This is a genomic window from Streptomyces sp. NPDC054887 (assembly GCF_053610585.1).
Window position 1 is genome coordinate 52,746 of record NZ_JBSGYQ010000006.1, and the last position, 56,467, is coordinate 109,212.

Here is a 56,467-nt window from a genome sequence, read left to right on the forward strand (position 1 = left end):
GCCGCCTGGTTCTTTTTTTTATACGCCCCTGCCTGCGCCCGGCGGGTGGGGGGGGGTGGGGGGGGGGGGCGGGCGCGGGGGCGGCCCCCCCCCGCCCCACTCCGCGTTCAGGGGTGCGGCCCGCGCGTCAGCCGCCGAGCTCCTGGTGCCGGGCCGCAAGGCGCGCCGCGCCGGTCTCGGTCAGGGAGCCGAAGAGGCGCAGCCGGGAGACGCCGCCGTCCGGGAAGATGTCCATCCGTATCTCGGTGGCCGCGGGGACCGAGCCCAGGACGAAGCGGTGGTTCGTGTCGGGCTGGAGCCGGGTCCGGGGCAGGATCTCGGTCCACGCGCCGTCGGCCCCGTCGCGCACCGAGAGCGCCGCCCAGCCGGCCGAGTTGCCCTTGAGGTACGCGGTGTCGATCTCGACCGCGCGGATCTCGGCCTGCTCCACCAGGTGGTAGTGGATCCAGTCGTTGCCCTTGTCGCGGCGGCGGCGGGTCTCCCAGCCGTCGTCCATCTTGTGCGAGCGGCCCGGCTGGATGGTGTTGGTGGCCGGGGAGTAGAAGCGGTCGGAGGCGTCCTCGACCCGGCCGCCGTTCTCCAGGGCGACGAGGTCGAACGTACCGAGGGTGGCGAGCCAGGCCGGGTCGGGCGCGACCTCGCCGTAGACCCGCAGGCGGGCGATGCCGCCGTCGGGGTGCTGGTTGACGCGCAGGTGCGTGAAGCGCTGCTCGACGTCGACGGCGAAGCCGTTGGCCGCGTGGCCGCCGACCGCCGTACGGGGTACGAGGGTCACCCACTTCACGTCGCCGGCCAGGAGGTCCTCGGGCGAGGGCGAGCCGGGCACCGACGCGGCCTCCACGGAGACCGCCTGCGGGTAGTTGCCCCGGAAGTGGGCGGTGTCGATGACGATTCCGCGTACGACGCCGGGCGCTCCCAGGCGTACGAGGGCCCAGTCGTGGTCCTCGTCGGTCGGGTGCGGCTGCTGGGCGCTCACACCGCGGCGGCGGCGCGTCTCCCAGCCGTCCATGATCTTGCCCTTGTGCCCGAAGTGCTCGGGGTCGAACTCGGCGTCGCCGGTGCGCAGCATGTTCTCGCGCTCGGCGAAGAACTCGTCGTTGGCGGCGATGACGCCCGCGCCGAGCCGCCGGTCCGCGAGGTCCGCGAAGTGAGTGAAGGGGAAGTCGGCGGTGCGGTAGTCGGCGTACGGGTCGCCGCCGCCGTACGGGCTCGCGTCACCGGTGAAGGAGGGGATCGCCACGATCAGTTGTTCCTTTCGAGCAGCCGGCCGGTCGGCTCGGCCAGAGTGCCGTTGTCGGCGATGCGTACGCCCCGCAGCCACGTCGACCTGACGACGCCGTGCAGGGTCTTGCCCGCGTACGCCGTCACCTGGTTGCGGTGGTACAGCTCCGCCGGGTCGACGGTGAAGGTCTCGTCCGGGGCGAGGACGGCGAAGTCGGCGTCACGGCCGGGCGCGATGGCGCCCTTCTGCGGCAGGCCGGCGAGTTCGGCGGGGGCGGCGGACATCCAGCGGACGACGTCCTCCAGCGTGTGGCCCCGGCGCCGGGCCTCGGTCCAGATCGCCGGTAGTCCCAGCTGGAGCGAGGAGATGCCGCCCCACGCGGAGGCGAAGTCGGGGGTCTTGAGATCGGTGGTGCACGGGGAGTGGTCGGAGACGATGCAGTCGATCGTCCCGTCCGCGAGCCCCTGCCACAGCGCGTCCTGGTTCTCCGCCTCGCGGATCGGCGGGCAGCACTTGAACTCCGTGGCGCCGTCCGGGACCTCCTCGGCCGTGAGGGTGAGGAAGTGCGGGCAGGACTCGACCGTGACGCGCACGCCCTCGCGCTTCGCCGCCGCGATGAGCGGCAGCGCGTCGGAGGACGACAGGTGCAGTACGTGGACCCGGGCGCCCAGCCGCTTGGCGTGCGCGATCAGGCCCTCGATGGCGGTGTTCTCGGCGTCGCGCGGCCGGGAGGCGAGGAAGTCGGCGTACGCGGGGCCGCTCTTCTGCGGGGCGGTCTCCAGGTGGTGCGGGTCCTCCGCATGCACGATCAGCTGTCCGCCGAAGCCGGTGATCTCGGCCATCGAGCGGGCGAGCTGCTCCTGGTCGAGCTCGGGGAACTCCTCGACGCCGGAGGGCGACAGGAAGCACTTGAAGCCGAAGACGCCGGCGTCGTACAGGGGCCGCAGGTCCTTCACGTTGGACGGGATCGCACCGCCCCAGAAGCCGACGTCGATGTGCGCCTTGCTGCGGGCGACGTCCTGCTTGGTGCGCAGGTTGTCGACCGTGGTGGTCGGCGGCAGGGAGTTCAGCGGCATGTCGAGGAGCGTGGTGATGCCGCCCGCCGCGGCCGCGCGGGTGGCGGTCCAGAAGCCCTCCCACTCGGTGCGGCCGGGGTCGTTCACATGGACGTGGGTGTCGACGAGGCCGGGGAGCAGGACGTCGTCGGCGAAGTCCTCCAGCCGGGCGCCGGCCGGCACCTCGGCGTCGTACGGCAGCACGGCCGCGATCTTCCCCTCGGCGACGGCCACCGATGCGGCGCGCGTCCCCTCGGGGGTGACGACGCGCGTCGAGCGCAGTACGAGGTCCACGTCGGGCACCCTGTCCCTCACTTCCGTAGGAGAAAGAATTCAACGAACTGTTGAAGGAGTCTTCACTTCGGGGTGCTGCCCGTCAAGAGCACCCCGCCCACTTGGACCTTTCCACAAAGTGGAAGTGGAATTTCGTAGCGCAGAAGGTGACTATGTACGAGGGGAGCATCCCCGGTTCGTCCCGAGTGACCGCCGACACAGGGACAAACACCCCTCTGACCGGCCCGGACGCCGTGACGCGGCCCGTGTGCTCCGCGCACCCGCCGGGTAGGCTGCTGCCTTGCCCATCCGCCTCGAAAGGACCGTTGACGTGCCGTCGTCCAACGCCACCACCGACGCTTCCAAATCTGCCGCACCCAGCGGTGGTGTGCAGTCCCTTGAGCGCGCCTTCGATCTCCTGGAGCGGATGGCCGACGCGGGCGGCGAGGTCGGCCTCAGCGAGCTCTCGGCCAGCAGCGGCCTGCCGCTGCCCACGATCCACCGTCTGATGCGCACGCTCGTCGCCTGCGGCTACGTGCGCCAGCAGACGAACCGGCGCTACTCGCTCGGCCCGCGCCTGATCCGCCTCGGCGAGAGCGCGTCCCGGCTGCTGGGCACCTGGGCCCGCCCGTACCTGGCCCGCCTGGTCGAGGAGACCGGCGAGACCGCGAACATGGCGCTGCTGGACGGCGACGAGATCGTCTACGTCGCCCAGGTGCCGTCGAAGCACTCGATGCGGATGTTCACCGAGGTCGGCCGCCGGGTGCTGCCGCACTCCACGGGCGTCGGCAAGGCGCTCCTCGCGCACACGCCGCCGGAGGAGGTGCGGGCGCTGCTCGCCCGTACGGGCATGCCGACCGCCACCGAGAAGACGATCACCACCCCCGAGGGCTTCCTCGACGCCCTGGAGCAGGTCCGCAGGGCCGGTTACGCCGTGGACGACGGCGAGCAGGAGATCGGCGTCCGCTGCCTCGCGGTCCCGGTCCCCCACTCCCCCACGGCCGCCGCCATCTCCATCTCCGGGCCGGCCGGCCGCGTGACGGAGGCGGCCACCGAGAAGATCGTGCCGATACTCCAGGAAGTCGCCCAGGACCTCTCGGTCGTGCTCACCAACAACGGCACGCAGGGCTGACCGCGCCCGGCCCGGCCGCTGCTCCGGACGGACGGCGGCCGGCCCGCACCCGGCCGTCCGCCATCGTCACCACCGTGTCCGCCCGCTCCAGGTGCGCCCGGTCGTGCGTGACGAGGACCGTCGCCGTGCCCCGTTCGCGCGTCAGCGTCACCAGCAGGTCGAGCACCGCCGCGCCCCGCTCGTGGTCGAGGGCGCTGGTCGGCTCGTCGACCAGCAGGACCGCCGGCTCGTTCATCAGCGCGCGGGCGATGTTCACCCGCTGGCGCTGACCCCCCGACAACTGGTGCGGGCGGCGGTCCGCCCGGTCCGCGAGCCCCACCGCCGCCAGCAGGTCCCGCGCCCGCTGCCGGGCCCGGCGCGGCGGGCGGCCCGACAGGTGGGCCATCACCTGGAGCTGCTCCGCCGAGGTGAGCGACGGCAGCAGGTTCGGCTGCTGGAAGACGATCCCGACGCGGGTGCGCCGCAGCTCCGCCCGCTCGGCACCGCTCAGGTCACCGGTGACCGTACCGTCGACGACGACCCGCCCCCGGTCCGGTGCGACGAGTGTCGCGGCGACCGCGAGCAGGCTCGACTTGCCGGAACCCGAGGGCCCGACGACGGCGGTGAGCGAGCCCGCCGCGACGTCGAGCGTGACGTCGTCGAGGGCGGTCAGCCGCGCGGCCCCGTCGGGATAGGTGAGGGTCACGCCGGTGAGGGACAGGGTCATCGGACACTCCCGAGGGCGACGAGGGGATCGACGGCGGTGATGCGCCGGACGGACAGCGCGGCGCCGGCGACGCCGAGGCCGGCCGTGACGGCGGCGGGCACGAGCAGCGTCACCGGGTCGAGCACGAACGGGACGGCCCCGGCGACGGCGGCGCCGGTCAGCGCGGCGAGCGCGGCCCCCAGCGACGTACCGGCGCCCAGCAGCAGCACGGCCTGGCCGAGCGCGTCGCGCAGCAGGTACGGCGTGGAGGCCCCCAGCGCCTTGAGGACGGCGACGTCGCCGCCGCGCTGGATCGTCCAGACGGTGAAGAAGGCCCCCACGACGAGCGCCGAGACGGCGAACAGGAACCCGCGCATCAACCGGAGCGAGCCGTTCTCGGCCTCGTAGGACGCGAGGGCGCTCAGCGAACCCTCGACCGTGCGGGTCTCGGTGCCCGCCGCCCTGTCGCCCGCCGCCAGGTCCGCGCCGTCCGCGACGGTGAGGGCGACGACGGTGGCCCGCTCCTCCGCGGTCCCGCCGCCGCCCGCGGCGAGCCGCTGCCAGTCGTCGAGCGTTGTCCACACCACGGGCGTGTGGCTGTACGCGTCCTCTCCCGCCACGGCGGCCACGGTCGTCCTCACGCCGCCGATGTCCACCGTGTCGCCGGGCCGGGCGTCCAGGTCGCCGGCCGCCCGCAGCGACAGCACGACCCTGCCGGGCCCGAAGCCCTCGACGTCGGGCGCGGGCCCGGAGCCGGGTTCCGCGCCGAACACCGAAACGGCGGCCGTCCGCTCCCCCGCCCGCGCGTTCGCGGTACGGATGCCGAGCGGTTCGGCGGCGGTGACGCCTGGCTGCCGGGCCCACGCCCGCCAGGCGCTCTCGGGCACGGAGGACTGGGTGAACGACACCTCCTGCCCTTCGGGCGGCCGGCCGAAGGCCAGCCGGTCGGCGGGAAGCGAGGTGATGGCCGAGGTGTTGTCCCTGGCCAGTCCGGCGGTGAGGCCGGACAGCAGAGTGACGAGCAGGGTGATGAGCGCGACGACCGTGCCCATGAGCGCGAAGCGGCCCCGGGCGAATCCGATATCTCTCCATGCGACGAACATGATCCGAGCCTGGCCGCGCGGGCGTGTGAAAACATCGCGCCAGGGATCGTCGCGACATCCATCCTTCGGTTGACGGAGCGACCGCGCCGGAGCCCTACGCTGGACACGCCATGGACCCCAGCTCTTCCCACCCCGGTACCGCCGCCGGCCTCGCCCTCACCGGCCCCGCCGTTCCCCTCACGCGCGTGCTCGGCCCCTCCCTCCCCGCCCGTCCCCTCACCCCCGTGGTGCGCGGACTGCGGCTGTGCCTGCACGCCCTGCTCGGCGGGCTGCTGGCGCTCGCCGCCGTGAAGGCCGTGGCAGGCGGCGCCCCGGACGCGACGGCCGTCGTTCTCGCGGCCGTCACGATGGCCGTCGTGTACGCCGTCGGGGCGCTGAGCCCCGCCGTCGACCGCTCGCCGCGCGCCGCCGCCGGCTGGCTCGCGGCGCTGGGTCTGGCCTGGCTGATACTCCTGGCCCTGACGCCCGACGGGCTGTGGGCGGCCTTCCCGCTGTACTTCCTCCAGCTCCACCTGCTGCCGGTGCGCCGGGGCCTGGCCGCCGTCGCCGCGACGGCGGGCGGGGCCATCGCCGGCTTCGTCCTGCACGGGCGGACGGTGACGCCCGGCACGTTCGTCGGACCGCTGCTCGGAGCGGCCGTCGCCGTGGCGACGGTCCTGGGGTACCAGGCGCTGTACCGGGAGAGCGAGCGGCGCCGCGAGCTCATCGACGAACTGCTCGCCACCCGGGAGGACCTCGCCGCCGCCGAGCGGACGGCGGGGACGCTGGCCGAGCGCGAGCGGCTGGCCCGCGAGATCCACGACACGCTCGCCCAGGGACTGTCCAGCATCCAGCTCCTGCTGCGCGCCGCCGAACGCGCGCTGCCGGCCGGCGACCCGGCGGGCGTCCACGTCCGGCGGGCCCGCGAGGCGGCGCAGGACAATCTCGCCGAGGCCCGCCGCTTCGTACGGGCCCTGACGCCGCCCGACCTGGAGCACGGCTCGCTGGCCGCCGCGCTGGAGCGGCTGTGCGCGGCGACACCGGAGCCCGCCGTGCGGTTCGCCGTGAGCGGCACGCCGGTGGAGCTGCCCACTCCGTACGAGGTGGCACTGCTGCGCGTCGCCCAGTCCGCGCTCGCCAACACGGTGCGGCACGCGGCGGCGACGCGCGCCGAGATCACCCTCAGCTTCATGGAGACCTCGGTGTCGCTGGACGTCGTGGACGACGGCGTGGGTTTCGACCCGTCGGCCCCCCGCCCGCGCGCGGGCGACGGTTTCGGGCTGCCCGCGATGCGGGCGCGGGCCCGGTCGCTCGGCGGCGCCCTGAGCGTCGAGTCCGCGCCGGGGCAGGGCACGGCCCTGGCGATCACCCTGCCGCTGCCGGCCGGTGATCCGCAGTGACGGCCACCGGCGGTCCGGTGCGCGTCCTGCTCGCCGACGACCATCCCGTCGTACGGGCGGGCCTGCGCGCCGTACTCGACACGGAGAAGGACCTCCTGGTCGTCGCGGAGGCCGCCACGGCGGAGCGCGCGGTGGAGCTGGCGGCGGCGGACGACGTCGACGTCGTCCTGATGGACCTGCAGTTCGGGCCGGGCCGCATGCACGGGTCGGAGGCGACCGCCGCGATCACCGCGCGCCCCGGCGCGCCCCGGGTGCTCGTCCTGACGACGTACGACACGGACGCCGACATCCTGGCGGCGGTGGAGGCGGGTGCGAGCGGCTACCTGCTCAAGGACGCGCCCCCGGAGGAGCTCGCGGCTGCGGTGCGCACGGCGGCGGCCGGCCGGTCCGCGCTGGCGCCGGCCGTCGCACACCGGCTGATGGACCGGATGCGCACGCCGGCGGCGGCGCTGACCCGGCGCGAGATCGAGGTGCTCCAGCTGGTCGGCGAGGGCATGTCCAACCTGCGGATCAGCAAAGAGCTGTTCCTCAGCCAGGCGACGGTCAAGACCCATCTGGTGCACATCTACGCCAAGTTGGGCGTCGACTCGCGCACCTCGGCCGTGGCGGTGGCGACGGCCCGCCGGCTCATCCGGCGCTGAGTCGGCGGGCCGGTTCCGTCCGCCGGTTTCGTCCGTCAGTCCCGTCCGAAGAGCTCGATCGCGTTGCGCACCTGGGCCAGGGCCTGGGACAGCGCGCTGACCGAGCCGATGCACCCCACGACCAGCAGCAGCGAACGGCGCAGCCGCATGATCTCGGGCACGCCGCTGAGCGCCATGGCGTGCAGCGACGCCAGTTCGTCCTCCGCGACGCCCCGGTCGGGGAGTTCGGCGGGGTGCCCGGCCAGTTCCCGGCGCAGGTGCGAGACGGCGGCACGCAACTCCGTCACTCGCGGGTCCTCGCCGTCCCCGGTCACGCACCCCTGTTCCACACTTCTCAACAAGGTCTCTCCCCCTCGCACGATGACGTGCAGGTCCTGCCAGTGGTCCGGCCCCGTACGCCGTTGGTCGGACGGCGTGCACAGAGGCCGGGGGTCAGTTAACGCCAACCGGAGGGTTGTACGCCACTTGGCCCCCGCTCAGCGGTCAGGACCGGAGTCGGCCGGCGGGAACGGGCCGTCGGCGCCCCTGCCGGATGAGGTAAGCAAGGGCCCATGGCACACACAGGGAACGAGGGAGGCGGCGGCGTCGCGGGGCTGCTGCTCGCGGCGGGCGCGGGCCGGCGGCTCGGCGGGCGGCCGAAGGCGCTGCTGGAGTACCGGGGGAGGCCGCTGGTCGAGCACGCGGTGCGCGTGCTGCGCGAGGGCGGCTGCGGTCCGGTGCACGTGGTGCTGGGGGCGTCGGCGGAGCGGGTGCGCGAGCGCGCCGACCTGAGCGGCTGCGTGCTGGTCGACAACCCGGAGTGGGACGAGGGGATGGGCTCGTCGCTGCGGGCCGGCCTGGCGTCCCTGGCCGGCACCGGAGCCGGGGCCGCGCTGGTCTCGCTGGTCGACCAGCCGGGCATCGGCGCGCGGGCCGTGGGCCGGGTGGCGGCGGCGTACCGCTCGCCTTCGAGCCTGGTGGCGGCGGCGTACGGCGGGGAACGGGGGCACCCCGTGCTCTTCGGCTCCGGGCGGTGGGCGGACATCGCGAGGACTGCGACGGGCGACCGGGGGGCACGCGCCTATCTGAGGCAGCACGCGGACGCGGTGACGCTCGTCGAGTGCGGGGACGTGGCCGCGGCGTACGACATCGACACGCCGGAGGACCTGTTCCACTTGGAGTGACCGGGGTGGCACTGAGCGACAGTTTCTGTCGACCAGGAGAATCTCGACATCAACAGACCGTTGAACTTCCACCATGAGGAAACTACTATCCACACGTCAGAAGCGCCCTGCACCATCCGGCGGCGCCCGCGACCGTACCTCGGAGCCATGGCACTTAGTGCCGTTCTCAGGCGACCCGGCGGCCGGCAGGCTCGCCCGCGTAAGGAGTGACAGCTCATGTCCGCACCAGCGCCGTCCCCGCTGGCCATCGTCGATGCCGAGCCCCTGCCCAGGCAGGAAGAGGTCCTGACCGACGCGGCTCTCGCCTTCGTGGCCGAGCTGCACCGGCTGTTCACGCCCCGCCGTGACGAGTTGCTCGCCCGCCGCGCCGAGCGCCGCGCCGAGATCGCCCGCACGTCGACGCTGGACTTCCTCCCGGACACCGCACAGGTCCGCGAGGGAGACTGGCAGGTCGCGCCGGCCCCGGCCGCGCTCAACGACCGCCGCGTGGAGATCACCGGTCCGACCGACCGCAAGATGACCGTCAACGCCCTGAACTCGGGCGCCAAGGTCTGGCTCGCCGACTTCGAGGACGCGTCCGCTCCCACCTGGGAGAACGTCGTCCTCGGCCAGCGCAATCTGATCGACGCGTACACGCGCCGGATCGACTTCACCGACCCGAAGTCCGGCAAGACGTACGCCCTCAAGCCGGCCGAGGAGCTGGCGACCGTCGTCATGCGGCCGCGCGGCTGGCACCTCGACGAGCGCCACCTGCGCTTCGACGGCCGTCCGGTGCCGGGCGCCCTCGTCGACTTCGGCCTGTACTTCTTCCACAACGCCAAGCGGCTCATCGAGCTCGGCAAGGGCCCGTACTTCTACCTGCCCAAGACCGAGTCGCACCTCGAAGCGCGGCTGTGGAACGACATCTTCGTCTTCGCGCAGGACTACGTCGGCATCCCGCAGGGCACCGTCCGCGCGACCGTCCTGATCGAGACGATCACGGCGGCGTACGAGATGGAGGAGATCCTCTACGAGCTGCGCGACCACGCGGCGGGCCTCAACGCGGGCCGCTGGGACTACCTCTTCTCCATCGTCAAGAACTTCCGTGACGGTGGCGCCAGGTTCGTCCTCCCGGACCGCAACGCGGTCACGATGACGGCCCCGTTCATGCGCGCGTACACCGAGCTGCTCGTCCGCACGTGCCACAAGCGCGGCGCGCACGCCATCGGCGGCATGGCGGCCTTCATCCCGTCCCGCAAGGACGCCGAGGTGAACAAGGTCGCCTTCGAGAAGGTCAAGGCCGACAAGGACCGCGAGGCCGCCGACGGCTTCGACGGCTCCTGGGTCGCGCACCCGGACCTGGTGCCGATCGCGATGGCGTCGTTCGACGCGGTCCTGGGCGAGAAGCCGAACCAGAAGGACCGGCTGCGCGAGGACGTCTCGGTGGCGCCCGGCGACCTGATCGCCATCGACTCGCTGGACGCGGTCCCGACGTACGAGGGCCTCGTCTCGGCCGTCCAGGTCGGCATCCGCTACATCGAGGCGTGGCTGCGGGGCCTGGGCGCGGTGGCGATCTTCAACCTGATGGAGGACGCCGCCACGGCGGAGATCTCCCGTTCGCAGATCTGGCAGTGGATCAACGCGGGCGTCGTCTTCGAGAACGGCCGGAAGGCGACCCCGGAGCTGGCCTGCGCCATCGCCGCCGAGGAACTGGCCGCCATCCGCGCGGAGATCGGCGACGAGGCGTTCGCCGCCGGCAGGTGGCAGCAGGCGCACGACCTGCTGCTCACCGTCTCGCTCGACGAGGACTACGCCGACTTCCTCACGCTGCCGGCGTACGAGCAGCTGCGCGGCTGACCACCGCCCGCACCCCGCCCTCCGCCCCCGGTACCGCACAGACCCGGGGGCGGAGGCACCGGGTCAGCGGATCGGCTCGCTCAGCTCACCGCGCAACCGCTGCGCCCGCAGCACCAGTTCGAGCTCGAAGCGGCGGTCCGGGTCGTCGACCTCGTCGCCCCACAGCTCGCGGATCTGCCGCATCCGGTAACGCACGGTCTGCGGGTGCACCCCCAGCCGGGCCGCCACCTCCGGCGCCCCGCCGCGCGTCTCCAGCCACGCCAGCAGCGTCTCCGCGAGCCGCCGCCCCTGCGTGGGGCCGCAGCCGGCGAGCGGCGCGAGGCAGCGGCGCGTCAGGTCGCCGATGAGCTCCTCGGGCGGCAGCAGCACCAGCGCCTCGGTGTACTCGGTGCAGTGCAGCAGCCGGCCGGAGGGCAGCAGCCCCCGCTCCATGAGGCGTACGGCGGCCGCCGCCCAGCGCAGCGACTTCGCTGCCTCCGCCAGCGCCACGGCGGGGCCGAGCGCCCCGGACCAGCCCCGCATCGACCGGCGCAGCAGCTCGGGCCGCCCCGCGAGCGCCGGGTCGGGCACGACGATCAGCGGCTGCTCGCTCTCCATGTCCAGCAGTACGCCCTGGCCCACCGCCGGGGTGACGCAGGCGCGCGACGGCCGCAGCAGCACCCCCACGGCGACCCGCTCGGGCAGCGGCCACCCGATCCGGGCGGCGTGCTCGGCCAGCGACCGGGCGCGGACCGGGTCGTCGGGCTCGCCGTACTCCGCGATCAGCGCCTGCGTCAGCTTCCGCTGGAGTCGCAGCCGCTCCCCCGCCTGCCGGGCGGCGGCCTCGGCGTACCCGCGTACCGTCTGGTCCACCAGGCCGTCGAGGAAGGCGAATCCGGACTCGGCGAGTTCGTACATCGCGGGCGGCGGGATGCGCACCTGCTGCCCGATCTCGGCGAGCCGCCGCCAGGCGAGGCGGACGCCGAGCCGGTACATGGCCTGGAGGGAGTCCAGGGAACGGCCGTGCAGCCCCTCGCCGCGCCCGAACTCCTGGAAGACCTCCAGATGGACGTGCGGACGTCCCTTCTCCAGGACCAGGTGCTGGACGAAGTCCTCCAGGGCGCGCCGGATGCCGACGAGGGCGATCAGTTCGCCCGACTCGTCGACGAGCAGCGGCAGTTTGGGGTGCTCGCGGCAGATGCAGTCGAGGATCTCCCGCGCCAGCGCGGGGACTTCGCGCATGGCCAGGTCGGTGAACTGCCGTAACTGGAGGCGGGGCACTGCGCCCCAGGCCGACCCGTCGCCCATGCGTCGCTCCCCGTCCGCCGCGGTCGTCTCCACTCGGGGCACTCCCAGCGTGGTCATTTCCCGGGCGTCGCCGACTCGTAGCTGATCAACGGCACATTGGGCTGCTCCGGCGTGGCGTCGAGCAGGGCCACGACGGCGAAGGCGGCGCCCACGGCGAGGGCGGCGGCGGCAACGACGGTGAGCGCTGCGGCGAGGAATCTGGACATGGTCGGGTCAGCCTCTCTGACGCTGTGACCCCACCGGTGTCCCGCCGGCCCCGTCCGGCAAGTGTCCAGTGTCGGCACTCCATTGACAGTCCGTCAAGAGCGCGCCTACGGTTCCCGGCCCATACGCACGTGCACGTGTCCGCCGAGCCATCCCCCCGCCGGCCGCCTCTGGAGTCGCCCGTATGCGTCGCACCGCATCCCCCCTGTCGCTGGCCCTGCTGGGCGCCGGCGTGTTCCTGCTCGTCCTCGCCCCGATGCTGGCCTGGTACGTGGAGCCGCGCGCGAAGCGCACCCCGATCGACGTGGCCGTCACGACGGTCTTCACCGGCCCCGGACGCTACTTCGACACCGGCGAGATCAAGACCCTGAGGAAGGACCTCACGATCACCCGCCAGGTACGGGGCGACGTGGCCGACAGCGAGAAGAGCGGCAGGGCGATCTGGGACGTCTCCACCTCGGTGGACACCGAGGACACGCTCCCGGCCGCCGACACCCACGACTCGCTCCAGTGGACGCTGGAGCGCTGGGTCACCGACCGCCGCACCAACGAGCCGGTGCACTGCTGCGGTGAGAAACCAGCCTTCGACGGAGAGGCTTACCTCAAGTTCCCCTTCGACGTTCAGAAGCGCTCGTACCGCTGGTGGGACAGTACGCTCGGCTCGACGGTCCGCCTCCGCTTCGCGGGTGTGCGGAGCGTCCAGGGGTACGAGGGCTACCGCTTCACCGGCGCCGTCGAGCCCGCGCGGACCGGCACCCGGCTGGTCCCCGGGCGGCTCGTCGGGCTGCCGAAGCGGAGCCAGGTGCTCGCCGAGGAGTGGTACGCCAACCACGGCATCGAGCTGGTCGTCGACCGGCGCACGGGCCGCATCGTGAACGCCGCCATCGGCCCGCGCAAGACGCTGCGCGCGCCCGGCGGGAAGCGGGACGAGGTGGTGCTGCTGGACAGCCGCCGCCTGGAGTTCACCCCCGCGACGCAGCGGGCCCAGGTCGAGCTCGCCTCCTCCGACAGCGACCGGCTGGAGCTGGTGGGCGAGACGCTGCCGCTGGGCGCGGGCGGGGCGGGGGCGCTGCTCGCGGCAGTGGGCGCGGTGCTCGTCGTACGGGGGCGGGAGGCGCGCGGGACCACGCCTGTCATCACATTGTGATGACACATCAGCTCACACCGGGCGGGAAATTGTCACCGAGGTGAGTAGCCGCATCGAACAGCGTGCCGAAAACTTACCTCCCCACCCCGAGCACGGCCCCCACCGGTTCCGCACCCTGAAACGAGTTGGAGCTCGCATGCCCCAGCACGTGCCCCCCACCCTGCACGATGCGAAACCCCAAGAGACGCACCCCGCACTCCCGCACCCCACGTCCCGGCACCCCCGCCGGATCGTCTTCCTCTCCCGCCGCGACCTCGGCAATCCCGCCGCGGGCGGCTCCGAACTCCTCGTCGACCGCCTCGCGGACGGCCTGACCGCCCTCGGACACCAGGTGACGCTGCTGTGCGGAGGCCCGGCGGCGTACCGCGACTACCGGGTCGTCTCGGCCGGCGGCGACCTCGGCCACTTCGTCAAGGCGCGCCGCGCCTTCGCCCGGCAGGTCGGCGACTGCGACCTGCTGGTCGAGGTCTGCAACGGTCTGCCGTACCTGACCCCGCTGTGGCACCGCGGCCCCACACTCTGCCTGGTCAACCACGTGCACACGGAACTGTGGGGCATGCGCTACCCGGGCCCCGCCGCCGGTCTCGGACGCCGGCTGGAGCACTGGGCGCTGTCGGCGGCCCAGCGCGACAACCTGCTGGTCGCCGTGTCGAGCTCCACGGCGGGCGCGCTGACCGCGCTCGGCGTGGACCCCGGACGCATCCGCGTCGTGCACAACGGGGTGGAACAGCCGACGGACCGCGCGCCCCGCTCCGCGCAGCCGCTCTTCCTCGCGATGGGCCGGCTGGTCGAGTACAAGCGCATCGACCTGCTCCTGCGCCTGTGGGAACGGGTACGGCCGGTCACCGGCGGCAAGCTGGTGATCATCGGCGACGGGCCGCAACGCCGGAGCCTGGAGGCGCTCGCCGGGCCCGACGTGGTCTTCAAGGGGCACGTCTCCGAGGCCGAGAAGCACCAACTGCTGTGCGCGGCGCACCTCTTGCTGCACCCCTCGGCGGTCGAGGGCTGGGGCCTGGTGGTGACCGAGGCGGCGACCCGGGGCACCCCGGCGATCGGCTTCGACGTACCGGGCCTGCGGGACTCGATAGCCGACGGGGTGACCGGCGTGCTCGCCCGCGGCGAGAGCTCGTTCGCCGCGGCCTGGTGCACGCTGGCCCTGAGCACCGAGCGCCGCGAGGCGATGGGCCGCGCCGCCGCCGCGCGGGCCGCGCACTACCGGTGGAGCAGTACGGTGCGCCAGTTCCGGGCGGTGGCGGCGGAGGCGGCCCTTGCCCACCGGCGGAGGTGACCTCCGGTGAAGGACCCCTCCCTGCGCAGGTCCGTCACCCTCTTCCGGGCCTTCCTCGACGAACAGGGCGACCCCGACCACTGCTACGCGCTGCTGGCCCGTGACGCCGCCGACCAACTGGAGCGCTACGGGCCGCTGGCGGAGCGGACCGTCCTCGACATCGGCGGCGGCAGCGGCCACTTCACCGAGGAGTTCCGCAGACGCGGGGCCCACAGCTACCTCTTCGAACCGGACGTACGGGAACTCGGCGGCCGCCGGACCCGCGGCACCGTGGTGGCCGACGGCTATCTGCTGCCCCTCGCGGACGGCGCGGCGGACATCAGCTTCTCCTCGAACGTGCTGGAGCACGTCGAGGACCCGGCGACCTTCCTCAGCGAACTGGTGCGCGTCACCGCGCCCGGCGGCCTGATCTACGTGTCGTTCACCAACTGGTACTCACCCTGGGGCGGCCACGAGTGGGCGCCCTGGCACTACCTCGGCGCCGAACGGGCCCGCCGCCGCTACGAACGGCGTACCGGCCGCAAGGCCAAGCACACGCTCGGCGAGAACCTCTTCCGGATCCACGTCGGCGCCACGCTGCGCCAGGTACGGTCCCGCACCGACGTCGAGGTGGTGACGGCACGGGCCCGCTACTGGCCGTTCCTCCCCGCCGTCGTGCCGAGGATCCCCCTGCTGCGCGAGTTCGCCACCTGGAATCTCCTCCTCATCCTCCGGCGGTGTCCATGACGACCACCCTCCAGGCACCTCCCAGGACCCCGCCGCCTCCCCGTCCTGATCCGCCCGCGGGCCCGCGCTCGCGCCGCTGGCTGTTCGGCTTCTGGGGCGCGGTGCTGCTCGCCTTCGTCGCCGCGTCCCCGGGCAGGATGACGTTCGAGACGAAACTCGGCGTGGCCCTGGACCCGTTCCGCTTCCTGTCGGACCTGGGCGAGCTGTGGCACAGCAGGGCGGGCTTCGGCGGCATCTTCGACCAGTACGTCGGCTACGCCTTCCCGATGCTGCCGTTCTACGCGCTGGCCGATCTGGCGCACCTGCCGGTCTGGCTGGCGGAGCGCCTGTGGCTGTCCATCGTGGTGACCACGGCGTTCTGGGGCGCGCTGCGCCTGGCCGAGCGCCTGCGCGTGGGCTCGCCGGCGACCCGCCTGCTCGGCGCGGCGGCGTACGCCCTGTGGCCGACGTACACGATCGTCGTCGGCTCGACGTCGGCCGCCGCGCTGCCGGGAGCGCTGCTCCCCTGGGTCCTGCTGCCCCTCACGAACCACCGCACCACGGCCCGCGTCGCCGCGCTCCGCTCGGCGCTGCTGATCCCGTGCATGGGCGGGGTGAACGCGGCGTCGACCCTGGCGGCCCTGCTGCCGGTCGGGCTCTACCTCCTGAGCCGGCCGGCCACACCCCGCCGGCGCGCGCTGATCGCCTGGTGGGTGCCGGGCGTGCTGCTCGCCACCGCCTGGTGGGTGGTCCCGCTGCTCCTCCTCGGGCTGCACGGCGAGAACTTCCTGCCGTACGTGGAGCAGGCCGAGACGACCACGGCCACCATGTCCGCGACGGAGATGCTGCGCGGCGCCGGCAACTGGACGGCGTACCTGCACTTCGGGGAGGCGTGGCTGCCCGCCGGCTGGACGGTCGCCACGGCGGCTCCGGCCGTCATCGGCTCCGCCGTCGCCGCCGCGCTCGGCCTCGCCGGCCTGGCCCGCCGCGACATGCCGGAGCGGCGCTGGCTGCTCCTGGTCGTCCTCTGCGTGGCGGCGGTCACCCTCGCCGGCTACGACGGCCCGCTGGGCGGCCCGTTCGCGTCCCTCTTCCAGGACTGGCTGAACGGCGCGCTGGTCCCCTTCCGCAACATCTACAAGTTCCAGCCGGGCCTGGCCCTCGCGCTGGTCCTCGGTCTCACCCACATCACCTCGACGCTCACCCTGCCGTCCCTGCGCCGCTTGACGGCGCCCCTCACCGCCCTGCTGATCCTTCCGGCCCTGGCGCTCCCCTACCTCAACGGCGACATCCTCCAGCCGGGTTCCTTCACCAAACTGCCCGCGCACTGGAAGGCGACGGCCGACTGGCTGGAGGAGAACTCGCCGGCGAGCCGCGCCCTGGTCGTCCCGGCGACGGCCCACGGCATCCACACCTGGGGCTCCACCATCGACCAGCCGCTCGACGTGCTGGCGAAGTCCCGGTGGGCGCAACGCGACTACGTGCCGTTCGGCACGCCGGGCAACCGCCGGGCCATGGACGCGGTGGAGCAGGCCCTCACCACCGGGGCCCGTGTCCCGGGCCTGAGCGACTACTTGCACCGGGCCGGGCTGCACTACGTCGTCGTACGCAACGACCTGGACCCGGACCAGATCGGCTACGTACCCCCGCAGACCGTCAAGCGCACGCTGGAGGAGTCCGGTTACCGCCGTGTGACGGGGTTCGGCCCGGTGCTCACCGGCGGCCGCATCCCGGACGACACCCCCGTGCAGATCGAGGGCCTCTACCCCCGGCAGCAGGCGGTGGAGGTCTACGAGCCGCCCGCTGCCACCCCGCGCCCGGACCGGGCGGGGATCGCCCCGGTGGCGGACACCGCGATCGTCAGCGGCGGCCCCGAGGCGCTCCTGCGCCTGTCGGCCGACCCGGCGATGCGCAAGCGGTCCGCCGTCCTCACCGGCGACAGCCACCCGGGCCTCGCCGACCCGGCGATCCGGGCGGCGGCCGACGGTCTGCGCCGCGCCGACACCCGCTTCGGCCTGGTCAACTCGAACACGTCGTACACGTACACCGCCACGGAGAGGAACCACCCCGGGAGCCTCCAGGACCCGGGGCGCGAACCGCGCCAGATCCTGCCGTCCGACGGCACGAAGCACCAGACCACGGCGGTGCTGCGCGGCGCGCGGTCGGTGACGGCGTCGAGCAGCGGCAACTGGCTGTTCCACCTGCCGCAGTACGACCCGGTGAACGCGTTCGACGGAAACCCCGACACGGCGTGGGCGGAGGGCAGCGCGGCGAACCCCCGGGGCGAGTGGCTGCGCATCGCGTTCACCTCTCCCACCACCCTCCCGGCCCGGATCCGGGTGACGCCGCTGCCGTCCGACGGCCTGCGGGCCGCCCCCACGGCCGTACGCGTGGAGACCGACAACGGCAGCAGGACGAGCCCGCTGCACCCCGACGGCGCACCGCAGGAGATCGACGCGCCCCCGGGCCGCGCCACCTACCTGAAGATCACCATCACGAACGCGCAGCAGGGCCGCCCCGGGCTGATGGGCGCGGGCTTCACCGCGGTGGACATCCCCGGCGTCCAGGTGACCCGCCTCCTGTCCCTGCCCCGGGACGCGGACCCCGACCTGGTCTCGCTCCACCGGGGCAGCGACCCCGGCGGGCTGTCCCCCGTGTCGGCGGAAGTGGGCCTGCACCGGCAGTTCTCGACGACCACGAAGGGCACCTGGGCACTGACCGCCACAGCCCTGCCCGTACCGGGCGACGCGCTGGACGCGCTCCTCTACACCTTCGCGCCCGAGCAACGCCGCAGGCTGACGGCGACGGCCGACTCCACCTCCCGCCTGGGCGCGTCCCTCACGCCCCGCAACCTGGTCGACGGCGACCTCACGACGGCCTGGATAGCCGGCGACAAACCGACCCTGCACCTGCGCTGGCCGGGGAAGCGCCCCATCGGCGAGATCGTCTTCGCCGCCGCCGGCGGCCTCTCCACCCGCCCGGAGCAGGTGGAGATCAGTTCCCCCGACGGCGCCGCCACCGTCTCGGTGGACGAGAACGGATTGGCACGCTTCGAGCCGATCAGGACCGACCGCCTGGACATCAGGATCACCCGCACGGCGGCCCTCACGGTCCACAACCCGGTGGCGAACGGCGAGATGCAGCTCCCCGTGGGCCTGAGCGAGGTGTACGTCCCCGCTCTGGACGACTTCCGGGTCCCGCAGCCCGAACCCCAGGAGACGTTCCAACTCCCTTGCGGGCAGGGCCCCGTCCTCTCCGTCGACGGCACCCTGCACGCCACCGCCGCGAGCGGGAGGCTGAGCGACCTCACCGAGCGCCGCCCCGTCGAGGTCTCGCTGTGCGCGGGCCCCCAGCGCGACGGCCGGGTGAGTCTGCCCGCCGGTACGCACCGCGTGGAGGCGGGCGACTCGGGCCCCCTGGCCCTGACCGACATCACCCTGACCAGGAACAAGGCGGCGCCGCCCGCCGAGCGCACGCGCGAGCTGACCGTCCGTGACGCGGTGGGCGACCGCCGCTCCCTCACGGTGGGACCGGGCGAGGCGTCGTACCTCCAGACGTACGAGAACGCGAACGCGGGCTGGCAGGCGACCCTCGACGGCCGCAAGCTCCCCTCCCTCCGGCTGGACGGCTGGCAGCAGGGCTGGCTGATCCCGGAGGGCGAGGGCGGCGAAGTGCGCATGGAGTACAAGCCGGCACGCGTCTACGAAGCGGGCCTGATCACCGGCGCACTGGCCCTGGCAGCCCTGACGGTCCTGACCCTCTACCGCCGCCGGCCGAACACCACCACTCCCCCGACCGCACCCACTCCACCAGCCCCCGGCCCCCTCCTCACCCTGGCGGCCCTGACGCTCACCCTCGCCCTGACCGCGGGTCCCCTGGCAGCAGTACTGGTCCCCCTCCTCGCCCTGGTGGCCCACTTCCGCCACACCCTCCTCCCCGCGATCGCCCTCCTCGCGATGACGGCGGCGGGCACGGTGGCGGCCCTCCAGGCGGGCGAACCAGCCTCCGACTCGGCGGGCGCGTTCGGCCCGGTGGCCCAACTCCTGGCCCTGACGGCCCTGACGGCCGCCGTGGTGACAACCCCCCGCCCCGCCCGGAACGACGACGCGGTGCCGGCAGGAAACACGCAGGGGCACTCCCCCAACACCCCCGCCGAACAAGCCACGGTGCCGGGAGGGGACGTGCGGGGGCACTCGCCCCACAACCCCGCTCAACCGTCGGCAGTGCCAGGAGGGGACGTGCCGGGGCGCTCCCCGCAGGGCGCCGAACGCAACCACCCCGAACCCACCGCAGCCGGACCCGAACGTTCGACGCCCGAGGAGACGCCCCGGCACGGCACCGACCCCGGAGCCGCCGCCCACAACCCCCCAGCCACCGCCCGGCACAACCGCACCGCCCCCGGCGAGGAGAGGCCACAGTGACCGCGCTCCACCACCAAGCCCGCCCCGGCAACCCCGGCAACCCCGCCGGCCCCGCCGGCCACCACCGGGTCCCCTTCACGGTCGTGGACGAGGTCACCCGCCACTGCCTGCACCCCCGAGTGCCCGAGACCGTGCACATCGAGGTCCACCTGCCCGCCCGCCCCGACCCCGCCCGCCTCCGCACCGCCTTCGCAGAGGCACTGCGCCGCCACCCCCGCATCCTCATGCGCGAGGCCCCCGGCCCCTGGTACCGGCGCCGCTACGAATGGGAACTCACCCCGCACGCCGACACCGAAGTGGTGACGTTCCCGCCGACCGGCCCGGACGCCCTCGACCGCGCCCGGGCCCGCGCCCTCTCCGTCGCGCCGCCGCTCGCGCTCTCGCCGCCCGTACGCCTGGAGGTCGTCGAACGCGTACTGCTCCTCACGGTCAACCACACCGCCCTGGACGGCCCCGCCTGCCTGCGCGTCCTGGCCACCGCCGCCGAGCTCTACGGCGGCCGGGACAACTCCCCGTCCACCCCACCGCCCACCCGGGCACCCATGCGCCCCACCGGGCCCCCCGCACCTCCCGCCTCCCGCGCCGGCTTCGCCCCCGTGGCGCGCGTCGCCCGGGGCACGCCCACGTCGGCCGCGCCCAACGGCATGCTGACGGTGGAGCTCCCCCTCCCGACCCGCCCGCGCGACGCCCCGTACACGGTCAACGACCAGCTGATGGTGGCGACGGCCCGCATGATCGCCGCCTGGAACCGGCAGCACGGCAGCCCGCCGCGCCCCATGCGGATCACGATGCCGGTGGACGACCGCTCCCGGGGCCTGGACATGCCCATCGGCAACGGCACCCGCCTGGTCGAGGTGCCGTTCGCCCCGGAGGAACTGACCGGATCCCCCGACGTCGACGTCGGGGAGCTCCTGCGCCGCACGGCCGCCCGTACCCGGACCCTGAAGGCACTCCCGCGCCCCCCACTGGGCCACGGCGCGGCCCTGCTCACCGCGCCCGTGGTGCCGGTGGCCCTGCGCGCGGCGTTCACGCGCGCCCTGCGCCGGACGGCGGCGCCGTGGACGTCGACCACGCTGCTGAGCAACATCGGCCGCGTCCCGTACCCCCTGGACTTCGGCGAGGGCACGGGCAGGGCGACGGCCGTCTGGTTCTCGGCGCCCGCCCGCATGCCCCGCGGCCTCACGGTCACCACGGCCAGTACGGCGGGCCGCCTGCACCTGGCGCTGCGCTGGTCGGGCGTGCTGCTCGGAGCCGCCGACGGCGAACGGCTGCGGGACCTCTTCACGGAGTACCTGGAGGCGACGTCCGGGGGGACCCGGTGAAGGCCGCCGGCACCGATCCGCGCCCCCGCCCCGAAACCCCGCCCACCCTCCAGGACTTCTACGAGAACCCCGCGGTCCCCGTGGCCTCCGGCACCCCCCGCACCCTGCGCCAGGCCCGCATCCTCGCCGCCGCCCTCCCCCGCCCGGGAGCGACCGTCCTCGACATCGGCTGCGGCGACGGCACCGCGGCGGCCACCGCCGCGCCGATCCTGCGCGGCCACCGCGTGATCGGCGTCGACTGGTCCCAGGACGCCCTGCGCCGCGCGTCGCAGCACCTCGCCCATGTCGTACGGGGCGAACTGAGCGGCAACGGGCTGCCCTTCGCGGCGGGGGCGGCCGACGCGGTCCTCTTCAGCGAGGTGATCGAGCACCTGGTGGACCCGGACAGCGCGCTGGACGAACTGCGCCGCGTCCTGGCCCCCGGCGGCCACCTCATGCTCTCCACCCCCAACCTCGCCGCCTGGTACAACCGCGCGCTGCTGCTCACCGGCACCCAGCCGGTGTTCTCGGAAGTGAGCCTGCGCGCGATCCACGGGCGTCCCGGCACCGAGGTGGTGGGTCACCTCCGCCTCTACACGGCCCGGGCGCTGCGGGAGTTCCTCACCGCTTCGGGCTTCGACGTCGTACGGATCACCGGCGCGCCCTTCCACGGCGTCCCCGGCCCACTGCGCCCCCTGGACCGGCTGTTCGCGTCCGCCGCGCCCACCGCGGCGTCGATCCTCCTGGCCCACGCCCGCCGGCGCCCCGGAGCCTGAGGGCGATGGGGTGGGGGGTGGCGGCCGCGCTGCTGGCGAACGTCCTCTACAGCTCGGGCTTCGTACTGGAGAAGCGCGCCCTGGCCGCGCTGCCCGCGCTGAACGTCCGCCGGCCCGTCCACCTGCTCCGCCACCTGCTGCGCAGTCCGCTGTGGATCGGCGGCTCGCTCGCCCTGGCCGGCGGCTTCGCGGCCCAGCTCCTCGTGTACCGGACCCTGCCCATGGCCGCCGCCCAGGCCCTGTTCGTCTCGGGCCTGGTCCTGCTGCTCCTGTTCTCCAACCGCTTCCTCGGCGAACGCACGTCGACCCGCGAGCGCTGCGCCCTGGCGGCCGTCCTGCTGGCCCTCCTCATGGTGGTCGCATCCCTGCGGGCGAGCACCGACAGCGTCGGCCGGAGTTCGCCGTACGCCCTGATCGTGCTGCTCAGCGCGCTCTCCCTGGCCATCGGCCTCGGCCTGTACTCGGCCACCGAGCGCCGCGTCGCGCACCGCCACCGCGCGCCCACCGCCGACGGCGTCGCCTACGGCGTGGCCGTCGGCTTCGTGTACGGGGTGAGCTCGCTGGCCATCAAGGGCGTGTCGGCGCACCTGGCCCCGGCCACCCTGGACGACCCGGCGGGAGCCGCGCTGACCCTGCTCGCGGGGCCGTACCCGTATCTGCTGCTCGTCACCGGAGCGACCGGCCTGCTGCTGTCCCAGACCGCGCTCCAGCGGTGCCGGGCGTCCCTGGTCGTCCCGGTCTGCACGACGACTTCGTGCCTGTACACGGCGGTCGTCGGCAGTTTCGCCTTCGGCGAGTCGCTGCCCGACGACCCGCTGCGGCTGGCGCTGCGCCTGACCGGAGCCGTCCTCGCGGTGGCGGTCCTCCTGACCCTCACCGCACGCCGGCAAGAGCCCACCACCCAGGAGTTGAGCCGTGAACCCCGATGACCCGCTGCTGAAGATCCTCGCCTGCCCGCTCGACAAGGGCCCGCTGACGCTCCTCGTCCCGGAGGACGCGCTCTACAACCCCCGTCTGCGCCGCCGTTACCCGATCGTCGACGGCATCCCCCAACTGCTTCCCTCGTCGGGCGAACAGGTGCCGGAGACCGAGCACCGCCGTCTCCTGGCCCTGTCGGCGCCGGAGCCACCACCGGCCGGATGAGCGGTTCGGGCGAGGGCGGCCGCCCCTCACACCGTCACCGCGTCACCACGGTCCGCTGCGCCGAGAAGTCGCCCCACTCGCCGTCCGGCAGCCTCGCCCGCAGCTTGACGCTGTACCGCGTGCCGGCCGGCTCGGGGACCGTGAAGCGGTACGCCGCCCTTCCCGCGGGCGGCTCGCCGCCCCACACGATCGTGGTGGCCAACTCGCCGTCGAGGTACAGCTGGTGCTCCCGCACCTCTCCCCCGCCCGGCACCCGCGGCGGTGTCCATGCGAGGTCGATCCCCCGCACGCCGTCCTTGGTGCGCGCCACCGCCCGCAGATCGCGCGGGGCGGTGGACGGACCCTCACCGCGCCCGGCGGCGGTGGTCAGGTCGAGCGCGTCACTGTCCCCGGAGGAGTTCTCGGCGGCGTCCCTGGCCCGCACGGTGAAGGTGTAGACGGTCCCGGGCCGCAGCCCGGTGATCCGGGCCGTCGTCTCGGTGCCGCGCACGCTGTGGATGCGGGCGTCCTCCTGGTAGACGTCGTACGACGTGACGGCCGTGTCGTCGGCGGCCCGCTTCCAGGTCAGCCGTACGGCGCCGGTCCCCTCGGCCCGTCCCCGCAGTCCCGCCGGCGCGGAGGGCGCCCTGTCGTCGTCCGGCGTGCGGGCCGGCGTCGTGACGGGGGCGGCCGCGCCGGCGGCCGAAAGGTTGCCCGCGGAGTCCCGGGCGCGGACGGTGAAGGTGTACGCGGTCGAGGGGGCGAGCCGGTCGACGTCGGTCATGTGCCGCCCGCCGGTGACGGTCGCGACCTTCCTGCCGCTCTCGTACACCTCGTACCCGGCGACGGACGCGTTGTCCCGGGACCGGTCCCACATCACGTGGACCGAGGTGGCGCTGCCCGCCTGGGCCGTCACCCCGCCCGGCCTGGAAGGTTTCTCGGTGTCCCGGTCCTGCCCGGTCGCGGTGCACCCCGCCGCCGCCGTCCCGAGCAGGGCCAGCAGGGCGGCAGAACAGACCGATCCGGTGCGTACGGTGGGGCGTTGCACGGTCGGGACCCTCCGTCCGAAGGCAATGGTCCAGACCTGTATGCCACGGCCGGCGACGCCCGGCAAGAGCCCGCGCGCACCCCGCTATTAGGCTGACGCCCCAGAACGGACCGGATCACGAAATAGGGGGCCGCCCGGATGGCGATCACGTACAGAATGCTCGACCCCCGCGGTCACACCGGGCGTGGCCGCGACAAGAACCTCGCCGGCAGACCCGGCACGCCCGTCATGGTCGTCGCCGACGACGGTACGTCGCAGGACCCGCGGCCCGTCGCGTACCTGCTCCGCAACACGGCCTCCGGCGGCCCGAACGCGTACCTCCCGGGCGCCCGGGAGATCCTGCTGTTCGCCGACGAGCGGTGCGGCGAACTCCTCGCCTCGGTGACGACGGAGCACGGCACGGGCTTCGGATTCGGCGGCCCGCGCTTCGTCTACCGGGTACTGGACCCGGACGGCACGCCGGTCGGCCGGATATCGCTGCGGCGCGGGCGGCTGTTCCGGATCGGCCGCTCGCACTGGACCGTGGAGCAGGCCGGCAAGCCCCCGGTACGCGGCTCGGCCGGCCGCCTGATGTGGTGGGCGCTGTGGTGGACCGTGCTGCTGCCCGTCAACGTCGCGCTGCTGTTCGCGGCCTTCACCGGCATGGCACAGGACCCGGTCACGACCCCCCGCCGCATCGTCTGGCGCGACGGCGCCGGCCGGGCCGTGATGTCCTTCCGGGGCCTGGCGGGCGACTACCGCGTCGTGCGGGACGACTGGGACCCGCGGGTGGTGGCGTCACTGGTGGCGATCCACCAGACGTACGTCTCCATCGCCATCAGCGACAGCACCGACTGGTACCACCGCTGACCCAGGGGCCGCACCCGCCATCGTGCGCGGTCAACCGTCCGGGCCGCGCGGGCGTCCTGAGAAGCAGCCGGTACGGGGCGGTGGCCCCGCCGGCGTCAGCTGGTCATGAACTCGGTGACCTCATGCGCGAACGGGCGGGGGCGCTCCTCATGTACGTGATGGCCGGCCGGGATGGTGATCAGGCGGCAGTCCGGGATGAGCGCGGCCATGTCCGGCATCCGGTCCTGCGGCAGGGAACTGTCCGGGCCGCCGGTGATGATCATGGTCGGTGCGACGATCTCGCCGAGGCTCTCGGCCCGGTCCGGGTCCGGGTCGGCGAGCTGCCCCGTGATGGCGGCGGCGACGGGCCAGTCGTAGTCGACCGGTTCGTCGGGGCGCACGGTCAGCGGCCGCGTGACGCCGGGGAACGGCGGCGGGGTCTCCTCCAGGACGAGCCGCTCGACGCGGTCCGAGTTGTCCTGCGCCAGCAGGCAGGCCACGACGCCGCCCATGCCGTGGCCGACGACGCCGACCCGGTCGAGTTCCAGTTCGTCGAGGAAGCCCAGGACGTCGTCCCGCATGAGCTCGACGGAGTACTCGTCGGGCCAGTCGCTCTCGCCGTGCCCGCGCAGGTCGATCGCGTAGACCCGCCATTCCTCGCCGAGCGCCCGCCCGGCCTCCTCCCAGCTCGCGGACGACGAGCCGAGTCCGTGCAGGAGCACGACCGGCGCCCCGTACGCGTCGCCCCAGGTCCGGTAGGCCAGACGTACGTCGCCGACATCCACTACAGAGTGCTCACCCATGCCCCCGACGCTACAGGCCGGAGCGGGGCGCTCCGACCGCGTGGGTGCGCGGTCCCGCGAAAGGTCACCGCCACGTGAAGCCGACCTCCCCCGTCCGCCTGCTGGCGGCCGTCCTGCTGCTGGCCCTGTCCGCCCGCACCGCCCCCGACCGGGGCGGGGAGGCCGAGGAGCGCGGGCTGGCCGACCCGGCGAAGAAGGAGATCGCCATGCGGCTCGTCTCCAGCGCGGAGAACTCCTCGCTGGACTGGAAGGCGCAGTACGCGTACATCGAGGACATCGGCGACGGCCGGGGCTACACCGGCGGGGTCATCGGGTTCTGCTCCGGCTGCGGCGACATGCTGAAGGTCGTCGAACGGTACGCGCGGACCTCGCCCGGCAACGGGCTGGAGCCGTTCCTCCCGGCGCTGCGCTCGGCCGAGGGCAGCCCCTCGCACCGGGGGCTCGGGCGGCCGTTCACGCGGGCCTGGGTACGGGCGGCAGCGGATCCGGCGTTCCGGCGCGCGCAGGACGCCGAGCGGGATCTGCACTACTTCGACCCTGCCGTCGACCGGGCCGAGCGCGACGGGCTGGGCGCGCTGGGGCAGTTCATCTACTTCGACGCCTACGTGATGCACGGCGCCGGCGACGCCCCGGGCACGGTCGGCTTCCGTACGATGCGCCGCGAGGCGATGGAGGCGGCCGAGCCGCCGTCGCGGGGCGGCGACGAGAAGGCGTACCTGCACGCGTTCCTCGACGCCCGCAAGGCGGCCATCCGCCGCGAGCCGTCCCACTCGGACACCACCCGGATCGACACCGCGCAGCGGGTGTTCGTCCGCGAGGGCAGGCTGGACCTGGAGACGCCGCTGCGCTGGAAGGTGTACGGCGACAGCTACCGCCTCGACTGACCGCGCGCGCCGACCGCCTACAGGCGGGCGGGCCCGGCCACAAGAGCGCGAGCGGCGCGGCGCGCGCCGGGGGCCGGGCTCCCGCACGCCCGGTGACGGTCAGTACAGGTGACGATACTTTTAGTGACGGCTCAAGATCACGGGCAGACCCGCCGCCGGCGCGCCACGCGCTGTCCGGCCGCCCGCGCTGCCACGGAGAAAGGAGACGACGTGACCACGACATCACTTGCCGCACGCCTCGCCGGCGACGGCTTGCAGCAGCACCTGTTCGCCGCGCCGACCACGGTCGCGGCGGCCTGCGAGACGTTCGGAGTCACGTGCTGGAGTTTGTCGGAGTGCTGCGGCGGCTGGTTCGGCCGGAAGTTCGGGGAGGGCCTTTCTTGTTGCTGGTGAAAGCGGCGCGAGGCGCGCGCCGGTTCGTGGAATCGGTCAAGGGCGAGGACGGTTCGTACCGCCTCGGGGACTGGCCCCGGGTGGAGCCGGCCGGGCGGCGGGGACGCGGCGCCGGGCACCGGGACGCCGGGACCGCGGTCGCGTGGCTCCGGGTGGCGCAGCGGCTGACCATGGGCTTCCTCGACCCGGTGGACGACGCGCTGTTCCTGGTGGCCGGGCTGCGGAGGATGGGCATCGCGGCCTCGTTCCATCTCGGCCGCGAACTGGTCCCGGTCACGCCGCCCTCGGGCTTCTACGCCTGGGTGCAGTGCGGGGAAGCGGTGGTGAGCACGTCGATGCCGGTACGGGAGACCTACGTCGAGGTCCATCGATCGGGGCGGAACACATGACGGAAGCGAAGACAGGGACACGGACGAGGACGACCCCGCGGGTCGCGGCGGAATCCGGGCCGGAGGCGCCGGCCGGGCCGCCGTGCGTCGCGGAGGCGACCCGCTCAGGTGTCCGGTGTGCCGGTCCTGCCTCCTGGACGGAGCCGGCCGGGGTACGGGCCCGACGGCCCGGACCGGACGTGTTCGAGCTGAGCCGCGACAGCCCGGGAGACCGGCCCGTGTACTACCGCGTGGACCGGGGACGGGTCGAGTGGGGCGAGGACCTGCGGGCCTTCCTGGCGGACGGGTCCCCGCGCACTCCGCGCCCGGGGCACCTGCTGGCCCTGGTCCACGGCACGGTGCCCTCGCCCGACGCCACGCTGCTGCCGGACGTGCGGCGGCTGGCGGTCGGGACGGTCGTACGGGTGGACGCCACTGGGGTGTGCGTCACGCGGCAGCGGCCCGAGCCGCCCGAGCCGGGGACGGGGCCGGCCGAGGCGGTGGGGCGCGCGCTCGACGGACTGGGGGGTGACTACGCCATCGCCTACAGCGGCGGGCTCGCCTCGGCGTTCGTCGCCGTCAGCGCCCTGGCGGCGGGTCACCGGCCGGTGCTGCTGCACGCGGACTTCGGCGCCCGCGGCGGTGGACCGTCGAAGCCCCCGCCGCCGGTGCCCGGCCTGGAGATCCGGCAGGTGCGGGTCGATCCGGCCGAGTTGTTCGCGCACCAGCCGGTCACGGGTGACGAACCCGTGCCGCCGCTGCCCGACACGGAGGCGCCCCGGCGGCTGATGGACCGGCTGAGCGAGAGCTGCGGACTGCCGGTGGTGAGCGGCGGGCTGCTGAAGGACCTGGCGTCGGCCCGGCTGCCGGAGGCCGGTACGGGATATCGCGGGTGGCGGCTGCTCGGCTGCGAACCGTTCCACATCGGCGACACCCTGCGCGGCCTCGCCGAGGCCCGTGAACTGCTCGGCGGGAGAACGGTGTTCCCGCCGGGACCGGGCGGGCGCCCGGTCCCGGCGGGCCACCCGCCGCAGGCCGGACCGGCCGGCGCCGCGCCGCTTCCGGGGCTCACGCCGGAGGGCGAGGAGGCACTCGCCTTCTCCCGGCGCGGGATGCTGGCCCTGTGGAAGAGCCACCTCGACCTCCTCGACCCGGTGACGGGCCGTGCGGTCGCGGGCGTCGAGGAGCGGGGCACCGGCGGGGCACTGCTGCCCGCCCTCGACCCGCACGTGATCGCGGCGGTCGCCGCACTGCGCCCGGCGAAGCTGGGGCGCATCCGGCGCGGGGTCTTCCACAACCACCTTCCGCTCGAACGCGCGGTCGCCAGGCGGCGGGTGCACGACCTGTGCCGCGCGCCTTCCGGGCACTGGCTGCGACGGGGCGCGCTCGCGCATCTGCACCGGGAGCGCGCGGGCATCCGCGCCTGGCTGGAGCGGGAACGGATCCCGGCCGGTCTCGGCGTGGACGTGGACCGGGTGCTGGCCGTCCTGCGCGACGGGCGGGAACTGGCCGACCACGCCCTGCCGATACTGCGCCTGGTGTGGGTGTGCCAATGGCTGCGGGGCGCCCGATGACGACACCCGGCGCACCTGCCCGCACCCCGGCGCCCGTGCTGGCAGTCCTGCGCCTGGCGCCGCACGTGACCCTGACCCGGCTGCCGTACGGGGGGTGCGTGCTGCTGGACACCGTGACGCTGACGGTGGCCGAGTGCGGGGAACCGCAGGCCGTCGTACTCGACCGGCTGCTGTCCAGCGGTCTGTCCGCCACGGAGGGCGACTCGCCCGCCGCCCTGCTGGCCCACCGGCTGCTCACCGCGGGCTGGCTGACGGCGTGTCCGCCGGCCGGCCGGTCCGCACCGGGGCGCCGCGAGGGGTGAACCACACGCGGGAGGCGCGTACGGCACCGGGGGGAGTGCCGTACGCGCCGCTCGGGGCCCGCCGGGTCAGTGGGCGGTGGCCGGGATCTGGTCCGGGATCTCGGGGTGGGTGGGCGTCTCCTCCTCGTCGGCCCGCTTGCCGAGGTGGTTGAAGGCGAGGTTGAGGACGATGGCGACCACGCAGCCGGTGCTGATGCCGGAGTCGAGCACGACCAGCAGGTCCTCGGGGAAGGCATGGTAGAAGGTCGGCGCGGCGATCGGGATGAGGCCGATGCCGAGGGCCGCGGCGACGATCAGCGCGTTCTCGCCCTTCTCCAGCGCTGCCGTGGCGAGGGTCTGCACACCGCTCGCCGCGACCGTGCCGAAGAGCACGATGCCGGCGCCGCCGAGCACCGGCAGCGGTACGAGGGCGATCACGGAGGCCAGCACCGGGCACAGGCCCAGCAGGATCAGGATGCCGCCGCCGGTGGCGACGACGAACCGGCTGCGGACCTTCGTCATGGCGACCAGGCCGATGTTCTGCGCGAAGGCGCTGCACATGAAGCCGTTGAACAGGGGGCTGATCGCACTGCCGAGGGTGTCGGCCCGCAGACCGCCCTCGATGGTCTTCTCGTCGGCCGGCCGGCCGACGATCTTTCCGAGGGCGAGCATGTCGGCCGTCGACTCGGTCATGCAGACCAGCATCACGATGCACATGGAGATGATCGCGGCGATCTCGAACTGCGGGGCGCCGAAGTGGAGGGGGGTCGGGAAGCCCACCAGGTCGGCGTTTTTGATGGCGTCGAAGTTCGTGATGCCCACGGGTATCGCGATGAGCGTGCCCGCCACCAGGCCGAGGAGGATCGCGATCTGCTGGAGGAAGCCGCGCAGGAATTTGCGCAGGGCGAGGACGATGACGAAGGTGACGGCGGCCATGCCGATGTTGGTCATGGAGCCGTAGTCGTCGGCCTGGGAGTTGCCGCCCTGGGACCAGTTGAAGGCGACCGGCAGCAGGGACACGCCGATCAGGGTGATGACGGTGCCGGTGACGACGGGCGGGAAGAAGCGGACGAGCTTGCAGAAGTACGGGGCCGCGAAGAAACCGAGCACTCCGGCGACGATGATCGCCCCGAAGATGATCGGGATCGCGTTGTCTCCCTCGCCCTTGCCGATGGCGATCATCGGGGTCACTCCGGCGAAGGACACGCCGTTGACGAAGGGGAGCTTGGCGCCGATCTTCCAGAACCCGAGGGTCTGGAGCAGCGTGGCTATACCGGCGGTGAAGAGGCTGGCCCCCATGAGGAAGGCCGTCTCCTTGGCGTCGAGCCCCACGGCGGGGCCGACGATCATCGGAGGGGCCACCACGCCCGCGTACATCGCGGCCACGTGCTGGAGGCCGCTGGTGAACATCTTGCCGGGCGGGAGTTTCTCGTCGACCGGGTGCTTCGGTTCGGGTCCGGACGGGGGTCCGGACCGGGAGTCGGATTCGGCGGATGCAGCTTTGCGAAACCTGGGCTTGGCGGCCACGGCGGTTCCTCCGGTCGGTTACACGCAAGCGGCGTGGATGTCATGGAGGTGGTGCGGAGTGGTGCGTTGAAACAGGTGGTGCAGACGTGCATGACGCATGGGGGGTGCGGCGGAGCGGCGGGGCCGTGCCCGGTGACGTGTGATCACCGTCCCCGGGGGTGCGGGCGCTTGGGCGCGCACCCCCGGGCACAGCTGCCGTGGACCCCGCTCGGGTCCGCGGCCGCCGGCTGAGGGCCGTCCCCCCCAGCCGGACTTCCAGGGGGGCGGTCAGCCCTGCGCGACGACGCGCGCGAGGCGCTGCGCCTCGGCCCGCGCGTCGCGGGCGATGGCTTCCTCGTCCACCGTGACCAGGTGGTTGTCCTCGACGACGGGCTTGCCGTTGACGAGCGACAGGGTGACCGGGGCCGCGGCGCCGAAGACGATCGCGGTGACCGGGTCGGCGATGGTGGAGTGACCGAGTCCGTCGATCTTCCACATCACCAGGTCGGCGAGCTTGCCGGCCTCCAGCGAACCGATCTGGTCCGCGCGGCCGAGCACCTGGGCGCCGCCGTAGGTTCCGAGGCGCAGCGCCTGGCGGGCGTTGAGCGCGGCTTCGCGGTGCGCGCCGAGGCGGTTGATCAGCAGCGCGTTGCGGAGCTCGGTGTGCAGCTCGCCCGACTCGTTGGACGCCGTACCGTCGACACCGAGGCCGACCGGCACGCCGGCGGCCAGCATGTCCGGAACGCGGGCGATGCCTGCCGCGAGGCGGGCGTTGGAGGACGGGCAGTGGGCGACGCCCGTGCCCGTCCGCGCGAAGGCGGCGATGTCGGAGTCGTTCATGTGGACGCAGTGGGCCATCCACACGTCGCTGCCGAGCCAGCCGGTGGACTCGAAGTAGTCGGTCGGGCCCATGCCGAACAGTTCCTTGCAGAACTGCTCCTCCTCGACCGTCTCGCTGCCGTGGGTGTGCAGGCGCACCCCGAGGCGGCGGGCCAGTTCGGCGCCCTGCTTGAGCAGTTCGGTGGAGACGGAGAACGGCGAGCAGGGGGCGACCGCCACCTGCGTCATGGCGTCGAAGGAGGCGTCGTGGTGCTTCTTGACGGTCTCCTCGGTCGCGGCGAGCGCGCCTTCGAGGGTCTCGACGGCGAAGTCCGGCGGCAGGCCGCCGTCCTTCTCGCTGCGGTCCATGGAGCCGCGGGCGAGGGTGAAGCGCACGCCCATGTCGGAGGCGGCGCCGATGATCGCGCCGGACAGGTCGCCCGAGCCCTTGGGGAAGACGTAGTGGTGGTCCATCGCGGTGGTGACGCCGCCGCGGGCCATCATCGCCAGCGAGCCCTGCGCCGCCGCCTTGACCATGGGCTCGTCGATGCGCGCCCAGGTCGGGTACAGCGCGACCAGCCAGTTGAAGAGGTTGTGGTCGGTGGCCAGGCCGCGGGTGACCCACTGGTAGAAGTGGTGGTGCGTGTTGACGAGACCGGGCGTCACCAGGTGGCCCGTGCCGTCGATCCGGCGTACGACGTTGTCCAGGCCCTCGGGGGCCTTGCCGGCGCCGATCGACTCGATGCGGTTGCCGGCCACCACGACGTAACCCGAGGCGTACTCGGTGTCGTTGGCGTCCACGGTGGCGATGGCACAGTTCTCGATGATGGTGCGCGCGGCTGCCGATGCTGCCATGGTGCGTCCTTCTCTCAGTGATGTGGGCACGGCAGGACCCTAGGAGGATTTGAGTGCCGCAGCCGCGTGGCTCCGGGTGCCGAGATGGTGAAAGAACAGGTTGAGCAGGACCGCGACCGGGGCGCCGGCACTGATTCCGGGGCCGGGCACGGTCTGTGCGCGGGCGGGGAGGTCCGTGCGGGGGGCGGGCGCGGCGAGCAGGCCGGCGCCGCCGGGCACCGGCATCGGGACGGTGGAGGCGACCGCGGCCGGCGCCGGTCGGGCGCCGAGGGCCGGGAGCGGCCCGCAGGGGGCGAACGCGCCGGTGGGGGCGGGGTTGCCGGAACCTTCCCGGAAGCGCTGGACGAGCAGCACGAGCATGGAGGCGAACGCGCCCAGGGCCACGTACTTCACGGCGCCGAAGTCGGCGGCGGGGGCGAGCCGCGAGGTGGGGAGCTTCTCGTCCGCCGGGTGGACGACCGGATCGACGGCCGGTGCTGCCGGTGGGACGGAACACGGGCCGTCGGTTGCTTCTGCCGGCCCCGTTGCAGGCTGTGCCATGGGGGTTCCCTCCGGTCCGGTGCGCCCCCGCCGCGCGTGCTCGGGGCGGGCGGGGACGTACCGGTCCCGCGTCAGAGGTTGGTCATGTCGACCGGGATCTTCGGCTCGACGCCGTCCCGCAGGATGGTGGCCTCGATGAGGCCGTACGGGCGGTCGGCGGCGAAGTAGACCTCGTTGTCGTTCTTCAGCCCGAAGGGCTCGAGGTCGACCAGGAAGTGGTGGTTGTTCGGCAGCGAGAAGCGGATCTCGTCGATCTCGCTCCGGCTGTTGATGACGCGCGAACCCATCTGGTACAGGGTCTGCTGGAGCGAGAGCGAGTACGTCTCGGCGAAGGCCTGGAGGATGTGCTTCTTGGCCTGGGCGTACGACTTCTCCCAGTTGGGCATCCGGTCTTCGTCGCTGGTCCAGTTGTAGCGCCAGACGGAGGCGACGTCGGTGCACAGGATGCGGTCGTACGCCTCCTTGAGCGTCGTGTACCGGTCCTTGACGTAGCCCCAGAACTCCGAGTTCGTGGAGTTCATGACCGTGAGGTTCTTGAGGCCCGAGAGGACCTCCCAGTTCTCACCGTCGAAGGTGATCTGCGAGGTGCGCAGCTCCTGGCCCTGGCGGACGAAGGAGTGGTTGACCTCGTCGGACCCGATGAACTTGGAGTTGTTGTCCGAGGTCGCGATGCGGTCCCAGGCGTACTCCTCGATCCGGATCCGGGCGCGCTTGATCGGCTCCTGCGACGTCACGAAGTGGCGGGCGAGGTGGATGCCGAACTGCTCGGCGGACTCGATGCCGTACTCCTTGGCGAACGCGTACACCGTGTTCTTGGTGGTGTCCGTCGGCAGGACGTTCGCGTTGGATCCGGAGTAGTGCACGTCGTCCATGTCGCCGGAGAGGGCGACGGAGACGTTCAGGTCCTTGATGTGGTGGGTGTCGCCGTCCCGCGTGATCTTGACGACGCGGTTCTCTGCTTTGCCGTACTGGTTCTGGCCGAGAATCGTGGGCATGTCGGTGCTAGCTCCCTCGGTATACGGAGTAGCCGAACGGGTTGAGCAGCAGCGGTACGTGGAAGTGTTCGCCCGGCACGACGGCGAACGTGATCGCCACCTCCGGGAAGAACGCGCCGCTGTCCCTTGCGCGGGGGGCGTCCTGCTGTGCCTCGGCTTGCTTCTTGGAAACGAAGTACGCCTCGGTCTCGAAGTCGAGACGTACGTGGGTCGTGCCTTCCGGCAGGGCCGGCAGGTCCTTGCAGCGCCCGTCCGCGTCGGTCGCGGACCCGCCGAGTGCCACCCACTCGGCGTCACCGCCGCTGCGGGCGGTGAGCGAGACGGCGACGCCCTCGGCCGGGCGTCCGATGCTGGTGTCCAGGATGTGCGTGGACACCGAAGCGGCGTTCGTGGAGCTCAGAGCGCTCATCAGTCCTCAGTCCTCTTCTACGAGACGGGTCAGCCGGATCCGGTTGATCTTCCCGAGTTCGGTGCGCACGATCTCGCGCTCCTCCTCGGCGGTGTTGCCGATCCGGTTCCGCATCGCGTCACGCATCTGCTCGCCGGTCGCACCGGTGGCGCAGATCAGAAAGACATGTCCGAACTTGTCCTGGTAGGCCAGGTTCAGTTCGAGCATCTCGGCTTTCAGTTCCTCGGACGCTCCGGCCATCCCCCGCTGTTCGCGGGCGGACGTCGGGTCACCGGGCTTCGGCCGGCCGATCGGCGCGTGGCCCGCCATCGCCTCGGCCAGATCCCCGGCGGTCAGCTCGGCCATGGCGGCGTCGCTGGCGAGGAAGAGGTCGTCTGCGGTGGCGTACGGGCGCTGGGCGAGCATCTTGCTCCCCCACGCCGAGCTGGCGCACACCTCGTGCAGCGCGGCCGAGGCCGCACTGTCCGCCGAGGTGTTGAACCGGGCGAGGCCCGGCGTCGAACCTGAAGTCACGGGAGCCTCCGTGGCCTTGTGCTGGACGGGCTGGGCATAGCTAACGCCCTCAAGAACAGCGCGTCAACACTTTGTTGAAATCTCGCGAACGCAAAAGCCGCCGACCCGTTGTCCGGACGGCGGCCCCAGCGAATGATCGATCAAAACTGCCCACGGAGTGGACGGCCCGGCTAGTCGCTCTTGCTGCCGTTTTCCCTGTTCAGGTAGTTGTAGACGGTGAAGCGGCTGACACCGAGCGCGCTCGCCACCGTTTCCACCCCGTGCCGCACGGAGAACGCCCCGCGCGCCTCCAGCACCCGTACGACCGACTGCTTCTCCTTGCGCTCCAGCTCCGACAGCGGCATGCCGTGGCGCCGCTCCATGGCCGCGAGGATGTGGTCGAGGGAGTCGGAGAGCTGCGGAAGCCGTACGGCGACGACGTCCCGGCCCTCCCAGGCCAGCACCACGTCGTCGCCGCGCGCCTGCTCCGGCACCATCATCTCGCCGCCCATGGCGTCGACCAGCGGCTTGACCGCGGTGACGAGGGGGTGGTCCTCGGGTCCGCCGGGCTCGCTCACTTCTCGCCCTCCCCGATCACGTTGACCTGCAACGAGACCCGGGTGGCCCCCGCGTCCAGGGACCTGCGCAGCAGCGCGTCGACCGCGGTCAGCACCGCGTCCGCGCCGCCCTCCGCGGTGTTCCCGAACGGGCCCACGTCCACCGCGTCCAGCTCGGCCACCTGGATGACCTCACGGGCGGCCAGCGCGTGCGCCGGCGCCTCGTCGAGGTCGAAGGGCTCGGTCGTGAACTCGACTCTCAATCGCACCATGCCCCCACGGTACTGGCGGGGGCGACGGGCGCGTCAGCCGGTCGCCAGAGCGGTCGTCGGCGAGACCCGCGCCGCGCGCATCGCCGGGTAGAGCCCGGCGACGGCCCCGATGACCAGGGTGCCCGCCGCGCCCGCCAGCACCGCGCTCGCGGGCAGCGCGACCGGCCAGCCCCGGTGGCCCGCGTACGCCGTGGTGATCAGGAGGCCGAGGGCCGCGCCGCCGCATCCGCCGAGGCCGGAGAGGACCAGGGACTCGGTGAAGAACTGGTTGCGGACCTGGCCGCGGGTGGCGCCGAGCGCCCGGCGCAGCCCGATCTCGCCGCGCCGCTCCAGCACCGCGATGACCATGGTGTTGGCCACCCCGATCCCGCCGACCAGCAGCGCGACCGCCCCGATGCCCAGCAGCAGCCCGGTGAACGCCTCGTCGGCGGCGAGCTTCGCGGCGAGCGCGTCGGAGGGCCGGGCGACCCGTACCGCGTCGGGCTGCTCGGGATTGACCGTACGGGCGAGGACGTCCCGTACGCCGCCCACGGCGTTCTCGTCGGCGCGCACGTAGACGGCGGTGGGGTGGCCGTCGAAGCCCAGGGTCCGCTCGGCGGCGGCGAAGCCGATCAGGGCCGCGCTGTTCAGTTCGGGCGCGAGTACGACCGGCTCGATGATCCCCACCACGGTGAACGGGTGGCCGCCGATCTCGACCTGGACGTCGGGGTGGGCGCGTACGACGCCGAGCCTGCGGGCCGTGGCGGAACCGAGGACGACCGCCGGGTACTGGGCGGTGGCCCGGTTCAGCCAGGCGCCGCTGGAGGTGCGCACGCCCAGGGTGGCCAGCAGATCGGGGTGGGCGGCGAAGACCTCCAGGGCGTTGGTCTCCTCGCGGGGGATCAGGTCGGAGCGGTACACCTCGGCGTCGACCCTGCCGACGGCGCTCACCTCGCGCACCGGTGGAACGCGTCGCACCATCGCGCTCACGCCGGTGGGGAACTTCGCCTCCCCGCCGGTCAGCGACTCCCCCGCCTCGGCGTGCAGCAGGTTGGTCCCCAGCGTGTCGAGGGTGGCCTGGAGCTCGGCGCGGCTGGAGGTCGAGATGCCCACCACGGCGACCATGGCGGCGATGCCGATGGAGATGCCCGCCGCGGACAGGACGGCCCGCAGCGGCTTGGCCCGGAGCCCGGACAGACTCAGCCGCAGCACGTCGAGCGGGCCGAGGCGGGCGGGGCGCAGCGGGGGGCGGGACGGGGCGGCGGGCGGCGGGGCGGTGGGCGGCGGCGGGGTCATCGGGCGGCCTCCTGGGCGGTACGGGGAGCCGCAGCGCGGCTGTCCTCGACCAGCCGTCCGTCGCGCATGACCACGCGGCGCGGCAGTCGGGCGGCGAGCTCCGTGTCGTGGGTGATGACGACGACGGTGGTGCCCTCGGCGTTGAGCTCCCGCAGCAGCTCGACGACGCGCGCCCCGGACGCGGTGTCGAGCGACCCGGTGGGTTCGTCGGCCAGCAGCAGGGAGGGCCGGCCCGCCACCGCGCGGGCCAGGGCGACGCGCTGGCGCTCGCCGCCGGACAGCTCGTGCGGACGGTGCCCCAGCCGGTGGCCGAGGCCGACCCGGCGCAGGCTCGCGGCGGCGGCGGCCGTGCGGGCCCGCCGGGACAGTCCGGCGTACAGCAGCCCTTCGGCCACGTTGTCGACCGCGCTCACGCCCTGGGTCAGGAAGAACTGCTGGAAGACGAAGCCGATGTGCTCCGCCCGCAGCGCGGACAGCCGGCGGTCGGACAGCCGGTCGACGGGGTGGCCGGCGATGCGGACCCGGCCCGCGGTGGGCCGGTCGAGCGTGCCGATGAGGTTGAGCAGCGTGGACTTGCCCGACCCGGAGGGGCCGACCACGGCGAGGAGTTCGCCGGGCATGACCCGCAGGGAGAGGTCCTGGACGGCGTGCACGGGCGGTGCGCCGGGGTAGCTGCGGGTCACTCCGGCCAGGTCGACGACGGGTTCCCCCGGCTCGGCGGCGGGCGGGTGCGCGAACGTGCTGCCGGCGTTCACAGCGCGGGGGTCCCGACCCGCAGGCCCTCGGTGAGGCCGGCGCCCGACACCTCGACGCGGCCGCCGCTGAACAGGCCCGTGGTGACCGGCAGGATGCGGCCGGGGTCGCCGGGGCCGTCCCCGACGACCTGGACGCCGTACCCGCCCTCGCGCAGGGCGAGCAGCGCGGCGACGGGCACGGACAGCACGTCGCGGCGCCGCTCGTTCTCGGCATCGACGCGGACCGGCGCGTACGTCAGCGATCCGGCGGCCTTCTGGTCGGCGAGGGCGATCCGCACGGTGACGGTGCGGTCGCCGCCACGGTCCTGTCCGCCGCCGTCACCGCCGTCGCCACCACCGTCGCCACCGTCCTTGTCGCCACCGTCCTTGTCGCCGCCGCCTCCGACGACGGTGCCGACCGAGGTCACCCGGCCCGCGACCGGCTCGTCGCGGCCCGGAATGGCGACGGTGACCTTCTTGCCCACGGAGAGCAGGCGCTGCTGGGACATGGTGGCCTTGACGGTCACGGTCCGCACGGCCTTGGTGGTGGCCAGGACCGGGCTGCCGTTCGGCGCCTCGTCGCCCGGTTCGCGTTCGGCCGCCCCGGCCCGTACGGCCTGCCGGGCGAACAGGACGCGGCCGAGTTCCAGGCGGCCCGTGCGCGGCAGCCCGAGGGAGCGCTGCCAGCGTTTCACCGCGTACGCCGTGTTGCCCGTGTACGTCTCGTCCACCGTGAAGCCGGTGTACCCGAGGGCGGCGAGGTTCTGCTCCAGCTGGCGTACGTCGCCGCCGTCGGACATGCCGGGCTCGAAGGCGCGATAGGCCGGGATCCGCCCGTACAGCAGCACCACGGGCTGCTCGTCGACGCGATACAGGACCTCGCCCCGCGAGACGGTCGCTCCGGGGCGGACCGTCCAGGTCACGGTGCCGGTGAGGCGGTTGGGCAGGTACACGTCGTCGGCGTACTCCAGCGTCCCGTCCAGGGTCTCCTTCGCGGCCAGATCGCCGCGGGTCACCGGAGCGGTGGCGGCGGCCGGCGGGAGCTGCGGCGGGGGCGCCCCGTCGGCGCGGTCGCGGACCACGACGACCGCCGCCGCGCCCGCGGTCAGCACGACCACGCAGGACAGGATGAGCCTGCGGGCACGGCGGGGGCGCGGCGGCAGGTCGTCGTACTCGCTCACGGCCGGCGTCGCCGCCGTCGTCCGGCTGTCGGTCACCGCCCGGCACCCGGCACCGGGCCGGCTTCCTTGTAGCACTCCTTCGACGCCTTCTCGTGGGCCGCGCGCTCGTCCTCCGCCACGTTGCCGATCTTGAAGCCCTTGTCGCGCAGGCACCGTTCGACCTTGAGGCGCCACACCTTCTGCTCCTCGGTCTCCTCACCGCCACCGGCCGCTCCGCCGCCGCCGCTCCCGCCCGCGTCCATGTACCGCTTGCAGGCGTTCTGCGCCTTGCTGATCTTGGCCTGGTCCTGGGTGCCGGTGACCTGGATGGAGACGTTCCCGTTGGTCTCCGGGTCCTCGACCTCGATGTCGTTCTCGCGCAGGCACCGTACGAACTTGAGCACGTCGGCGTCCGGATCACCGGCGCCCGGCTTGTCGGCCGTCTTTCCGGCCGACGGCTCACCGCCGGCGGACGGAACGTCCTTTTTCCCGTCCCCGCCGCATCCGGTCAGCAGGGCGAGGGGGAGGAGTACGGCGAGAGAAGAAAGGCCCAGCCGGCCTAAAGGTTGCTTTTTCAACGTGAGCTCCTCGTCGAATTCGGATGTGGACCCATGAATAGCAAGCCGCCCGGGACGGATCGCTGAGAGATTTATGAGATTCACCTGAGAAGAACAGGAACAGATCATTCCTGCGACGGGAGCGGGCCGAAACGCGAGAAAGCCGAATCCCAGACCGCAGGAACGGTCGAGGATCCGGCCTCCGCCGCCCGGCGCCGCTCAGCGGCGCCGGGTGGCGCGCATCAGCCGCCGATCGAGCCGCCCCAGACGGCGTTGGTGCCGTAGGGGCAGGTCAGCGTGTGGTTCCAGGTGCCGTAGTAGTACGTGCCGAACGTGTACCGGTAGCCGTTCGAGCAGTCCACGTAGACCCGGTAGCCGTTGCCGGAACAGGTCATGTAGAAGTTTCTGCCGGACCGGCTGCCGTTCCAGCAGCTGGCGTTGATGTTCACGTCGCCCTCGGACGCCGCCGCGGCACCGCCCGCCTTGCTGAGGGACTTCGTGCCCACGCCCGACTTGACCTGCCCCTTGGACGACTGCGAGGTGGAAACCGCCTGTCCGTCCCCCGTTGAAGCCGCGCTTGCGGCGGGCGCGATGCCCACCCCGGCGCCCAGCATCAGCATGGCGCCGGCCCCGACGAGACCCAGATTTTTGCGGATCGTCATCATTTCCCCATTCAACGCGTCTTGTTGAACCGTTGCTCCCTCGGTGAGCGAGCGACGCGATTCTGGTCGGGGCGTCGGCGGAGTGTCAATTCTCATTTCCTTCTCATGAAGGCGCCCCGTACTGCGAATAAGTCATTCCGCACAGGTCCAGGCCACACCGTGCGAAGCGGACACCAAAACCCGTTCCCGCCGGTGGAGAACCCGGCCGGAGAAATGAACTATGCATTCCCTGTGCGGTCCCTGTGGGTCCCGGCCGGATATCGGCCATATGCGGTCCGGCCTTGGCGGAAGGAGGTCCGTCGCGTCTCGGCCACCCCCTGCGCCACCCCTGCCCCAGTGGCACCCAGAGCACCGCCGAGGCGTCCCACCTGGCCGCGCCCTCTTGACAGGTCTCCGCGCCACCGTGCAACATTCCATCAGGCAGAAAACAACTTCCGCGATACGGAAGGAGCGCCGAAACCCTCATGGGCTACACGGACCAGCGCTTCGATGTGAACCTCTCGATCCTCTTCACGGAACTCCCGCTCCTGGAGCGCCCGGCGGCCGCCGCCGCGGCAGGCTTCAAGGCGGTCGAGCTGTGGTGGCCCTGGATCGAGACCCCCACCCCCGACCAGGCCGAGCTCGACGCCCTGAAGAAGGCGCTCGACGAGGCCGGCACCCAGCTGGTCGGCCTGAACTTCTACGCCGGACAGCTTCCCGGTCCGGACCGCGGCGCCCTTTCCGTGCCCGGCGAGGAATCGGACCGCTTCCGCGCCAACATCGACGTGGCGGCGGACTTCGCCGCCTCGGTCGGCTGCAAGGCGCTCAACGCGCTCTACGGCAACCGCGTCGAGGGCGTCGACCCGGCCGTCCAGGACGAGCTCGCCCTGGAGAACCTGGTGCTGGCCGCCCGCGCCGCCGACCGCGTCGGCGCGATCCTTCTGGTCGAGACCCTCAACAAGCCGGAGTCGCCGCTCTACCCGCTGGTGAGCGCGCCGGCCGCCGTCGAGATCGTCGACAAGGTCAACGAGGCCACCGGGCTCGGCAACGCCAAGTTCCTCCTCGACATCTACCACCTGTCGATGAACGGCGAGAACGTCCCCGACGTGATCGCGGAGTACGCCTCCAGGACCGGCCACGTGCAGATCGCCGACAACCCCGGTCGCGGCGCCCCCGGCACGGGCGACCTGCCGCTCGAAGAGCTGCTCGACCAGCTCAGGAACGCCGGTTACGACGGCTGGGTGGGCCTGGAGTACAAGCCCGGCGACCGCCCGAGCGCCGACGCCTTCGGCTGGCTCTCGAACTGACCATATTTACGCGTGTGTTGAAACGCGTGTTTTGAAAGAGGCACCCATCATGAGCAACTCCACTGCACTCCCGTCGATTGGCTTCATCGGCCTCGGCATCATGGGCTCCCCCATGTCCGAGAACCTGCTGAAGGCGGGTTACGACGTCACCGGCTACACCCTTGAGCAGCCCAAGATCGACCGCCTCGTCGCCGCCGGCGGCAAGGGCGCGTCCTCGATCGCCGAGGCCGTCAAGGACGCCGACGTCATCATCACGATGGTGCCCGCCTCCCCGCAGGTCGAGGCGATCGCGTACGGTCCGGACGGCATCCTGGAGAACGCCAGGAAGGGCGCGCTCCTGATCGACATGTCCTCGATCACCCCGCAGACCTCCGTGGACCTGGGCAAGGCCGGCGCCGAGAAGGGCCTGCGCGTCCTGGACGCCCCCGTCTCCGGCGGCGAGGCCGGCGCGATCGAGGCCGTGCTGTCCATCATGGTCGGCGGTTCCCAGGAGGACTTCGAGTCCGCCAAGCCGGTGCTCGAAGCGCTCGGCAAGACCATCGTCCTGTGCGGTCCGCACGGCTCCGGCCAGACGGTGAAGGCCGCCAACCAGCTGATCGTCGCGGTCAACATCCAGGCGTGCGCCGAGGCCGTCGTCTTCCTGGAGAAGTCGGGCGTGGACCTGACCGCCGCCCTCGACGTCCTCAACGGCGGACTGGCCGGCTCGACCGTCCTGACCCGCAAGAAGGACAACTTCCTGAACCGGGACTTCGCCCCCGGCTTCCGGATCGACCTGCACCACAAGGACATGGGCATCGTCACCGACGCCGCCCGCAACGTCGGTGCGGCCCTCCCCGTGGGCGCGGTCGTCGCCCAGCTCGTCGCCTCGCTGCGCGCCCAGGGCGACGGCGGCCTCGACCACTCCGCCCTCCTGCGCGCCGTCGAGCGCCTGTCCGGTCAGCCCGTCCAGAGCTGACCACCCCGTGACCTCCGGGCTGCGGCGGCGCTGACACCTGTCCTGTCGCGCCCAGGCGCCGCCGTGGCCCGGATCTGTTTTTTTTCGGTTCACTCCGCGCCGATCCCTCTCTTCAACTTCAACAAACTGTTGACGTCATGCTCGGTGCGTACTTACGCTCCTCACGCCGCCAGCAGATTTCCGCAGGAAGGTCCCCATGTCGAAGCGTGTGCTCACGACCGAGTCAGGCGCCCCGGTCGCCGACAACCAGAATTCCGCCTCCGCCGGTGTCGGCGGCCCGCTCCTCATCCAGGACCAGCACCTGCTGGAGAAGCTGGCCCGGTTCAACCGTGAGCGCATCCCGGAGCGCGTCGTCCACGCCCGCGGTTCGGGCGCGTACGGCTACTTCGAGGTGACGGACGACGTCACCGGCTTCACCCGGGCGAACTTCCTCGGCGAGGTGGGCAAGCGGACCGAGACGTTCATCCGCTTCTCCACCGTCGCGGACAGCCTCGGCGGCGCGGACGCGGTCCGCGACCCGCGCGGTTTCGCGCTGAAGTTCTACACCGAAGAGGGCAACTACGACCTCGTCGGCAACAACACCCCGGTGTTCTTCATCAAGGACCCGATCAAGTTCCCCGACTTCATCCACTCCCAGAAGCGCGACCCCTTCACGGGCAAGCAGGAGCCGGACAACGTCTGGGACTTCTGGGCGCACGCCCCCGAGGCGACGCACCAGATCACCTGGCTGATGGGCGACCGCGGCATCCCCGCCTCGTACCGCCACATGAACGGCTACGGCTCGCACACCTACCAGTGGACGAACGCCGCAGGCGAGGCATTCTTCGTCAAGTACCACTTCAAGACGAACCAGGGCATCCGCTGCCTCTCCTCCGAGCAGGCCGCCGAGCAGGTCGGCAAGGACGCCAACTCGCACCAGACGGACCTGCTCCAGGCCATCGAGCGCGGCGTCAACCCGTCCTGGACGCTGTACGTCCAGATCATGCCCGCCGCCGAGGCCCCGGACTACCGCTTCAACCCGTTCGACCTCACCAAGGTGTGGCCGCACGCGGACTACCCGCTCCAGCGGGTCGGCCGGCTGGTCCTCGACCGGAACCCCGACAACGTCTTCGCCGAGGTCGAGCAGGCCGCGTTCTCCCCGAACAACTTCGTTCCGGGCATCGGCCCCTCGCCCGACAAGATGCTCCAGGGCCGGCTCTTCGCCTACGCGGACGCGCACCGCTACCGCCTCGGCGTGAACCACACCCAGCTGCCGGTGAACGCCCCCAAGGCCACCGTGGCCGACAACTACGGCCGCGACGGCGCCATGGCGACCCGCTACGGCTCGCGTCACGACAAGAACTACGAGCCCAACTCGTACGACGGTCCGGCGCAGACCGACGCGGCGCTCTCCGCCCCGCTGGCGCTGGCCGGCTGGACCGGCACGCACGCCGCCGCCGTCCACGTCAAGGACGACGACTTCTTCCAGGCCGGTGAGCTCTACCGCCTGATGTCGGCCGAGGAGAAGTCCCGTCTGATCGCCAACATCGCCGGCGGCCTGTCGCAGGTCAGCCGCGACGACGTGATCGAGAAGAACCTCGCGCACTTCCACGCCGCCGACGCCGACTACGGCAAGCGCGTCGAGGAAGCGGTCCGCGCCCTGCGCGAGGACTAGTCACCGAGACCGCGCGGAGGGCCCGACGGGAGGTCGGGTCCACCGCGCAGTCCGTACCGCCGGCCCGCATGAGGGGTGGTCGGCGATACGGACGGAAGGGTGCCGCGGCGGCGAGCGAGCCAGTGCGGTGGTCAAGGCCCAAGGAACGCCCTCCTCGACCTGAGGGGAGGACGCCCGGAGGCTCATCGCCCACCGCCGCGGAACCCCTTCCCCCTCTGCTCCGCCCGGCGGTGCGAACGTCCTGTCGCGCCAGTCTCGTTCCGCCGGGCGGCATCCACTTCCCTGCCAGGGCGCGGGGTGCGTACGGACGGTCCCGTACGCACCCCGCGCCCTTCAGGTTTTCCCGGGCGCTCAGCCCACCCCGACCGCCTCGGCGACCGGCGCCCCGACGGTCCGGACGGCGTGCGCGGGCGCTCCCACCCACCGGCCGAGCGCGGTCTCGGCCGTGATGCCAGGCCCGAACCCGGCGATCAGGCCGCCGGCCCCGTCCGCGACGGTGTCCTCGTCGAAGAGCCGCGCCAGCGCGTCGAAGACCACGGAACTGGCGATGTTCCCGCGCTCGGTCAGCGTGGCCCGGCTGAACCGGAACATCTCCGGCGGCAGGTCCAGGTAGTGGCACAGGTCGTCGAGGATGCGCGGGCCGCCGGCGTGGACGATGAAGAAGTCCATCTGCGACACCTCCCAGCTGTGCTGGGCGACGAGCGACTTGAGCGCCGGAGCCAGCATCTCCATGGTCCCCGGCACCCGTTTGTCCAGCATGAAGTGGAACCCGGTGTCCCGTACGGCGTACGAGATCCAGTCCTCCGTGTGGGGCACCAGATGCGAGCCGTTGCGCTCGATGCGCATGCCGACCCCGCCCTCGCCGCGCACGACGGCCGCCGAGATGGCGTCCCCGAACAGTCCGTTCGAGAGCAGCGAGCCCACTCCGATGTCGGTCGGCTGGTAGCAGAGCGAGCAGAACTCGCAGGACACGATCAGTACGTTGGCCTTCGGGTACGCCGTGCAGAAGTCGTGCGCGCGGTTGATCGCCGCGCCCCCGGCGGCGCAGCCGAGTTGGGCGATGGGCAGCTGCCGGGTCTCCGGCCGGAAGCCCATCGCGTTGATCAGCCAGGCGGTCAGCGAGGGCATCATGAAACCGGTGCAGGACACGTAGACGATCAGGTCGATGTCGCCGGGCTCCACCTCGGCGTGGGCGAGCGCCCGACGCACCACACCGGGGACACGCGCCTTGGCCTCGGCCTCGTACACCTTGTTGCGGATCTCGAAACCGGGGTGCCGCAGGGTGTCCTCGATGGGCTGCACGATGTGCCGGGTGCGGACACCCGTGTTCTCGATGAGGCGCAGGACGAGGCCCCGCTGGGGATGGTCCGCGTGCGTCTCGCGGGCCAGTTCGAGCGTCTGCTCCATCGTGATGACGTGATCGGGTACGGCGACGGACGGTCGGCACAGTGTGGCCATGGTTCTTCCTTGTCTCATGCCGGGCAGCGGTACGGCCGGGCTGTCGTCACCACGGGGCGGTCGTCACCACGGGTGGTCGTCACACGGGCTGTTCGTCACAAGGTCTGGGTCACGCGGGTCTGGGTCACAAAGGTCTGGGTCACAAAGGTCTGGGTCACACGGGTCCGGGTCACGAAGGCCCGGGTCACACGGGTCCGGTTGGGCGCGGGACTTCGTCACACGCGTTGTCGCCACGCCGGCCCTTCGTCACACCGACCCCTGTCACACCGACCCCTGTCACACTGGCGCTTCGTCACACTGCCGACCAGTCACCACGCCACAGGAAGGGCGAGCGGGTAGCGCCAGATGGAGGTGGTGTTCCAGCGCACCTGGGACGGGTCCACCGCGAGCCGCAGCCCGGGGAAGCGGTCGAGGAGCGTGGCGAAGACGACCTCGAGCTCCATCGCGGCGAGCGGCGCGCCGAGGCAGTGGTGCGCTCCCCAGCCGAAGGTCATGTGGGGCACCACGGGCCGGTCCACGTCCAGTTCGCCGGGACGGTCGAACTTCCGCTCGTCCCGGTTCGCCGTGAGGTACGAGACGTGTACGACGTCCCCCGCCCGGATCGGCACGCCGCTCAGCTCCACGTCCTCGGTGGCGATCCGCGGGATGCCGACGCCCTTGCGGAACGGGATGAACCGCAGGAGCTCCCCGATCGCCGCCGGCAGGGCCGAGGGCCGCGCCCGGAGCGTGCCGAGGACGTCGGGACGGCTGAGCAGCGTGTACGCGATGTTCCCGATCTCGTACGTCGTCGTGTCCTGGCCGGTGATGAGCAGCACCATCGACATGACGGCCAGCTCGTCGTCGTCGAGCAGCTCGGCGCCGTCGCGGGCGGTCGCCAGCGTGCTGATCAGGTCGTCGCCCGGCGCGCGGCGCCGCTCGGCGCTCAGCTCGGCGAAGTAGGCGCGCAGGGCGGCCTTGGCGCGGACGGCGGCCTCCCGGTTCTCCGCGCTCACGTTCATCATGGTGTAGGCGTGCCCGCGCAGCCGCGGCCGGTCGTCCTCGGGGATGCCGAGGACCTCGCAGATCGTCATGAGCGGCAGCGGGGCGGCGATGTGCTCCACGAGGTCGGCCGGGGAACCGAAGTCAGCCATCCGGTCGAGCATCAGGTCGACCACGCTCTGGGTGCGCTCGCGCATGCGCGCCACGTGGCGCGGCGCGAAGCTCTTGGCGACCAGACTGCGCAGCCGGCTGCTCGCCGGCGGGTCCATGAGGTTGATCGACTCCGACTGCACGATCGGTTCCGGCGTCATCCGCGGGAAGTCGCGGCCCTTGACCGCGCTGCGGCTGAACCGCCGGTCGGTGGTGACCGTCCGCACGTCCTCGTAGCGGGTGACGAGCCATGCCTCCCCTTCTCCGTACGGCATACGGATCCGCGCGACGGGGTCGGTCTCCAGCATGCGTCGGAGCTGGGGGTCGAACTCGAGGGCCTCCGCGTAGTCGAAGGGGCAGCTCCATACGGTGCCGGTGGTCTCGGTCTCCACGTTGCTCCAGACGGTGTGCGGTCGATGTCCGACACACTTCCCCATCAGGGGGGGCGCTCATGTCCTCAAGCGGGTTATTTAACCGATTAGAGGGAGATGCGGACTTCAGCGCGGGCAGTGGGGAAGGGCCGCGGCCCCGGACGCCGGTGACGCGTGCGGCACCCGCGGCGTCGCCCTGCCCAGTGGCTGGAAGTAGTGGGCGAGCGCCCAGTCTCCGATGCGCAGGCCCGTCTCGCATCCGGCGACGTCGGCGCTGCGGAAGTGGATCCCGCCCCACACGCGGGCGTCGACCATGTCCCGGTTGAACTCGTCGGCGTACTCGTAGTGCCGTGTGGTGGCGACGGCCTCGGAACGGACGTACAGGTCGACGCGCGAGGTGCCGAGCACCCCGGCGGCGGTGCGCATGACCGCGCCGGCCACGGCCGCGTGGCCGCTGATGTACTCGGGATGAGGGGGCGTCACGAGCAGCGGCTGCCACTGCGGGTCCGCCTCGGTCGCCGGGTTGCCGTCGGTGTCCGCGAGGTGGACGGCGGTAACCGGTCGCCACAGGCCGTAGTGGAGCTTGGAGTCCCAGGAGGTGACGACCGCGTCGGCCGCCGCGGTGTTGACCGCGGCGAACAGCCGCGCCGTTTCGGCGATGCCCAGGCCGTGCCGGGTCGCGTGGTCCCGGAAGGCCGTCTGGAACTGCACCAGCAGGTTGCCGCCGAAGAAGAGGGCCGTCTCCGTCTGGTGCGCGGTCCGGGCGGATCCCGTCTTGGCGCCCATGGTCTTCGCCTCGTTCACGTCCCGGGCGTAGCGCTCGGAGGTCAGGGCCGGGGGCGGCCCCGGCCGGAACTGGTCCGGGGACCTGAGCAGCAGCGGGCGCATGGCGCCCAGCCAGGAGTCGACGTAGGGCTGGTGGGCGGGCGCGGTGGGCCGCCAGACCCCTGGCGCGGGTTCGGCGGTGTACTCGACCGGCTCGAAACGGCCGTCCCCCTCGCGGAGGCGGACGATGTGCTCGGCGGCCCGCTCCCCGTAGGCCACGCCCTGGTCCTCGGCGGGACCGTCGGGGATCTTGGCGAGGGAGGCGGCGTACTCGGCGTCGAGCCGCGACTGCGACGCGGGGAAGCAGGCGAGCAGTACGCGGTGTGCGGCGGTCACGGCCGCGGCTTCGGGCGACGCGGCGGCGGGGCCTCTCGCGTTCCACTCGTAGAGGGCGTACCGGCCCTGAATGCCGCTCACGGCGTTGTGGACGGCGGCGGAGACGAACGCGTGCCAGACGGCCACCTGCCCGGAGGGGTGCATGGCGCCGAGGTTCGCGCTGATGGTCTGAGTGGCGATGGCGTTCCAGTCGCGGACCGCCGCCGGGTCGGCCGCGGGCGCCCGGCCGGTGTCGGCGGCCGCCGGGGACGCGGCGGCGCCCGGGAAACCGACGAGCGCGAGAGACGCGACGACGCCGACGACGGCTCGCACGCCGGGGCGCGAGAGCCGGCGGGAACGGGGTGGACGAGACGGCACGGGGCGGTTCTGACGCACGGGCACTCCCTCGAAGCGGTACGGGCGGATCAGCACCGGATGCGGCGCTCGTTCAAGATCAACCGCAAACTCCGGCCGCCGCAAGCGGGGCGGCGCGACGGGACGCACGTACGCCCGCATGTCAGCGGGCATGGCGAAGCCCCCGGGGCCCGTCCTGCGCAAGCAGCACGGGCGCCGGGGGCGCGAGGGGGCGGGGTCCGGCCCGATGGGCCGGTCGCCGTGGCGGGCGGGGCCCGTCAGACCAGCGGGCGGATCGCCGTGGGGGCGTGGCCGGGCTCGGTGGCGAGCTCCTCGAACTCGGTCACGTCGCTCATGTCGACCGTCTTGCTCATCGCGATGTTGGTGATGCGCTCCAGGATGGCCTCGACGACGACCGGGACCTGGTGCTCGACGGCGAGCTTCTTGGCCTCTTCGAAGGCAGCGCCCAGCTCGTTCGGGTCCGTCACGCGGATGGCCTTGACGCCCAGGCCCTCGGCGACCTTGATGTGGTCGACGCCGTAGACGCCGATCTCCGGGGTGTTGATGTTCTCGAATTCGAGGTTGACCTCGAAGTTGATCCCGAGACCGCCCTGCGCCTGACGGATCAGGCCCAAGTATGCGTTGTTCACGAGGACGTGGACGTAGGGGACCTTGTGCTGCGCGGCGACCGCGAGCTCCTCGATCATGAACTGGAAGTCGTAGTCGCCCGAGAGCGCGACGATCGGGGTGTCCGGGTCGGCGGTGGCGGCGCCGATCGCGGCCGGGATGGTCCAGCCGAGCGGGCCGGCCTGGCCGCAGTTGATCCAGTTGCGCGGGCGGTAGACGTGCAGCATCTGCGCGCCGGCGATCTGGGAGAGGCCGATGGTGGTGACGTAGCGCGTCTCCGGGCCGAAGGCCCTGTTCATCTCCTCGTACACGCGCTGCGGCTTCATCGGGATGTTGTCGAAGTGCGTACGGCGCTGGAGGGTGGCCTTGCGCTCCTGGGCGGAAGCGGCCCAAGCGCCGAAGTCCGGCAGCCTGCCCTCGCCCTTGAGCTCCTTGGCGATCTCGATGAAGAGCTCCAGGGCGGCCTTGGCGTCGGAGGCGATGCCGAAGTCCGGGGCGAAGATCTTGCCGATCTGGGTGGGCTCGATGTCGACGTGGACGAACTTGCGGCCCTTGGTGTAGGCGTCCAGGTTGTAACCGGTGTGGCGGTTGGCCCAGCGGTTGCCGATGCCGAGGACGAAGTCCGACTCGAGGAAGGTCGCGTTGCCGTAGCGGTGCGAGGTCTGGACGCCGACCATGCCGGCGCTCAGCTCGTGGTCGTCCGGGATGGTGCCCCAGCCCATGAGGGTGGAGATGACCGGGACGCCGGTCAGCTCGGCGAACTCGACCAGCAGATCGGAGGCGTCGGCGTTGATGATGCCGCCGCCTGCGACGATCAGCGGGCGCTCGGACTCCAGCAGGAAGCGGAGGGCCTTCTCGGCCTGGGCGCGGGTCGCCTTCGGCTTGTAGACCGGCAGCGGCTCGTAGGTCTCCGGGTCGAACTCGATCTCGGTCAGCTGGACGTCGATCGGCAGGTCGATGAGGACCGGGCCGGGACGGCCGGAGCGCATGAGGTGGAACGCCTGCTGGAAGACGCCCGGGACCTGGGCGGCCTCCAGGACCGTGGTGGCGGCCTTGGTGACCGGCTTGGCGATCGAGGCGATGTCGACGGCCTGGAAGTCCTCCTTGTGGAGCTTCGAGACCGGGGCCTGGCCGGTGATGCACAGGATCGGGATCGAGTCCGCGATCGCCGAGTACAGGCCGGTGATCATGTCGGTTCCGGCGGGGCCGGACGTACCGATGCAGACACCGATGTTGCCCGCCTTGGCGCGGGTGTAGCCCTCGGCCATGTGGGACGCGCCCTCGACGTGGCGGGCGAGGGTGTGGTGGACGCCGCCGCCCTCTTTCAGTGCCTTGTAGAACGGGTTGATCGCCGCGCCCGGCACACCGAACGCGTTCGTGACGCCTTCGCGCTTGAGGATCTCAACTGCGGCTCGGGCTGCGGTCATTCGAGGCATCGCGTACTCCTGCTCGGCCAGTCGGAGCGGCTCACCGTTGCGAGCCGGTGAGCACCACTCCATGGTTTCCATAATGCGGAAATCTGATTCTGCTATACGGAAGCAATCTAGGGTGAGGTCCGGCGCTCGTCAAGAGCCGGCATTGGTTGAAGACCCTCCCCAACGGGTCGCTCTTGGTGGACGATGGGCGACGTACCGCGGTCGCGGGCGCCCGGCCGCACGCCGCGGTCCCCCGCACGCACGCACGCACACACACGTACGCACGTACGCACGCACACGCCGACGGTCCGAGGGGGACGGTCATGGGAGAGAACGTGCCGGTGCGCTGCCCGGCCTGCCGTCGCCAGCACACCTTCACGCCGCCGGTCTTCCCGTGCGCGTGCGGTGAGCCGGTGGCGCCGCCGCTCTTACGGGGCGCCGCCCCGGAGCGGATCACGCACCGCACCTGGACCGACGCGTGGGTGACCGTCCGGTGCGGCGCGTGCGGGCGCCAGGACCAGTGGCCGCAGCCGGAGCTGGGATGCGCCTGCGGCGTGGTGCTGCGCATACCGGTACGCCCCGTACCGCGGCCCGCGCCCCCCACGGCCGCCGCCCCGCGCGACGGCCGGACGCCCGCGCCGGCCGCCGGACGCCCGGCGCACATCCCGCTGCCGCGTACGGCGGCTCCCCCGCGTCCGCGGTTCCGCCCGATGACGATCAGGACCGCGCGGGACGCGGTGACCGCGGCGGCGCTCTACCTCAAGTGGCTCGGATTCCACGACATCATGCAGTCCCCCGAGCGCCCGGCCTCGGGCATAGACCTGCGGGCGCCCGGCATGATCGCCCAGGTCGACCCGACCACCCGCCCGGCCGGCCTGCGCGAGGTCGAGTGCCTGTGGCTGCACGGGCTGAGCGCGTCGGCGGTGAGCGTCTTCTTCTCCCTGGCCGGGTACACCGACGACGCCCGGGCGCGCGCGGAGGGCCTCGGTGTCCCACTCTTCGTCATGGACCTCACGGGCACACCGCAACCGGTCAACCGCCCGGCGGACGAGCTGATCACCACCGGCGCGTGAGCGGCACCGGACCCACCGGCCGGGTACCGCTCAGCGCGTGCCCGGCCGCCACGTCGACGCGCGCCTCCCGCTCCGAGCGGGCCGCGACCGCCCGGCCGGGGTCGCGGCCGGGCGGTCGGGGTCGCGGCCGTGCGGTCGCGCAGGAGCGGGGGGAGGCGCCGGTCGGGTGGGCTACGCGGGCGAGGCGTCCGCGTTCATCGCAGGTCCCCCTCGTCGTACTCCGTCTCCGAGCCCCGCGCCGTACGCTCGCGCAGCTCGATCCGGCGGATCTTGCCGGACACGGTCTTGGGCAGTTCGGTGAACTCGATGCGCCGGATCCGCTGATAGGGCGCGAGCACCGACCGCGAGTGCGCGAACAGCAGCTTGGCCGTGTCGGGTCCCGGTTCCCAGCCCTCGGCGAGGACGACGTACGCCTTCGGCACGGCGAGCCGCAGCGGGTCGGGCGCCGGCACGACGGCCGCCTCGGCCACCGCCTCGTGCTCCAGCAGGGCGCTTTCCAGTTCGAATGGCGAAACCTTGTAGTCGGAGGACTTGAACACGTCGTCCGCACGCCCGATGTAGGTGAGGTATCCGTCGGCGTCGCGTGAGGCGATGTCACCGGTGCGGTAGTAGCCGCCCGCCATGGCCTGCGCCGTGCGCTCGGGGTCTCCGTGGTAGCCGGTCGTCAGTCCGACCGGCCGCGCGGAGAGGTCGAGGCAGATCTCGCCCTCGCTCGCCCCCGGCTCCCCGGTGACCGGGTCGAGCAGGTCGACGACGTAGCCCGGGCTCGGCCGGCCCATCGAGCCGGCGAGGAGCCGCTGGCCGGGTGTGTTGGCGACCTGGACGGCCGTCTCGGTCTGCCCGAAGCCGTCCCTGACCGTCACGCCCCACTCGCGTCGCACCGTCTCGATGACCTCGGGGTTGAGCGGCTCCCCCGCGGCGAGGGCCTCGCGCGGCGGGGTGCGCAACTGCCCGAGATCCGCCTGGATCAGCATGCGCCAGACGGTCGGCGGGGCGCAGAAGCCGGTGACGCCGGCGCGGTCCATCTCGGTCATCAGCCTGGCCGGGTCGAAGCGCGTGTAGTTGTGGACGAAGACGGTCGCCTCGGCGTTCCACGGGGCGAACAGATTGGACCAGGCGTGCTTGGCCCAGCCGGGCGAGGAGATGTTGAGGTGCACGTCGCCGGGTTTCAGGCCGATCCAGTACATGGTCGCCAGATGCCCGATCGGGTACGACACATGGGTGTGTTCGACGAGTTTGGGGCGGGCGGTCGTGCCGGAGGTGCAGTAGAGCATCAGGGGGTCACCGGCGTGTGTGGCGCCGTCGGGCCGGAAACCCTCCGGGCTGCCGTGGGCATCGCCGTACGGCAGCCACCCGGGCCGGCCGCCCGCCTCGCCGCCCACGACGATCCGGGAGTAGTCCCCCGGCACGTCGTCGAACTTGGCCGTGTCCTGCTCCCGCACGATCACGTGCCGGACCCTGCCGCGCGCGACGCGGTCGCGCAGGTCGGCCGGGCCGAGCAGCGGTGTGGCCGGGACGACCACGGCGCGCAGCTTCATCGCGGCCAGGGCCGTCTCCCACAGCTCCGGCTGGTTGCCGAGCATCACCAGGACCCGGTCACCGGCCCCGACGCCGCGCGCGCGGAGCCAGTTGGCGACCTGCCCGGAACGCGCGGACAGCGCCGCGAAGGAGAGCTCGGCGCGCCGGCCGTCCTCCTCGACGATGTGCAGCGCGGTCCTGTCGTTGCCCTCGGCGATCCGGTCGAACCAGTCGAGCGCCCAGTTGAACCGCTCGGGGCGCGGCCAGACGAACCCGCCGTAGGCCACCTCGTAGTCCTCCCGGTGCCGGAGCAGGAAGTCCCGGGCCGCCCGGAACTGCTCCGTCGCGTCGCCTCGTGCCACCATGCGTCCTCCTCGTCGCCGGCCCTCGCCGGACCGCTTCCTGCCATCGTCCAAGCGGTGGCCCGGTCCCACTACCCCCGTACGGGGGAGAAGCGACCCCCTGACGGGGGATGCGGCCGGGCCGTTCAGGCGGAGCCGTCGCCGTCCGGGGAGGTCGCGAAGCGTACGTCGTGCGTGGTGGCCGAGGTCATGGTCGCGAGCACGTACCGGCCCTCCTGCTCCAGCGCCGCCCGCTGGGGCCGCGTGAGAGGGCCGAAGGGGGTGACCGTCAGTACGGCCGAGGCGCCGTCCTTCGTCTCGTCCAGCCGCCAGGTCCCCGCCAGGAAGCCGTCCACCAGGAAGGTGGAGTGGCTCTGGCTGCCCGTCCAGGTGCGGCCCTTGTACCGCGCGGGCACCACCCGCGTACGGTCGGCGTGGGACAGCAGCAGGTTGTCGAACTCCGGCAGGAAACGCGGGGGCGCCGGGGTGTCCTCGTCGGGCCGGGGCGCGTCGGGGAGGTCGAAGAGCTCGACGCCGTACGGGTCGTGGAAGGTGACGAGCCGGGGCCGCAGCCGCTCGAAGGCGTCCCGCAGCCGCGTCAGCCCGCACCAGGTCTGCATGTCCTTCACCGAGGCGGGGCCGAACGCCGCCAGGTAGCGCAGTACGGTCGCGTCGGGCGCCGGGGCCGGTGCGGACTCGCGTCCGAACCAGTGCTCGGCGGTGGTGAGCGCCACCTGGCCGCTCTTCCCCCACAGCCCGCGCGGGGTGACCTGGACCAGCGGCAGCAGGCAGCGGGCCGCGACGCCGACGGCGAGCGGCTCGGCGCCGGGCCACTCCTTCAGCAGCAGCTCGCGGATCTCCTTCAGCGTCCGGGGCCGCTCCTCGACGAAGTCCCGCGTCATGGCCGCGAGCCGCTCCAGGTCCACGCCCGTCAGCCCCGCGCGGAACATGTGCAGTTCGCGGTCGCGCGCCGCCTGGACGAGGGGCCGCAGCGTGAGGCAGTCGTCGGCGGTGTGCGTGTGAATGGTGGAGCGCAGGGTGACCAGGCGTCCCACCTCGCGGGACGCCATGAGCCCCGACAGTTCCGACGGGTCGAAGCGGTCGAGCCGGGCGGCGAGTTGGTAGTACGGCGGCTTGGTGTTCTGCGCCTGGAGCCCGACCAGGTGCGTGACGGCGTCCTTCGCGGACATGGCGGTGCGCCGGAGCAGGAGTTGGCGTGCCAGGGTGGCGCGATTGAGGGCGCGCGTGCTCAGTACGGCCGGCGCCGGTCCCGCGTTCGTCTTCTTCGAGGCCATGACCGCACGCTATCGACCCTTGCGGACAGGATCGGTCCGCGGAGAGCCGCCCTTGGAACGGAGGCGCACCCGATCGTCCTGCGCCCGTCCCGCTCTGAGCACGGGGGGTGGCCGCCGAGATCCGCATGAGGTAACTTAGGCAAGCCTTACCTAATCCGAGAGGGGAGTCCGGGATGGATGCCGAGGTCTGCACGGCCCAGCCGACCGACGGGGAGCGCGTGCGCAGTGTGGTGGCCGCGGCGGGGTCGCTCATGGTGGTCACGGACCGGCACTCCTGCGAACCGGCCGGCCTGCACACCCTCGACGAGCGGGGCCGGCTGTGCCTGCGCGTGCCGGACGACTGCCCGCTGGCCGCCGAGGTCGCCCTCGCGCCCCGCGGCATCGTGGCCGCCGTACTGAAGTTCACCGACATCGCCCCCACCGCGGTGCGCGACCGCGTGCGGGCCCGCGTCACGCTCACCGGCTGGCTCGCTCCCGTCGGCCGGGCCTCCGAACCGGGCCTGGTGCGCCTGGACTTCGCACACGCCGAACTGACCACGGCGGCCGGCACGGTCACCGTCGGCCTCGACGAACTCACCCTCGCCGGCCCCGACCCGCTGGCCGCCTACGAGGCCGACATGCTCACCCACCTCGTCGACGCGCACGGCGACGAGGTGGCCCGGCTCACCCGGCTCGTGGACCCGCACCTCGTACAGGGCGTACGGCGCGTGGTGCCGGTGGCCGTGGACCGGTACGGGCTCACCCTGCGGCTCGAACACGCCGACGCGCACCACGACGTGCGCCTGCCCTTCTCCGACCCGCTGCACCACGCGGCGGAGGCCGGTGACCGGATCCGGACCCTGCTCGCCGCGGCGCGCGCGTGCCCGCGCCGCCGCCGGTCGCCGATCCGGCCGTAACCCGCGAGGCGCCGCAGGGCGGCGCTCCGCGCGTGCCGGGCGGGAGCCGCTCGTCGCGGCCTGTGGTCATACGCCGTCCGCGTCCCGGTCCGGGACCACGGTGGTGCCGGTGCCGTCGCCGCTGAAGACGGCCCGCACCACGGAGTGCGGCACCCGGCCGTCGAGCACGTGGGCCTTGCGCACGCCCGCCTGGACGGCCCGCAGGCACCCTTCCATCTTGGGGAGCATCCCGCTCGCCAGTTCCGGCATCAGTTTCTCCAGCTCACCGGCCGTCAGGCGGGCGATCACCTCGGGGTTGTGGGGCCAGTTCGCGTACAGCCCCTCGACGTCGGTGAGCATCACCAGCTTCTCCGCGTCGAGGGCCACCGCGAGCGCCGACGCCGCGAGATCGGCGTTGATGTTGTAGACCTGTCCGTCCGTGCCCCGCGCTATCGGCGAGACCACCGGGACACGGCCCCGCTCCAGCAGGGCCAGCAGGGTGTCGGGGTCGACGTCGACGACGTCACCGACCAGCCCGATGTCCACCGGCTCGCCGTTCACCCAGGCCGGCCGCCGTACGGCCGTCATGGTGTGCGCGTCCTCGCCGGTCATCCCCACCGCGAACGGCCCGTGCCGGTTGATGAGGCCCACCAGCTCCCGCTGGACCCGGCCGGCCAGCACCATGCGGACCACGTCCATGACCTCCGGAGTGGTCACCCGCAGTCCCTGCTCGAAGCGGACGTCCAGACCGAGCCGGTCGAGCAGCGCGCTGATCTGCGGGCCGCCGCCGTGCACGACGACCGGGCGCAGCCCTGCCCGCAGCAGCTCCACCACGTCACGGGCGAACGTACGCTTCAGGTCCTCGTCGACCATGGCGTTGCCGCCGAACTTGATCACGACCGTCCGGCCGTCGAATCCCGCCGGGCGGCGACTCTCCTCGGCACCGGTCATGAGCTGTACGCGCTGTTCTCGTGGACGTGCTCGGCGGTGGGGTCGTCGCTCCAATTCACCGCCGGCTCGCCGGCCGCCGCTCGCGACGGGCCTCGCTCCACCACCGGCGCCAGGCCGGGATGGCCGGATTCCTTGACGCCTGCGGGCACACCGCTCGCGCTGAGTCCCTGTGCGGCGGTCACGGTCACGGAGTCACTTCCTTCGCGGACAGGTCGTGCAGCAGGGCGCCGGTGGCGCACACCACGCCGCTGCGAGCGGCCAGGCGCAGCGCCAT

At 72.7% G+C, this 56,467-nt stretch carries 54 protein-coding genes and 1 pseudogene (1 of these 55 running past the window's edge); 24 read left to right on the forward strand and 31 right to left on the reverse strand.

Features of this window, described 5'->3' with window-relative positions; genetic code table 11:
* Positions 1-127 precede the first annotated feature (127 nt).
* Both alc and allB read right to left on the reverse strand, forming a co-directional pair.
* Complete coding sequence (gene alc / locus ACWGH0_RS05130; RefSeq protein ID WP_453402864.1) at positions 128-1,243, reverse strand: allantoicase; 1,116 nt, start codon at positions 1,241-1,243, stop codon at positions 128-130.
* Positions 1,243-2,592 (reverse strand): allantoinase AllB, encoded by a 1,350-nt coding sequence (allB, locus tag ACWGH0_RS05135; RefSeq protein WP_453402755.1) that lies wholly within the window; start codon positions 2,590-2,592, stop codon positions 1,243-1,245. Before allB ends, alc begins: the two co-directional genes overlap by 1 nt.
* A gap of 289 nt (positions 2,593-2,881) precedes the next feature.
* On the opposite strand from allB, the gene ACWGH0_RS05140 reads away from it, so the two are divergent.
* A complete protein-coding gene (locus ACWGH0_RS05140; protein ID WP_453402756.1) occupies positions 2,882-3,682 on the forward strand; it encodes an IclR family transcriptional regulator in 801 nt (266 codons plus the stop codon).
* Here ACWGH0_RS05140 and ACWGH0_RS05145 read toward each other — a convergent pair.
* Complete coding sequence (locus tag ACWGH0_RS05145; protein ID WP_453402757.1) at positions 3,657-4,388, reverse strand: ABC transporter ATP-binding protein; 732 nt, start codon at positions 4,386-4,388, stop codon at positions 3,657-3,659. The two genes, ACWGH0_RS05140 and ACWGH0_RS05145, sit on opposite strands and share 26 nt — an antisense overlap.
* On the reverse strand, positions 4,385-5,470 hold the full coding sequence (locus ACWGH0_RS05150; protein ID WP_453402758.1) for an ABC transporter permease: 1,086 nt from the start codon (positions 5,468-5,470) through the stop codon (positions 4,385-4,387). Before ACWGH0_RS05150 ends, ACWGH0_RS05145 begins: the two co-directional genes overlap by 4 nt.
* Before the next feature lie 110 nt (positions 5,471-5,580).
* Here ACWGH0_RS05150 and ACWGH0_RS05155 point away from each other — a divergent pair, with 110 nt between their 5' ends.
* On the forward strand, positions 5,581-6,849 hold the full coding sequence (locus tag ACWGH0_RS05155) for a sensor histidine kinase (protein ID WP_453402759.1): 1,269 nt from the start codon (positions 5,581-5,583) through the stop codon (positions 6,847-6,849).
* Positions 6,846-7,490, forward strand: a complete 645-nt coding sequence (locus tag ACWGH0_RS05160) for a response regulator (protein ID WP_453402760.1) — start codon at positions 6,846-6,848, stop codon at positions 7,488-7,490. Before ACWGH0_RS05155 ends, ACWGH0_RS05160 begins: the two co-directional genes overlap by 4 nt.
* A gap of 35 nt (positions 7,491-7,525) precedes the next feature.
* Here ACWGH0_RS05160 and ACWGH0_RS05165 read toward each other — a convergent pair whose 3' ends face one another.
* Positions 7,526-7,777: a DUF5955 family protein gene (locus ACWGH0_RS05165; RefSeq protein ID WP_453402761.1), complete on the reverse strand. Its 252-nt coding sequence runs from the start codon at positions 7,775-7,777 to the stop codon at positions 7,526-7,528.
* A gap of 264 nt (positions 7,778-8,041) precedes the next feature.
* Between ACWGH0_RS05165 and ACWGH0_RS05170 the strand changes: the two genes are divergently transcribed.
* Both ACWGH0_RS05170 and aceB read left to right on the forward strand, forming a co-directional pair.
* A complete protein-coding gene (locus tag ACWGH0_RS05170) occupies positions 8,042-8,653 on the forward strand; it encodes a nucleotidyltransferase family protein (RefSeq protein WP_453402762.1) in 612 nt (203 codons plus the stop codon).
* A gap of 216 nt (positions 8,654-8,869) precedes the next feature.
* On the forward strand, positions 8,870-10,489 hold the full coding sequence (aceB, locus tag ACWGH0_RS05175; RefSeq protein ID WP_453402763.1) for a malate synthase A: 1,620 nt from the start codon (positions 8,870-8,872) through the stop codon (positions 10,487-10,489).
* A 63-nt stretch (positions 10,490-10,552) separates the two neighbouring features.
* Here aceB and ACWGH0_RS05180 read toward each other — a convergent pair whose 3' ends face one another.
* Positions 10,553-11,776 (reverse strand): PucR family transcriptional regulator, encoded by a 1,224-nt coding sequence (locus ACWGH0_RS05180; protein ID WP_453402865.1) that lies wholly within the window; start codon positions 11,774-11,776, stop codon positions 10,553-10,555.
* Between the two features lie 53 nt (positions 11,777-11,829).
* Positions 11,830-11,982, reverse strand: coding sequence for a hypothetical protein (locus tag ACWGH0_RS05185; protein WP_453402764.1), 153 nt, complete (start codon positions 11,980-11,982; stop codon positions 11,830-11,832).
* A 182-nt stretch (positions 11,983-12,164) separates the two neighbouring features.
* On the opposite strand from ACWGH0_RS05185, the gene ACWGH0_RS05190 reads away from it, so the two are divergent.
* The 8 genes from ACWGH0_RS05190 (at position 12,165) to ACWGH0_RS05225 (ending at position 22,761) form a co-directional block, all read left to right on the forward strand.
* On the forward strand, positions 12,165-13,127 hold the full coding sequence (locus ACWGH0_RS05190) for a DUF3068 domain-containing protein (protein ID WP_453402765.1): 963 nt from the start codon (positions 12,165-12,167) through the stop codon (positions 13,125-13,127).
* 136 nt (positions 13,128-13,263) lie between these two features.
* Positions 13,264-14,415 (forward strand): glycosyltransferase family 4 protein, encoded by a 1,152-nt coding sequence (locus ACWGH0_RS05195; RefSeq protein ID WP_453402766.1) that lies wholly within the window; start codon positions 13,264-13,266, stop codon positions 14,413-14,415.
* Positions 14,416-14,421: 6 nt separating this feature from the next.
* Positions 14,422-15,141 carry a class I SAM-dependent methyltransferase gene (locus ACWGH0_RS05200; RefSeq protein ID WP_453402767.1) on the forward strand — a complete coding sequence of 240 codons (720 nt, stop codon included), beginning with the start codon at positions 14,422-14,424 and terminating at the stop codon, positions 15,139-15,141.
* Positions 15,138-19,541: an alpha-(1->3)-arabinofuranosyltransferase domain-containing protein gene (locus ACWGH0_RS05205; RefSeq protein WP_453402866.1), complete on the forward strand. Its 4,404-nt coding sequence runs from the start codon at positions 15,138-15,140 to the stop codon at positions 19,539-19,541. Before ACWGH0_RS05200 ends, ACWGH0_RS05205 begins: the two co-directional genes overlap by 4 nt.
* Entirely contained in the window at positions 19,538-20,863 is a 1,326-nt protein-coding gene (locus tag ACWGH0_RS05210; RefSeq protein WP_453402768.1) for a condensation protein, read from the forward strand. Before ACWGH0_RS05205 ends, ACWGH0_RS05210 begins: the two co-directional genes overlap by 4 nt.
* Positions 20,860-21,618 carry a class I SAM-dependent methyltransferase gene (locus ACWGH0_RS05215; RefSeq protein WP_453402769.1) on the forward strand — a complete coding sequence of 253 codons (759 nt, stop codon included), beginning with the start codon at positions 20,860-20,862 and terminating at the stop codon, positions 21,616-21,618. The genes ACWGH0_RS05210 and ACWGH0_RS05215 overlap by 4 nt, the downstream gene beginning before the upstream one ends.
* 5 nt (positions 21,619-21,623) lie before the next feature.
* Positions 21,624-22,547: a hypothetical protein gene (locus ACWGH0_RS05220; RefSeq protein WP_453402770.1), complete on the forward strand. Its 924-nt coding sequence runs from the start codon at positions 21,624-21,626 to the stop codon at positions 22,545-22,547.
* The gene (locus ACWGH0_RS05225; RefSeq protein WP_453402771.1) at positions 22,534-22,761 is read left to right on the forward strand and encodes a Trm112 family protein; all 228 of its coding nucleotides are present in this window, start codon (positions 22,534-22,536) and stop codon (positions 22,759-22,761) included. Before ACWGH0_RS05220 ends, ACWGH0_RS05225 begins: the two co-directional genes overlap by 14 nt.
* 34 nt (positions 22,762-22,795) lie before the next feature.
* Here ACWGH0_RS05225 and ACWGH0_RS05230 read toward each other — a convergent pair whose 3' ends face one another.
* Complete coding sequence (locus ACWGH0_RS05230) at positions 22,796-23,788, reverse strand: fibronectin type III domain-containing protein (RefSeq protein WP_453402772.1); 993 nt, start codon at positions 23,786-23,788, stop codon at positions 22,796-22,798.
* Positions 23,789-23,926: 138 nt separating this feature from the next.
* Between ACWGH0_RS05230 and ACWGH0_RS05235 the strand changes: the two genes are divergently transcribed.
* Positions 23,927-24,637: a hypothetical protein gene (locus ACWGH0_RS05235; RefSeq protein WP_453402773.1), complete on the forward strand. Its 711-nt coding sequence runs from the start codon at positions 23,927-23,929 to the stop codon at positions 24,635-24,637.
* Positions 24,638-24,732: 95 nt separating this feature from the next.
* On the opposite strand, the gene ACWGH0_RS05240 is transcribed toward ACWGH0_RS05235, so the two are convergent.
* Positions 24,733-25,419, reverse strand: a complete 687-nt coding sequence (locus ACWGH0_RS05240; protein ID WP_453402774.1) for an alpha/beta fold hydrolase — start codon at positions 25,417-25,419, stop codon at positions 24,733-24,735.
* Positions 25,420-25,493: 74 nt separating this feature from the next.
* On the opposite strand from ACWGH0_RS05240, the gene ACWGH0_RS05245 reads away from it, so the two are divergent.
* The 5 genes from ACWGH0_RS05245 to adfB all read left to right on the forward strand — a co-directional run bounded on the left by ACWGH0_RS05245 (position 25,494) and on the right by adfB (position 28,940).
* Complete coding sequence (locus ACWGH0_RS05245) at positions 25,494-26,303, forward strand: chitosanase (RefSeq protein ID WP_453402775.1); 810 nt, start codon at positions 25,494-25,496, stop codon at positions 26,301-26,303.
* A gap of 210 nt (positions 26,304-26,513) precedes the next feature.
* A complete protein-coding gene (locus ACWGH0_RS05250) occupies positions 26,514-26,696 on the forward strand; it encodes a hypothetical protein (protein WP_453402776.1) in 183 nt (60 codons plus the stop codon).
* Positions 26,684-27,085 (forward strand): lasso peptide biosynthesis protein, encoded by a 402-nt coding sequence (locus ACWGH0_RS05255; RefSeq protein ID WP_453402777.1) that lies wholly within the window; start codon positions 26,684-26,686, stop codon positions 27,083-27,085. The genes ACWGH0_RS05250 and ACWGH0_RS05255 overlap by 13 nt, the downstream gene beginning before the upstream one ends.
* Positions 27,086-27,264: 179 nt before the next feature.
* Positions 27,265-28,638, forward strand: a complete 1,374-nt coding sequence (locus ACWGH0_RS05260) for a hypothetical protein (RefSeq protein ID WP_453402778.1) — start codon at positions 27,265-27,267, stop codon at positions 28,636-28,638.
* Positions 28,635-28,940 (forward strand): actinodefensin-associated protein B, encoded by a 306-nt coding sequence (adfB, locus tag ACWGH0_RS05265; protein WP_453402779.1) that lies wholly within the window; start codon positions 28,635-28,637, stop codon positions 28,938-28,940. Before ACWGH0_RS05260 ends, adfB begins: the two co-directional genes overlap by 4 nt.
* A gap of 66 nt (positions 28,941-29,006) precedes the next feature.
* On the opposite strand, the gene ACWGH0_RS05270 is transcribed toward adfB, so the two are convergent.
* From ACWGH0_RS05270 to ACWGH0_RS05330, 13 genes and pseudogenes are all read right to left on the reverse strand, one after another.
* On the reverse strand, positions 29,007-30,446 hold the full coding sequence (locus ACWGH0_RS05270) for a nucleobase:cation symporter-2 family protein (RefSeq protein WP_453402780.1): 1,440 nt from the start codon (positions 30,444-30,446) through the stop codon (positions 29,007-29,009).
* Positions 30,447-30,713: 267 nt separating this feature from the next.
* Positions 30,714-32,099 carry an 8-oxoguanine deaminase gene (locus ACWGH0_RS05275; RefSeq protein WP_453402781.1) on the reverse strand — a complete coding sequence of 462 codons (1,386 nt, stop codon included), beginning with the start codon at positions 32,097-32,099 and terminating at the stop codon, positions 30,714-30,716.
* Positions 32,100-32,138: 39 nt separating this feature from the next.
* Positions 32,139-32,384: pseudogene (locus ACWGH0_RS05280) on the reverse strand (purine permease); the annotation flags it as partial.
* A gap of 326 nt (positions 32,385-32,710) precedes the next feature.
* Positions 32,711-33,634, reverse strand: a complete 924-nt coding sequence (gene pucL, locus ACWGH0_RS05285; protein ID WP_453402782.1) for a factor-independent urate hydroxylase — start codon at positions 33,632-33,634, stop codon at positions 32,711-32,713.
* Between the two features lie 7 nt (positions 33,635-33,641).
* The gene (gene uraH / locus ACWGH0_RS05290) at positions 33,642-34,043 is read right to left on the reverse strand and encodes a hydroxyisourate hydrolase (protein ID WP_453402783.1); all 402 of its coding nucleotides are present in this window, start codon (positions 34,041-34,043) and stop codon (positions 33,642-33,644) included.
* A 6-nt stretch (positions 34,044-34,049) separates the two neighbouring features.
* Complete coding sequence (gene uraD / locus ACWGH0_RS05295; RefSeq protein WP_453402784.1) at positions 34,050-34,556, reverse strand: 2-oxo-4-hydroxy-4-carboxy-5-ureidoimidazoline decarboxylase; 507 nt, start codon at positions 34,554-34,556, stop codon at positions 34,050-34,052.
* Between the two features lie 170 nt (positions 34,557-34,726).
* The gene (locus ACWGH0_RS05300) at positions 34,727-35,047 is read right to left on the reverse strand and encodes a helix-turn-helix domain-containing protein (RefSeq protein WP_453402867.1); all 321 of its coding nucleotides are present in this window, start codon (positions 35,045-35,047) and stop codon (positions 34,727-34,729) included.
* 62 nt (positions 35,048-35,109) lie between these two features.
* Positions 35,110-35,361, reverse strand: a complete 252-nt coding sequence (locus tag ACWGH0_RS05305) for a hypothetical protein (RefSeq protein WP_069930333.1) — start codon at positions 35,359-35,361, stop codon at positions 35,110-35,112.
* Positions 35,362-35,397: 36 nt separating this feature from the next.
* Entirely contained in the window at positions 35,398-36,639 is a 1,242-nt protein-coding gene (locus ACWGH0_RS05310) for an ABC transporter permease (protein WP_453402785.1), read from the reverse strand.
* Positions 36,636-37,394 (reverse strand): ABC transporter ATP-binding protein, encoded by a 759-nt coding sequence (locus tag ACWGH0_RS05315; RefSeq protein ID WP_453402786.1) that lies wholly within the window; start codon positions 37,392-37,394, stop codon positions 36,636-36,638. Before ACWGH0_RS05315 ends, ACWGH0_RS05310 begins: the two co-directional genes overlap by 4 nt.
* Positions 37,391-38,590: a peptidoglycan-binding domain-containing protein gene (locus ACWGH0_RS05320; RefSeq protein ID WP_453402787.1), complete on the reverse strand. Its 1,200-nt coding sequence runs from the start codon at positions 38,588-38,590 to the stop codon at positions 37,391-37,393. The genes ACWGH0_RS05315 and ACWGH0_RS05320 overlap by 4 nt, the downstream gene beginning before the upstream one ends.
* Positions 38,587-39,111: a hypothetical protein gene (locus ACWGH0_RS05325; RefSeq protein WP_453402788.1), complete on the reverse strand. Its 525-nt coding sequence runs from the start codon at positions 39,109-39,111 to the stop codon at positions 38,587-38,589. The genes ACWGH0_RS05320 and ACWGH0_RS05325 overlap by 4 nt, the downstream gene beginning before the upstream one ends.
* Positions 39,112-39,332: 221 nt before the next feature.
* Complete coding sequence (locus ACWGH0_RS05330) at positions 39,333-39,755, reverse strand: hypothetical protein (RefSeq protein ID WP_453402789.1); 423 nt, start codon at positions 39,753-39,755, stop codon at positions 39,333-39,335.
* Positions 39,756-40,216: 461 nt separating this feature from the next.
* Here ACWGH0_RS05330 and ACWGH0_RS05335 point away from each other — a divergent pair, with 461 nt between their 5' ends.
* The 3 genes from ACWGH0_RS05335 to ACWGH0_RS05345 all read left to right on the forward strand — a co-directional run bounded on the left by ACWGH0_RS05335 (position 40,217) and on the right by ACWGH0_RS05345 (position 43,647).
* The gene (locus ACWGH0_RS05335) at positions 40,217-41,038 is read left to right on the forward strand and encodes a TIM barrel protein (protein WP_453402790.1); all 822 of its coding nucleotides are present in this window, start codon (positions 40,217-40,219) and stop codon (positions 41,036-41,038) included.
* 49 nt (positions 41,039-41,087) lie between these two features.
* Positions 41,088-41,993 (forward strand): 2-hydroxy-3-oxopropionate reductase, encoded by a 906-nt coding sequence (locus tag ACWGH0_RS05340; protein ID WP_453402791.1) that lies wholly within the window; start codon positions 41,088-41,090, stop codon positions 41,991-41,993.
* Positions 41,994-42,189: 196 nt separating this feature from the next.
* The gene (locus ACWGH0_RS05345; protein ID WP_453402792.1) at positions 42,190-43,647 is read left to right on the forward strand and encodes a catalase; all 1,458 of its coding nucleotides are present in this window, start codon (positions 42,190-42,192) and stop codon (positions 43,645-43,647) included.
* A 351-nt stretch (positions 43,648-43,998) separates the two neighbouring features.
* Here ACWGH0_RS05345 and ACWGH0_RS05350 read toward each other — a convergent pair whose 3' ends face one another.
* The 4 genes from ACWGH0_RS05350 to gcl all read right to left on the reverse strand — a co-directional run bounded on the left by ACWGH0_RS05350 (position 43,999) and on the right by gcl (position 50,161).
* Positions 43,999-45,105 carry a type III polyketide synthase gene (locus ACWGH0_RS05350; protein WP_453402793.1) on the reverse strand — a complete coding sequence of 369 codons (1,107 nt, stop codon included), beginning with the start codon at positions 45,103-45,105 and terminating at the stop codon, positions 43,999-44,001.
* A gap of 308 nt (positions 45,106-45,413) precedes the next feature.
* On the reverse strand, positions 45,414-46,625 hold the full coding sequence (locus ACWGH0_RS05355) for a cytochrome P450 (protein ID WP_453402794.1): 1,212 nt from the start codon (positions 46,623-46,625) through the stop codon (positions 45,414-45,416).
* Between the two features lie 105 nt (positions 46,626-46,730).
* Entirely contained in the window at positions 46,731-48,140 is a 1,410-nt protein-coding gene (locus ACWGH0_RS05360) for a vanadium-dependent haloperoxidase (protein ID WP_453402795.1), read from the reverse strand.
* Between the two features lie 236 nt (positions 48,141-48,376).
* A complete protein-coding gene (gcl, locus tag ACWGH0_RS05365) occupies positions 48,377-50,161 on the reverse strand; it encodes a glyoxylate carboligase (RefSeq protein WP_453402796.1) in 1,785 nt (594 codons plus the stop codon).
* Between the two features lie 302 nt (positions 50,162-50,463).
* On the opposite strand from gcl, the gene ACWGH0_RS05370 reads away from it, so the two are divergent.
* On the forward strand, positions 50,464-51,213 hold the full coding sequence (locus ACWGH0_RS05370; RefSeq protein ID WP_453402797.1) for a hypothetical protein: 750 nt from the start codon (positions 50,464-50,466) through the stop codon (positions 51,211-51,213).
* A 194-nt stretch (positions 51,214-51,407) separates the two neighbouring features.
* On the opposite strand, the gene ACWGH0_RS05375 is transcribed toward ACWGH0_RS05370, so the two are convergent.
* Entirely contained in the window at positions 51,408-53,096 is a 1,689-nt protein-coding gene (locus ACWGH0_RS05375; RefSeq protein WP_453402798.1) for an AMP-binding protein, read from the reverse strand.
* A 122-nt stretch (positions 53,097-53,218) separates the two neighbouring features.
* Positions 53,219-54,367, reverse strand: a complete 1,149-nt coding sequence (locus ACWGH0_RS05380) for a winged helix DNA-binding domain-containing protein (RefSeq protein ID WP_453402799.1) — start codon at positions 54,365-54,367, stop codon at positions 53,219-53,221.
* 173 nt (positions 54,368-54,540) lie between these two features.
* Between ACWGH0_RS05380 and ACWGH0_RS05385 the strand changes: the two genes are divergently transcribed.
* Positions 54,541-55,263 carry a DUF2470 domain-containing protein gene (locus tag ACWGH0_RS05385; RefSeq protein ID WP_453402800.1) on the forward strand — a complete coding sequence of 241 codons (723 nt, stop codon included), beginning with the start codon at positions 54,541-54,543 and terminating at the stop codon, positions 55,261-55,263.
* A 66-nt stretch (positions 55,264-55,329) separates the two neighbouring features.
* Here ACWGH0_RS05385 and argB read toward each other — a convergent pair whose 3' ends face one another.
* The 3 genes in view from argB to ACWGH0_RS05400 are tightly spaced (each overlapping or abutting the next) and all read right to left on the reverse strand, a layout consistent with a single transcriptional unit that may run on beyond the window.
* Positions 55,330-56,193, reverse strand: a complete 864-nt coding sequence (argB, locus tag ACWGH0_RS05390) for an acetylglutamate kinase (protein ID WP_453402801.1) — start codon at positions 56,191-56,193, stop codon at positions 55,330-55,332.
* Complete coding sequence (locus tag ACWGH0_RS05395) at positions 56,190-56,381, reverse strand: hypothetical protein (protein ID WP_453402802.1); 192 nt, start codon at positions 56,379-56,381, stop codon at positions 56,190-56,192. The genes argB and ACWGH0_RS05395 overlap by 4 nt, the downstream gene beginning before the upstream one ends.
* Positions 56,378-56,467 carry the final stretch of an isochorismatase family protein gene (locus ACWGH0_RS05400; protein WP_453402803.1) on the reverse strand. Its footprint extends 561 nt past the window's final position, so 90 of the gene's 651 nt are visible here — the last part of the coding sequence; its start codon lies beyond the right edge, outside the window; its stop codon occupies positions 56,378-56,380. The genes ACWGH0_RS05395 and ACWGH0_RS05400 overlap by 4 nt, the downstream gene beginning before the upstream one ends.

Coding starts and splice junctions, on each gene's coding strand:
- ACWGH0_RS05350 (WP_453402793.1), bottom strand. CDS start 45,105: ATGGCCACACTGTGCCGACCGTCCGTCGCCGTACCCGATCACGTCATC.
- ACWGH0_RS05330 (WP_453402789.1), bottom strand. CDS start 39,755: ATGATGACGATCCGCAAAAATCTGGGTCTCGTCGGGGCCGGCGCCATG.
- ACWGH0_RS05310 (WP_453402785.1), bottom strand. CDS start 36,639: ATGACCCCGCCGCCGCCCACCGCCCCGCCGCCCGCCGCCCCGTCCCGC.
- ACWGH0_RS05185 (WP_453402764.1), bottom strand. CDS start 11,982: ATGTCCAGATTCCTCGCCGCAGCGCTCACCGTCGTTGCCGCCGCCGCC.
- ACWGH0_RS05220 (WP_453402770.1), top strand. CDS start 21,624: ATGGGGTGGGGGGTGGCGGCCGCGCTGCTGGCGAACGTCCTCTACAGC.
- ACWGH0_RS05385 (WP_453402800.1), top strand. CDS start 54,541: ATGGATGCCGAGGTCTGCACGGCCCAGCCGACCGACGGGGAGCGCGTG.
- ACWGH0_RS05155 (WP_453402759.1), top strand. CDS start 5,581: ATGGACCCCAGCTCTTCCCACCCCGGTACCGCCGCCGGCCTCGCCCTC.
- ACWGH0_RS05170 (WP_453402762.1), top strand. CDS start 8,042: ATGGCACACACAGGGAACGAGGGAGGCGGCGGCGTCGCGGGGCTGCTG.
- ACWGH0_RS05145 (WP_453402757.1), bottom strand. CDS start 4,388: ATGACCCTGTCCCTCACCGGCGTGACCCTCACCTATCCCGACGGGGCC.
- ACWGH0_RS05275 (WP_453402781.1), bottom strand. CDS start 32,099: ATGGCAGCATCGGCAGCCGCGCGCACCATCATCGAGAACTGTGCCATC.
- ACWGH0_RS05300 (WP_453402867.1), bottom strand. CDS start 35,047: ATGGGCGGCGAGATGATGGTGCCGGAGCAGGCGCGCGGCGACGACGTG.
- adfB (WP_453402779.1), top strand. CDS start 28,635: ATGACGACACCCGGCGCACCTGCCCGCACCCCGGCGCCCGTGCTGGCA.
- ACWGH0_RS05375 (WP_453402798.1), bottom strand. CDS start 53,096: ATGGTGGCACGAGGCGACGCGACGGAGCAGTTCCGGGCGGCCCGGGAC.
- ACWGH0_RS05180 (WP_453402865.1), bottom strand. CDS start 11,776: ATGGGCGACGGGTCGGCCTGGGGCGCAGTGCCCCGCCTCCAGTTACGG.
- argB (WP_453402801.1), bottom strand. CDS start 56,193: ATGACCGGTGCCGAGGAGAGTCGCCGCCCGGCGGGATTCGACGGCCGG.
- gcl (WP_453402796.1), bottom strand. CDS start 50,161: ATGCCTCGAATGACCGCAGCCCGAGCCGCAGTTGAGATCCTCAAGCGC.
- ACWGH0_RS05380 (WP_453402799.1), bottom strand. CDS start 54,367: ATGGCCTCGAAGAAGACGAACGCGGGACCGGCGCCGGCCGTACTGAGC.
- aceB (WP_453402763.1), top strand. CDS start 8,870: ATGTCCGCACCAGCGCCGTCCCCGCTGGCCATCGTCGATGCCGAGCCC.
- ACWGH0_RS05235 (WP_453402773.1), top strand. CDS start 23,927: ATGGCGATCACGTACAGAATGCTCGACCCCCGCGGTCACACCGGGCGT.
- ACWGH0_RS05240 (WP_453402774.1), bottom strand. CDS start 25,419: ATGGGTGAGCACTCTGTAGTGGATGTCGGCGACGTACGTCTGGCCTAC.
- ACWGH0_RS05345 (WP_453402792.1), top strand. CDS start 42,190: ATGTCGAAGCGTGTGCTCACGACCGAGTCAGGCGCCCCGGTCGCCGAC.
- ACWGH0_RS05370 (WP_453402797.1), top strand. CDS start 50,464: ATGGGAGAGAACGTGCCGGTGCGCTGCCCGGCCTGCCGTCGCCAGCAC.
- pucL (WP_453402782.1), bottom strand. CDS start 33,634: ATGCCCACGATTCTCGGCCAGAACCAGTACGGCAAAGCAGAGAACCGC.
- ACWGH0_RS05190 (WP_453402765.1), top strand. CDS start 12,165: ATGCGTCGCACCGCATCCCCCCTGTCGCTGGCCCTGCTGGGCGCCGGC.
- ACWGH0_RS05150 (WP_453402758.1), bottom strand. CDS start 5,470: ATGTTCGTCGCATGGAGAGATATCGGATTCGCCCGGGGCCGCTTCGCG.
- ACWGH0_RS05340 (WP_453402791.1), top strand. CDS start 41,088: ATGAGCAACTCCACTGCACTCCCGTCGATTGGCTTCATCGGCCTCGGC.
- uraH (WP_453402783.1), bottom strand. CDS start 34,043: ATGAGCGCTCTGAGCTCCACGAACGCCGCTTCGGTGTCCACGCACATC.
- ACWGH0_RS05205 (WP_453402866.1), top strand. CDS start 15,138: ATGACGACCACCCTCCAGGCACCTCCCAGGACCCCGCCGCCTCCCCGT.
- ACWGH0_RS05335 (WP_453402790.1), top strand. CDS start 40,217: ATGGGCTACACGGACCAGCGCTTCGATGTGAACCTCTCGATCCTCTTC.
- ACWGH0_RS05195 (WP_453402766.1), top strand. CDS start 13,264: ATGCCCCAGCACGTGCCCCCCACCCTGCACGATGCGAAACCCCAAGAG.